This window comes from Flavobacterium sp., assembly GCF_044360715.1.
In the GTDB taxonomy this organism is placed as follows: domain Bacteria; phylum Bacteroidota; class Bacteroidia; order Flavobacteriales; family Flavobacteriaceae; genus Flavobacterium.
The window spans coordinates 57,672-115,342 of the sequence record NZ_JBIKJY010000003.1 but is presented as its reverse complement, the minus strand read 5'-3'; the positions used below and the strand labels follow the sequence as shown (position 1 = coordinate 115,342).

Annotated in this window: 55 protein-coding genes and 1 tRNA gene (2 of these 56 cut by a window edge); 31 read left to right on the top strand and 25 right to left on the bottom strand. The window is 31.2% G+C overall.

Annotated features, from left to right (window positions below; genetic code table 11):
- Positions 1–52, top strand: the 3' portion of a protein-coding gene (locus ACIQ16_RS01950) for a 2OG-Fe(II) oxygenase (protein ID WP_396148311.1). It extends 551 nt beyond the left edge of the window; the window shows 52 of its 603 coding nt (coding positions 552–603); its start codon lies beyond the left edge, outside the window; it ends in the stop codon at positions 50–52.
- Positions 53–250: 198 nt separating this feature from the next.
- On the opposite strand, the gene ACIQ16_RS01945 is transcribed toward ACIQ16_RS01950, so the two are convergent.
- The 3 genes from ACIQ16_RS01945 to ACIQ16_RS01935 all read right to left on the bottom strand — a co-directional run bounded on the left by ACIQ16_RS01945 (position 251) and on the right by ACIQ16_RS01935 (position 5,448).
- Entirely contained in the window at positions 251–997 is a 747-nt protein-coding gene (locus ACIQ16_RS01945) for an enoyl-CoA hydratase/isomerase family protein (protein ID WP_396148310.1), read from the bottom strand.
- 1 nt (position 998) lies between these two features.
- Complete coding sequence (locus ACIQ16_RS01940; RefSeq protein ID WP_396148309.1) at positions 999–4,517, bottom strand: T9SS type B sorting domain-containing protein; 3,519 nt, start codon at positions 4,515–4,517, stop codon at positions 999–1,001.
- Positions 4,518–4,623: 106 nt separating this feature from the next.
- On the bottom strand, positions 4,624–5,448 hold the full coding sequence (locus ACIQ16_RS01935) for an Omp28-related outer membrane protein (RefSeq protein WP_396148308.1): 825 nt from the start codon (positions 5,446–5,448) through the stop codon (positions 4,624–4,626).
- A gap of 110 nt (positions 5,449–5,558) precedes the next feature.
- Here ACIQ16_RS01935 and ACIQ16_RS01930 point away from each other — a divergent pair, with 110 nt between their 5' ends.
- A complete protein-coding gene (locus ACIQ16_RS01930) occupies positions 5,559–6,041 on the top strand; it encodes a TlpA family protein disulfide reductase (RefSeq protein ID WP_396148307.1) in 483 nt (160 codons plus the stop codon).
- Positions 6,041–7,783, top strand: coding sequence for a DUF6029 family protein (locus ACIQ16_RS01925; protein WP_396148306.1), 1,743 nt, complete (start codon positions 6,041–6,043; stop codon positions 7,781–7,783). Before ACIQ16_RS01930 ends, ACIQ16_RS01925 begins: the two co-directional genes overlap by 1 nt.
- Positions 7,784–7,920: 137 nt before the next feature.
- Here the strand turns inward: ACIQ16_RS01925 and ACIQ16_RS01920 are convergent, their stop codons facing one another.
- Complete coding sequence (locus ACIQ16_RS01920; RefSeq protein WP_396148305.1) at positions 7,921–11,328, bottom strand: hypothetical protein; 3,408 nt, start codon at positions 11,326–11,328, stop codon at positions 7,921–7,923.
- Positions 11,329–11,427: 99 nt separating this feature from the next.
- Between ACIQ16_RS01920 and ACIQ16_RS01915 the strand changes: the two genes are divergently transcribed.
- The 4 genes from ACIQ16_RS01915 to ACIQ16_RS01900 all read left to right on the top strand — a co-directional run bounded on the left by ACIQ16_RS01915 (position 11,428) and on the right by ACIQ16_RS01900 (position 16,685).
- Complete coding sequence (locus tag ACIQ16_RS01915; RefSeq protein ID WP_396148304.1) at positions 11,428–12,741, top strand: serine hydrolase domain-containing protein; 1,314 nt, start codon at positions 11,428–11,430, stop codon at positions 12,739–12,741.
- A 33-nt stretch (positions 12,742–12,774) separates the two neighbouring features.
- The gene (gene lpxB / locus ACIQ16_RS01910) at positions 12,775–13,890 is read left to right on the top strand and encodes a lipid-A-disaccharide synthase (protein ID WP_396148303.1); all 1,116 of its coding nucleotides are present in this window, start codon (positions 12,775–12,777) and stop codon (positions 13,888–13,890) included.
- Positions 13,891–13,924: 34 nt separating this feature from the next.
- Complete coding sequence (locus tag ACIQ16_RS01905) at positions 13,925–14,596, top strand: C40 family peptidase (protein WP_396148302.1); 672 nt, start codon at positions 13,925–13,927, stop codon at positions 14,594–14,596.
- 79 nt (positions 14,597–14,675) lie between these two features.
- Positions 14,676–16,685, top strand: coding sequence for a ComEC/Rec2 family competence protein (locus ACIQ16_RS01900; protein WP_396148301.1), 2,010 nt, complete (start codon positions 14,676–14,678; stop codon positions 16,683–16,685).
- Positions 16,686–16,689: 4 nt separating this feature from the next.
- Here the strand turns inward: ACIQ16_RS01900 and ACIQ16_RS01895 are convergent, their stop codons facing one another.
- The 5 genes from ACIQ16_RS01895 to ACIQ16_RS01875 all read right to left on the bottom strand — a co-directional run bounded on the left by ACIQ16_RS01895 (position 16,690) and on the right by ACIQ16_RS01875 (position 24,325).
- The gene (locus ACIQ16_RS01895; protein WP_396148300.1) at positions 16,690–17,151 is read right to left on the bottom strand and encodes a thioredoxin family protein; all 462 of its coding nucleotides are present in this window, start codon (positions 17,149–17,151) and stop codon (positions 16,690–16,692) included.
- Positions 17,152–17,210: 59 nt separating this feature from the next.
- On the bottom strand, positions 17,211–18,713 hold the full coding sequence (locus ACIQ16_RS01890) for a peptide MFS transporter (RefSeq protein WP_396148299.1): 1,503 nt from the start codon (positions 18,711–18,713) through the stop codon (positions 17,211–17,213).
- Positions 18,713–20,371, bottom strand: a complete 1,659-nt coding sequence (locus ACIQ16_RS01885) for a peptide MFS transporter (RefSeq protein ID WP_396148298.1) — start codon at positions 20,369–20,371, stop codon at positions 18,713–18,715. Before ACIQ16_RS01885 ends, ACIQ16_RS01890 begins: the two co-directional genes overlap by 1 nt.
- 79 nt (positions 20,372–20,450) lie before the next feature.
- A complete protein-coding gene (locus ACIQ16_RS01880; RefSeq protein WP_396148297.1) occupies positions 20,451–22,124 on the bottom strand; it encodes a peptide MFS transporter in 1,674 nt (557 codons plus the stop codon).
- Positions 22,125–22,153: 29 nt separating this feature from the next.
- Positions 22,154–24,325 (bottom strand): S9 family peptidase, encoded by a 2,172-nt coding sequence (locus ACIQ16_RS01875; RefSeq protein WP_396148296.1) that lies wholly within the window; start codon positions 24,323–24,325, stop codon positions 22,154–22,156.
- Between the two features lie 136 nt (positions 24,326–24,461).
- Between ACIQ16_RS01875 and ACIQ16_RS01870 the strand changes: the two genes are divergently transcribed.
- The 4 genes from ACIQ16_RS01870 (at position 24,462) to ACIQ16_RS01855 (ending at position 28,015) form a co-directional block, all read left to right on the top strand.
- On the top strand, positions 24,462–25,766 hold the full coding sequence (locus tag ACIQ16_RS01870; protein WP_396148295.1) for a hydroxymethylglutaryl-CoA reductase, degradative: 1,305 nt from the start codon (positions 24,462–24,464) through the stop codon (positions 25,764–25,766).
- A gap of 128 nt (positions 25,767–25,894) precedes the next feature.
- Entirely contained in the window at positions 25,895–26,311 is a 417-nt protein-coding gene (locus ACIQ16_RS01865; RefSeq protein ID WP_396148294.1) for a GxxExxY protein, read from the top strand.
- A gap of 128 nt (positions 26,312–26,439) precedes the next feature.
- The gene (locus ACIQ16_RS01860; RefSeq protein WP_396148314.1) at positions 26,440–27,366 is read left to right on the top strand and encodes a GYDIA family GHMP kinase; all 927 of its coding nucleotides are present in this window, start codon (positions 26,440–26,442) and stop codon (positions 27,364–27,366) included.
- A 73-nt stretch (positions 27,367–27,439) separates the two neighbouring features.
- Positions 27,440–28,015 carry a hypothetical protein gene (locus tag ACIQ16_RS01855; protein WP_396148293.1) on the top strand — a complete coding sequence of 192 codons (576 nt, stop codon included), beginning with the start codon at positions 27,440–27,442 and terminating at the stop codon, positions 28,013–28,015.
- Positions 28,016–28,020: 5 nt separating this feature from the next.
- On the opposite strand, the gene ACIQ16_RS01850 is transcribed toward ACIQ16_RS01855, so the two are convergent.
- Together ACIQ16_RS01850 and ACIQ16_RS01845 are read right to left on the bottom strand one after the other, a co-directional pair.
- Positions 28,021–28,839 carry an NAD(P)H-binding protein gene (locus tag ACIQ16_RS01850; protein WP_396148292.1) on the bottom strand — a complete coding sequence of 273 codons (819 nt, stop codon included), beginning with the start codon at positions 28,837–28,839 and terminating at the stop codon, positions 28,021–28,023.
- Position 28,840: 1 nt separating this feature from the next.
- Positions 28,841–29,185 carry a hypothetical protein gene (locus ACIQ16_RS01845; protein WP_396148291.1) on the bottom strand — a complete coding sequence of 115 codons (345 nt, stop codon included), beginning with the start codon at positions 29,183–29,185 and terminating at the stop codon, positions 28,841–28,843.
- A 230-nt stretch (positions 29,186–29,415) separates the two neighbouring features.
- Here ACIQ16_RS01845 and ACIQ16_RS01840 point away from each other — a divergent pair, with 230 nt between their 5' ends.
- The 3 genes from ACIQ16_RS01840 (at position 29,416) to ACIQ16_RS01830 (ending at position 30,675) form a co-directional block, all read left to right on the top strand.
- Entirely contained in the window at positions 29,416–29,736 is a 321-nt protein-coding gene (locus ACIQ16_RS01840) for a single-stranded DNA-binding protein (protein WP_396148290.1), read from the top strand.
- Positions 29,737–29,906: 170 nt separating this feature from the next.
- Positions 29,907–30,230, top strand: coding sequence for a single-stranded DNA-binding protein (locus ACIQ16_RS01835; protein WP_396148289.1), 324 nt, complete (start codon positions 29,907–29,909; stop codon positions 30,228–30,230).
- A gap of 7 nt (positions 30,231–30,237) precedes the next feature.
- On the top strand, positions 30,238–30,675 hold the full coding sequence (locus tag ACIQ16_RS01830; protein ID WP_396148288.1) for an HRDC domain-containing protein: 438 nt from the start codon (positions 30,238–30,240) through the stop codon (positions 30,673–30,675).
- A 38-nt stretch (positions 30,676–30,713) separates the two neighbouring features.
- Here the strand turns inward: ACIQ16_RS01830 and ACIQ16_RS01825 are convergent, their stop codons facing one another.
- From ACIQ16_RS01825 to ACIQ16_RS01810, 4 genes are all read right to left on the bottom strand, one after another.
- A complete protein-coding gene (locus tag ACIQ16_RS01825; protein WP_396148287.1) occupies positions 30,714–31,337 on the bottom strand; it encodes a CatA-like O-acetyltransferase in 624 nt (207 codons plus the stop codon).
- Positions 31,337–32,020, bottom strand: a complete 684-nt coding sequence (locus tag ACIQ16_RS01820) for an HAD family hydrolase (RefSeq protein ID WP_396148286.1) — start codon at positions 32,018–32,020, stop codon at positions 31,337–31,339. The genes ACIQ16_RS01825 and ACIQ16_RS01820 overlap by 1 nt, the downstream gene beginning before the upstream one ends.
- Before the next feature lies 1 nt (position 32,021).
- Positions 32,022–34,103, bottom strand: coding sequence for a methionine--tRNA ligase (metG, locus tag ACIQ16_RS01815; protein WP_396148285.1), 2,082 nt, complete (start codon positions 34,101–34,103; stop codon positions 32,022–32,024).
- Between the two features lie 111 nt (positions 34,104–34,214).
- Positions 34,215–34,592, bottom strand: a complete 378-nt coding sequence (locus ACIQ16_RS01810) for a GxxExxY protein (RefSeq protein WP_396148284.1) — start codon at positions 34,590–34,592, stop codon at positions 34,215–34,217.
- 195 nt (positions 34,593–34,787) lie between these two features.
- On the opposite strand from ACIQ16_RS01810, the gene ACIQ16_RS01805 reads away from it, so the two are divergent.
- The 3 genes from ACIQ16_RS01805 (at position 34,788) to ACIQ16_RS01795 (ending at position 36,848) form a co-directional block, all read left to right on the top strand.
- The gene (locus tag ACIQ16_RS01805; RefSeq protein WP_396148283.1) at positions 34,788–35,684 is read left to right on the top strand and encodes an LD-carboxypeptidase; all 897 of its coding nucleotides are present in this window, start codon (positions 34,788–34,790) and stop codon (positions 35,682–35,684) included.
- 80 nt (positions 35,685–35,764) lie between these two features.
- Complete coding sequence (locus ACIQ16_RS01800) at positions 35,765–36,130, top strand: YraN family protein (protein WP_396148282.1); 366 nt, start codon at positions 35,765–35,767, stop codon at positions 36,128–36,130.
- Positions 36,131–36,185: 55 nt separating this feature from the next.
- Positions 36,186–36,848: an aspartate kinase gene (locus tag ACIQ16_RS01795; protein WP_396148281.1), complete on the top strand. Its 663-nt coding sequence runs from the start codon at positions 36,186–36,188 to the stop codon at positions 36,846–36,848.
- Between the two features lie 19 nt (positions 36,849–36,867).
- On the opposite strand, the gene accC is transcribed toward ACIQ16_RS01795, so the two are convergent.
- From accC to pdxA, 6 genes are all read right to left on the bottom strand, one after another.
- Positions 36,868–38,220, bottom strand: a complete 1,353-nt coding sequence (gene accC / locus ACIQ16_RS01790; protein WP_396148280.1) for an acetyl-CoA carboxylase biotin carboxylase subunit — start codon at positions 38,218–38,220, stop codon at positions 36,868–36,870.
- A 100-nt stretch (positions 38,221–38,320) separates the two neighbouring features.
- On the bottom strand, positions 38,321–38,809 hold the full coding sequence (gene accB, locus ACIQ16_RS01785) for an acetyl-CoA carboxylase biotin carboxyl carrier protein (protein WP_353147516.1): 489 nt from the start codon (positions 38,807–38,809) through the stop codon (positions 38,321–38,323).
- 32 nt (positions 38,810–38,841) lie between these two features.
- Positions 38,842–39,831, bottom strand: coding sequence for a beta-ketoacyl-ACP synthase III (locus ACIQ16_RS01780; RefSeq protein ID WP_396148279.1), 990 nt, complete (start codon positions 39,829–39,831; stop codon positions 38,842–38,844).
- A gap of 241 nt (positions 39,832–40,072) precedes the next feature.
- Entirely contained in the window at positions 40,073–40,267 is a 195-nt protein-coding gene (gene rpmF, locus ACIQ16_RS01775; RefSeq protein WP_166075583.1) for a 50S ribosomal protein L32, read from the bottom strand.
- 6 nt (positions 40,268–40,273) lie between these two features.
- Positions 40,274–40,813: a YceD family protein gene (locus ACIQ16_RS01770; protein ID WP_396148278.1), complete on the bottom strand. Its 540-nt coding sequence runs from the start codon at positions 40,811–40,813 to the stop codon at positions 40,274–40,276.
- Between the two features lie 84 nt (positions 40,814–40,897).
- Positions 40,898–41,947 (bottom strand): 4-hydroxythreonine-4-phosphate dehydrogenase PdxA, encoded by a 1,050-nt coding sequence (pdxA, locus tag ACIQ16_RS01765; protein WP_396148277.1) that lies wholly within the window; start codon positions 41,945–41,947, stop codon positions 40,898–40,900.
- 46 nt (positions 41,948–41,993) lie between these two features.
- Between pdxA and ACIQ16_RS01760 the strand changes: the two genes are divergently transcribed.
- Positions 41,994–42,584 carry a riboflavin synthase gene (locus tag ACIQ16_RS01760; protein WP_396148276.1) on the top strand — a complete coding sequence of 197 codons (591 nt, stop codon included), beginning with the start codon at positions 41,994–41,996 and terminating at the stop codon, positions 42,582–42,584.
- Positions 42,585–42,802: 218 nt separating this feature from the next.
- On the opposite strand, the gene ACIQ16_RS01755 is transcribed toward ACIQ16_RS01760, so the two are convergent.
- The 3 genes from ACIQ16_RS01755 to mce all read right to left on the bottom strand — a co-directional run bounded on the left by ACIQ16_RS01755 (position 42,803) and on the right by mce (position 44,060).
- Positions 42,803–43,252 (bottom strand): hypothetical protein, encoded by a 450-nt coding sequence (locus tag ACIQ16_RS01755; protein WP_396148275.1) that lies wholly within the window; start codon positions 43,250–43,252, stop codon positions 42,803–42,805.
- Between the two features lie 238 nt (positions 43,253–43,490).
- Positions 43,491–43,564: transfer RNA gene (locus tag ACIQ16_RS01750), tRNA-Ile, on the bottom strand.
- A 94-nt stretch (positions 43,565–43,658) separates the two neighbouring features.
- Positions 43,659–44,060, bottom strand: coding sequence for a methylmalonyl-CoA epimerase (gene mce / locus ACIQ16_RS01745; RefSeq protein ID WP_396148274.1), 402 nt, complete (start codon positions 44,058–44,060; stop codon positions 43,659–43,661).
- 83 nt (positions 44,061–44,143) lie between these two features.
- Between mce and rbfA the strand changes: the two genes are divergently transcribed.
- Genes rbfA through ACIQ16_RS01730 form a run of 3 tightly spaced genes read left to right on the top strand, consistent with a single transcriptional unit; the run spans position 44,144 to position 46,252 of the window.
- Positions 44,144–44,536, top strand: a complete 393-nt coding sequence (gene rbfA / locus ACIQ16_RS01740) for a 30S ribosome-binding factor RbfA (RefSeq protein ID WP_291241634.1) — start codon at positions 44,144–44,146, stop codon at positions 44,534–44,536.
- 1 nt (position 44,537) lies between these two features.
- Entirely contained in the window at positions 44,538–45,737 is a 1,200-nt protein-coding gene (locus tag ACIQ16_RS01735) for an ABC transporter permease (RefSeq protein ID WP_396148273.1), read from the top strand.
- Positions 45,734–46,252, top strand: coding sequence for a nuclear transport factor 2 family protein (locus tag ACIQ16_RS01730; protein ID WP_353078639.1), 519 nt, complete (start codon positions 45,734–45,736; stop codon positions 46,250–46,252). Before ACIQ16_RS01735 ends, ACIQ16_RS01730 begins: the two co-directional genes overlap by 4 nt.
- 83 nt (positions 46,253–46,335) lie before the next feature.
- Here the strand turns inward: ACIQ16_RS01730 and ACIQ16_RS01725 are convergent, their stop codons facing one another.
- Positions 46,336–47,289, bottom strand: coding sequence for an NAD-dependent epimerase/dehydratase family protein (locus ACIQ16_RS01725; RefSeq protein ID WP_396148272.1), 954 nt, complete (start codon positions 47,287–47,289; stop codon positions 46,336–46,338).
- Positions 47,290–47,559: 270 nt separating this feature from the next.
- Between ACIQ16_RS01725 and ACIQ16_RS01720 the strand changes: the two genes are divergently transcribed.
- The 10 genes from ACIQ16_RS01720 to atpA form a co-directional block, all read left to right on the top strand.
- Positions 47,560–48,081: a hypothetical protein gene (locus ACIQ16_RS01720; RefSeq protein ID WP_396148271.1), complete on the top strand. Its 522-nt coding sequence runs from the start codon at positions 47,560–47,562 to the stop codon at positions 48,079–48,081.
- A 59-nt stretch (positions 48,082–48,140) separates the two neighbouring features.
- On the top strand, positions 48,141–51,494 hold the full coding sequence (mfd, locus tag ACIQ16_RS01715; protein ID WP_396148270.1) for a transcription-repair coupling factor: 3,354 nt from the start codon (positions 48,141–48,143) through the stop codon (positions 51,492–51,494).
- 101 nt (positions 51,495–51,595) lie between these two features.
- Positions 51,596–54,241: a tol-pal system YbgF family protein gene (locus tag ACIQ16_RS01710; protein ID WP_396148269.1), complete on the top strand. Its 2,646-nt coding sequence runs from the start codon at positions 51,596–51,598 to the stop codon at positions 54,239–54,241.
- 98 nt (positions 54,242–54,339) lie between these two features.
- On the top strand, positions 54,340–54,561 hold the full coding sequence (locus ACIQ16_RS01705; RefSeq protein ID WP_291242006.1) for an AtpZ/AtpI family protein: 222 nt from the start codon (positions 54,340–54,342) through the stop codon (positions 54,559–54,561).
- Positions 54,551–54,940: a hypothetical protein gene (locus ACIQ16_RS01700; protein WP_396148268.1), complete on the top strand. Its 390-nt coding sequence runs from the start codon at positions 54,551–54,553 to the stop codon at positions 54,938–54,940. The genes ACIQ16_RS01705 and ACIQ16_RS01700 overlap by 11 nt, the downstream gene beginning before the upstream one ends.
- A gap of 116 nt (positions 54,941–55,056) precedes the next feature.
- On the top strand, positions 55,057–56,226 hold the full coding sequence (gene atpB, locus ACIQ16_RS01695; RefSeq protein WP_396148267.1) for a F0F1 ATP synthase subunit A: 1,170 nt from the start codon (positions 55,057–55,059) through the stop codon (positions 56,224–56,226).
- A gap of 33 nt (positions 56,227–56,259) precedes the next feature.
- Complete coding sequence (atpE, locus tag ACIQ16_RS01690) at positions 56,260–56,457, top strand: ATP synthase F0 subunit C (protein WP_291242009.1); 198 nt, start codon at positions 56,260–56,262, stop codon at positions 56,455–56,457.
- Positions 56,458–56,533: 76 nt separating this feature from the next.
- Positions 56,534–57,034: a F0F1 ATP synthase subunit B gene (locus tag ACIQ16_RS01685; protein ID WP_396148266.1), complete on the top strand. Its 501-nt coding sequence runs from the start codon at positions 56,534–56,536 to the stop codon at positions 57,032–57,034.
- Positions 57,035–57,043: 9 nt separating this feature from the next.
- Positions 57,044–57,571 (top strand): ATP synthase F1 subunit delta, encoded by a 528-nt coding sequence (gene atpH, locus ACIQ16_RS01680; protein WP_396148265.1) that lies wholly within the window; start codon positions 57,044–57,046, stop codon positions 57,569–57,571.
- A gap of 25 nt (positions 57,572–57,596) precedes the next feature.
- Positions 57,597–57,671, top strand: partial view of a F0F1 ATP synthase subunit alpha gene (atpA, locus tag ACIQ16_RS01675; protein ID WP_353077923.1) — the start only. It continues 1,500 nt past the right edge of the window; 75 of the gene's 1,575 nt are visible here — the first part of the coding sequence; its start codon is at positions 57,597–57,599; its stop codon lies beyond the right edge, outside the window.

Below are 57,671 nucleotides of genomic sequence, written 5' to 3'. Positions count from 1 at the left end.
ACCCGTTCATAGAAAAAGATTTAGTATTACGGGTTGGTTGAAAACGAGTTAGGTTTTTATTGCTTTGTCATGCTGAACTTGTTTCAGCATCTTTTTTATTAGAAGCAGATATTTTGTTTTTCAGTTCACTTTTTGTCCCGCTATCCGCTATATCTTTTTAAAATTGTTACCTTCGAGAGCCTCAGGCAACAATTTTAAAAAGGATGCCGCTATTATCGGGGCTAAAACACAAAAATTAGTTTCTAAAAGACTATTTCTTAAACCCTTCCAAAGCCTTCTTCGTGAAAGCACTCAGTACCAATTTTCCAGAAATTTCGGCGCGTTCGTATAATAACGTGCTCCAATGTGATGTGTTTTGCCACAATACTTGTTTCATTTCAGCTAACGCTTCTGGGTTGTAGCTGGCTAATTGTGAAGCGAATTTTTCTAATTCTGAATCCAAATCTTCAGGTTGCACTAATTTGGCAAACAATCCTTTTTCAAAAGCCCAATTTGCGGATTTCCATTCGTTTCCGGCTAAAGTTAATTCGCTCATGGCGGTGTGTCCAATTTTTCGGCTCACGGCAGGTTCTATTACAAAAGGGCCAATTCCTATAGTTAATTCTGAAAGTTTGATATCGGCTTTTGTTGTGGCAATAGCATAATCGCAGGCAGCAATAATTCCTACGCCACCACCAACGGCTTTTCCTTGCACTTTTCCAACAATTAATTTCGAACAGTTTCGCATGGCGTTTATTACATTGGCAAAACCAGAGAAAAATTGCTTTCCGTCTGATAAATTGTCAATTTGCAATAATTCATCAAAAGAAGCGCCGGCACAAAAGGTAGTTCCTTCACTTTGTAAAACAATAATAGTAGCGTTTTCATTCGCATCCAAATCCTGAATAGTTTTCACTAATTCTTGTAATTGCGAACTTGGAAACGAATTTCCTGCCGGATGAAAAAAAGTGATGTATCCAACACTATTTTTTACTTCTTGTTTTACAAAAGCTATCATATTATCTTTTTAAACTAAAGTGTGATTTAAATTCTTTCTGAACGCCATCTTCTGTATATTCAATTTTAAACCAATAATCCGTTGAAGGCACTTCTTCGCTATTTATTTTTCCATCCCAACCACTTGCATACGGATTTATTTCTTTTATCAATTTTCCGTATCGGTCAAAAATATAAATTTTGGCTTTAAATTCAGGTGTTAAGCCAGATATATTCCAAGTATCGTTATACGTATCGCCATTTGGAGTAAAATAATTTGGATACGAAATGGTAGTTACTGTATTGGATTGTTTAATAGGTAAACACCCATTTACATCTTTAGCATAAACCGTATAAATACCATTTGGCAAGTTTGTAAAAACTGGGCTTGTTTGCCAATCTACTTGATTTAAACTAAATTCATACGAGCCAAATCCGCCAATTACTTCTGCCTGAATGGTGGCTAATCCGCTAGAGAAAATTTCTGAAACCAATTCTAATTTTACAGAATTGGGTGCAGAAGAAATAAACAATTCCGTTTGATCTTCTTTTGAACATTGTGTCGCTGTATTGGTAACAACTACTTTATAAATTCCTGATGTACCCGCATTAAAAATAGCATTTTCTTGTCCTCCCGTTGTGTTTGGATTAGTTGGTGTCCAAGTATAGGTATAATTGCCGGGTACGGTTGGTGTGGCATTAATAGCAAAACTTCCAGCTCCAGAACCTGGTTGTACGCATAAAATTTTATAATCGATAATATCAAAATTGGGTAACGGATTGACTTTTAAATCTAAATATTGACCCAAACCAACACAATCATTATTTGTATTGCTGTCAATTCTTACCCAAATATTTTGAAGGTTTGGAACTGTGTTTCTAAATCCATCTGGGTCAGTGGTATCTATTGGGCTTGCTTCTGCTAAAGCTTGTGCTTCGGAAGTATAATACGTTACCGTTAAGTTGGCACTATCTAAAAATGGATCTAAAATTGTAGTTGTAGCATATGCAAAACTATTTGTTGGACCTGTAAAATCGAAATAATCAATACCATCAGTATCAGTATCGTTTAAATCTATATAATCATCACATTCTTCCAAAATTATCTTTTGAAAAGTAGCTGGTATTTGTGTTGCAGAAACTTGTAAGTCAACTTGTGCTGTTCTAAAACAACCATCAGCATTTTCAATTCTTGCCCAAACCAATCCATTATTTGCAGAATTATAATTCGATGTATTTGTAAGTGGTGCGACGTCATTTTGAGCATCCAATTGCGAAGCATGATAAGTAAAAGTCAAATTATTTTGATTAGATAAAAGTACATTAGCTTCAGTTAAATTAAAATCTGTAATCAAATCTGTATCAGTATCACATTGTTTTAATGGTTCAATAACTGGCTTAAGAACAGGCAATGGCGCTACTACTAAATTAAAACTAGTGGTATTAAAACAATTTGTTAGCGTGTTGAATAGTCTAACATAAATGGTAGTATTTGGTCCAGTGTAGGATGTAATTGCGTTTGCACCAGAAACCGATTCATTTGGTAATAAGTGATACGTAACAGTAACGTTTGGTTGATTATTTAAGATTTCAGCCGTTTTTTGAGTTAAATTAAATGTAGTTTGACCGTTTGTGTCATTACCGTCTAATGCATCATCACAAAGTTTTAAATCGGTAATACTCACTAAAGTTGGCACATCATAATTAGTTACCACTATACTTGAAGATAATGCCGGACAAGCTCCGCTCGCAGGAATCGTATAAGTATACGTTCCGCTTAAATCATTATTTGGAGCTGGATTAAAAGTACTATTTGGCCTATTAACACCATTAAAAGACCAAGTTCCGCCAGTTGTCACTCCTGGACCTAATAAAGGGAATAAATCAAAAGGAGTTGCGCTTTTACAGGTATCTTTTGTATTATTTGTACCTGCGTTATTAGCTTGTTCTATGGTAACATTGACTTTTACACTAATAAAAGTTAGCGCTGTATTACAAGTCTTCGTGAATGAATAAATATATTCACCTGCTATATTCATAGTTGGATTGAAAATATTTCCAGTTAATGGCGCACCTCCAGTAGGAACTGTCCAAGTACCTCCAATTCCTGGATTACCATTAATTGCATCAAATAAATTAGTAGTAATGGACGAACAAACAGTAACTGGAGTATCTTGAGGTGCGCTACCAAAACCAGAATAGTAACCTGCATATCCTGCCGCTCCACTTGCACCAAATACACCTACTGCTAGGGGCCCTGTAGATACTACATTTACATCACCAGAATAACCAGAAATTCTATAAGTAACCCAATCAGCATTTCCAAGAACCGCTTGTGATTGTGACGTATTAATTGGATTTCCGTTTATTGTAATTGTGGCATTTGAATAGGTTAAAATCATTAAGTCTGCACTGTATGGAGAGGTTCCAACAAGGGGTCCAATTTCACTTATTGCAGGCAAATAAACCGATTCTTGAAAAAAGCAACTAAGTGGCGGTATAAAATTCAACCCAGAAGTAGGATACGAGTTATCTCCACCAATTAATTGATAGGCAAAAACCGGCTTTGATGATTTTACGTATATGTTTTTATTAGTACCACTTCCTTGATAATTAGAGTTAGGAACTAAATAATAATCGCCTGCATTTAAGGTTGTAGCTGCAACTGTATTTCCGTTAACGAAAATATCAGTATTATCAGCATCAGCAATAATTAAAGGTGATTCCATTAAAGGTAAGCCGTTACCTTCGATAAAAATATATTCTGTTCCAATTTGAGAAGAAGATACTATTTGATCTAAAGTAAAATCTGATCCGTTACCCGATACTCCACCAGTTGCGTTACCTGTGCTGACTGCTACAGGTTTTGTTGCAGTTAATGAAGCGCCTATAAAACCAGTCCAGTTAGCTGATACATTCGTATAACCTGAAAAAACGATTGATTCTCCTGCATTTAAAGTGAAAGTTTGAGTATCTGAAGTGATATTTCCGGCACCAGAAACAAAAACAACATTTGAATTATAATCGGATAAATTAATTACCGTATTGTTTTCTGTTGCCATAACGCTTGAAACAAAATTTCTGATTGTTACTTCTCCCCCTTGTGGAGTACTACCTAATCTAAAAGATGTTCCGATGCCTGGTCTACCTTTGGAAATTAATGTTTCTGCATGATTTGCTGCACGCATTCTGAAACTCACATAAAAGTCTTTAGTCCCTTGTAATATTAGTCCTTTGTCATTTTTAATAACATTAACATCACTAACATCTAAAAACATGTCAGTAGGTTGTCCAGACCCCACAGAAACCACTACTGGAGTTGTTTGTGAAATTGTAAATGGTGAACCAGCAATTGGCGTTCCATTTCCAGTTGTTACCGTTACTTGAAAAGGTACTGTTTCCGGAGTTGAAATATATAAATATTGATTTTCAATGTTATTAGCATCTCTTGAGTGCAATGGTGGTAACCAGTGCTTATTACTCAACTGAGCGTTACTAGTAAAAATTCCAACAACAGTTAGTAAAATATATAAATTTTTCATTTGTTAAAAGTATAGAAAAGCAAATTTATTCTATTTTTATTTAATTCTATTTACATTAAAAGAAAAAGGCACCTTTAGGTACCCTTTTTAACTTTTTAGTAAAAAATTATGGGTTAATTTGAAATGTCTGAGTAATGTTTGGTGCAGCTCCTCTTACATTAATGGCTTTTCCTGTTGCATCTAAAACGAATGCAACGAAATTCAAATTAGCAACATTAGCTATATTAGAAGGTATAGTAACAGTAAAGTTTTTAGTAACTGTTGCTCCAGTATTTGTTCCTGTTAATGCGTCGCCATTAACTAAATCAGTTAAACATGCTCTTAAAACATGATCGTGTTCAAAATTAACAATTGGATTTTGTCCATTAAAATATGATGTTGCATTTACTTGATTGTAAATTAAACCATCTTCTAGAACATAAACTACAAGTTTTAAATCAGAAAAATTCGAAACAAATTTAACATTTACACTTAAGTTTATAATTCCTCCAGAAATTGTTGAATTTAAGGCAATTCCTAAATCAGCATTTAGTTTAATTTGGTTTTTTACTTCTGTTGTAGAAATTTCATTATCCCACAGAACCTTCCTATTTAACATAGCAGTTGGATATCCTGTTACCCCAATTAATTGTTCTAATGGTGCCGCTGGAAAATTATAAGGATCCGGTGATGAGGCAACGCTTCGGTGAATGGATACAGGATAGGCGCGAAGTTGTTCCGACTCTACTTGTTTAATTCCATGTAAAACTCTCGGACAATATTGACACCAAGTTCCAGTATAGTCTTCAATTAGGACATTTTTTAAAAATTTTCCAGATATGGGCTGTTCAATAACTGCAGAATTAACTGAATTATCTTCCCAATCATTTGAGATGCAAGATATATTTATTAACCCTAAAAAAGTAATTGTAGCGAACAGTATTTTTCTCATATAATTTTTTGTTTTTCAGTAGTTTGGCTTCAAACTTCTTATGCAAATTTAAAAAAATTTTTTATAATGCTGGAAATATCTTTTATTTGCTAATAAATAACTTCAGAATAATGAAAAAACTAGTTTTAAATGTAATGCTATTTATTTGTGCATTAGGGTTTTCGCAAAATAAATTGCCAAGTATTTCACTTAAAAATTTAGAAGGAACAACTGTTTCTACTACACAAAATTTCATAGAAAAAGACAAAGTATATGTGTATTGTTTTTGGGCTACTTGGTGCGCGCCTTGTATTCAAGAATTAGATGCAATTAGTGAGGTATATGATGAATGGAAATCACAAGCCAATGTGGAAGTTATTGCCGTTTCAATTGATGATGCTAGAACCAATAAAAGAGTAAAACCTTTAGTTAACGGGAAAGGTTGGGAATACACGATATTATTGGATACCAATCAAGATTTTAAAAGAGCATTAGGCATTTCAAATCCTCCTTTTACAGCAGTAGTTAAAAATGGAGAAATAGTTTTTACTCAAAATGGTCATACACCAGGAAGTGAAAATCAGTTATTAGAACAAATTAAAGCGCTTAAATAATGAAGAAAATAATCAGCTTTACGTTTTTATTTTCAGCACTTTGTGCTTTTGCTCAGAATGCCGATTCTACCAAAACGAAATTAAAAGTCTATGGTAGTTTTGAAAGAAATGGTCAATGGTACACCAATGATAAAAACAGAGGAATCAATCACGACACTGTGCCATTACGCGCCAACAATTATTTCAATGTAAATTTCAATTACAAAAAATTTACTTTTGGAACGCAAGTGGAATCGTATATGAATGAGGCGTTATTAAATTTTAATCCAAAATACAAGGGTACAAATTTTGCTACGTATTACGCCAATTATAAATCAAAAAAATTAGATATAACTTTAGGTCATTATTACGTACAATTTGGAAGTGGATTGGCACTTAGAACCTGGGAAGACCGATCGTTAGGGATTAATAATGCGTTACGTGGTGCAAAAGTGGTGTACTCGCCAATTGATGAAATTTCTTTTACAGCTTTATACGGAAAGGCAAGAACTGGTTTTGATGTGGCAAATGGCGATGTTTTTGGATTTAATACGGATGTTAACGTTAGTCAACTTTTAAATATTGATGCGTTCGATTTTAAATATGGTTTTAGTGCTGTTAGTAGATACGAAAAATTACCAGTTTCTGTTCAAAATTTCAGTGCTTTTACTAATTTGTTTTCAAACCGATTTGAATTGGGATATAAAAATTATTATATAAATACGGAATATGTTTTTAAATCGCGAGACGCTATAATTAAACAAAATATTTTAGACACCAATTTTGCAAAAGAAGGAAGTGCATTGTTAGTGAATTTTGGATATTCTAAAAAAGGAATTGGTTTTGACGCCAATTTAAGACGTGTTGAAAATATGCAATTATTAGCACAAAGAAATTTAGATAATTATCCAACACTTTCAAGTACAAGTTTAAATTATAACGACAAAATATTGAACTTCGTTCCAAGTTTAACCAAACAACATCATTCTAATTTGGCAAATATTTATGTGTATCAAGCCCAATTTCAAGTAGTGATGGATGAATCAACACAGATAAACAAATTTGGAGAAATTGGAGGTCAATTTGATTTTTTCTACGACTTCAAAAAAGGTTCTGTTTTAGGAGGAAAATATGGAACAAAAATCAATTTAAATGTTTCTTCTTGGTATAATTTAAAAGCTAAATTCAGATATACGAATAATGCCGGAGAAAACATCCAAAATTATCAAGCTGAATTGTTTAATGCCAACGAAAAGTATTTTTCAGATTATAATATAGAAATCACGAAAAAGGTTTCCAAAAATTTTAAAACGGCTTTTACGTATATCAATCAGTATTACAACAACAAACAAATTCAAGGAATATTTAATAAATATATTATTAATTCTCACACTGTATTTTCAGAATCAACCTATCAATTATCTGAAACAAAATCGATTACTTTTGGTTTAGAACATATGTGGGCAGATAATGACAGAAAAAATTGGGCAGCAGGAACCATAGAGTACAATCATAATGAAAACTGGTCAATATTTGCTATGGATATGTATAATTATGGCTTTGATCATAAAACGCTTACCATTAGTGAAACAGATTTATTTGATATTCACTTCTATAATTTTGGAGCCGCTTATAAAAAAGGAAGCACGCGAGTTGCATTAAATTATGGCCGTCAACGTGGTGGTTTAGTTTGTGCAGGTGGCGTATGCCGATTTGTTCCACCAAGTACTGGTTTAGGGCTACAAATTACAACTTCATTTTAAAAAAATATTAAAGAATTTTAAAAAGTGGATGCAAAAGTATTGTCAAGCTGAACTTGTTTCGGTTTCCATAAATAATTATTTTAGATTCCGAAATAAATTCGGAATGACAAAATTCGGACTTTTCAAAACACCTATTTTTAGAAAAAAGCACGCAACTGAATGGTTCCAGTATGCACCGTTTTACTTGTTTCCGATTTACGACCGTTATAATTTACCGAAACATCTAAAAATTGCGTAATATTTTTCTGAAATAGAAGTTGCCAAGTAGTATTTTTTCCACTTTGTAACCCTTCTAACAACTGAAAGCCAACAGGAGAAGAAGCGCTTCCGGTAAAATTATTATTGATATAAGTAAATATTCCGTTTAATGAAAATCCTTTTTCTGTATTCCAATTAAATGACGTGCCTAATTGTTGTTGTTTTAAATGTTCTAAATTGCCAATCGTATTTTCTTTACTATTATTTTCATAAAAAACATCCCAACTTGCGTTTTTATTAAAAATATAGGACACTTTCGGAGCAATTTCTAAGCCAGTAATATTAAAATTTCTACTTGCATAATTATCAGAAATACTTTTTACATTTGAGGTGTTTGTTTGCAATTGAAACAACCAAAATTTTTGTACCAAATGGGCATATTGCAGTTGATGACTTTTTATATAATTTTCTTGACTTCCAAAATTTAAAACATTTTTTAACGCACTAGAATTGAAAGTATAGGTTACTGAATTTTTCTGTTTCCCTTTATTAAAAAACAAACTATTTCTAAAATTAGTATTCAAACCAATTAAATCTTTATCTGGAATTGAAAAAGGATTCCATTCAAAAGTATTTGAATTTCGAGTTATTTTTTTATCAATTATTAAAGAAGTTTGATTGTAAAATTTTGATAAGAATTTCTTAAATCCTGTTTCATTTTGCCAGACATTTCCATTAAAAGTAAGGGTTTGACTAAGCTTGTTTTGATAGGTTCTAATAAATATCTGATTGGGTAGAAAAATTTTTACATATTTTGCCAAATCAGAAAAGGTTGCAATTTCAAATTCTTGTAGTTCCTGAATGTTGTTATTGTTATAATCGTTCCACATATATAAACCTCGTCCGGCATCAACTTCTAAAAACGTAAATTCTTGTTGCGCAATACTTCCCGAATTATTTTCATAAAAAGTAGTAGTTTGAATCAGTTGATTAAAAAAGGAATCAGAATAGTTTACTCGCGAATTTATAGAAGGTTCTGTGGCGCGATTATCTGCAAATTTTAAGGTTCTATAATTGATGAATATGCCTAAGTTTCTTCTATCGTTTTTGATAATTTGCGATTTCAAATAAGTTGAAAAAGAGGAGTTAACACGTTGTAATAGATTATTTTTCACACTGTCATTTTGCCGAATTAAATACCCCATTTCAGCATATACTTTTGTTGAATCGCCACGACCAATAAAGTTTCCAAATTCTGAAAATCGTTGACTAAAATTACTTAGAATTTTGGTTTCATTCGCTATTTCTCTATTGTTTTCATATCTAAAATTAGCACCCACATAGTTTTTCTTAAAATGATATTTAGCAACATTTTGACTTCTTAAAAAATTAGATGTGCTTGAGTTATTTTTACTATCCATCAAACTAATTTGTGTTTGAAGTGCTAAATTTTTATTTTTTGTAAAGGATTGAAACGCGTGTTTATTTCCAGAAAAATTCGTAGAATATTCTAATTTTTCAAATTGGTATTTTCCAAATGTTTTCCATTTCATCGTATCTTTTTGAACCGAATTAAATTGTATTCCACCCACCAATAACAGCTGATTGCCTAATGGATTAGTAAGGTTCCAATCTCGATTAAACTCAATATTGTATAACCGCTCAATGGGTTTAAAATTCTCTTGAATGTAATTAATAGCGGCAAAAGATTGCACCTGAATTCCTTTGGAAAACAATTGCTGTTTCAGATTTAATTTTGTGGCAATTCCTTGGTTATTGGCATCATCTAAATTTGAAAATAAATTTTTGTCGTGGTTAGAAATTGCAATTTCGGTTTCAATTTCTGTTTTTTCTGTTGGTGAAAAAGAGCTGACAATGGTAGCAATTTGAATTTTTGTAGGTGCAATTAGCTTAACAATTGGTTCGTAACTTCCTTGTGGAACACCTGAAATCGGCGCTACATATTCGTAGATTTTTCCAATCGTATTGCTACTTGCCAAAATATAATTTCCTAAATTATTTCCTAAGAAAGTAAATTTTACTTGGTACAACGTTTGTGTAGGGTCTGTAGAAAATTCAAATATTTCAACGCTACCAAGTGTCAATTTTTTATAGAGTATCTTATTTTCCGAATAGGAATCTATGTAAGCAGAAGACGCATTCATTAAGTTTCCATCGTCTCCAGCAAGTTGTAATGTTTGAATTTGATTTTCGGATAAACTTTGTTGTAACGGTTGGTTTTTTACATCATTTTCATTATACACATAGGCGCCAATACTAAATTTATCACTTTCATGTTGAAAACCGCCGTAGCTTAAAAAACGGGTATAATTTCTATCCGAATATTGATATTCCATAACAATTCGCATTTCGGAAGTTATTGGAAAAGTGGCATTAAAAATAATTTCTCCTGCGTTATAATCTATTATATAATCTTTGTTTTCGCCTCGCTCTTTTAATATTCCGTTTACATAAACACGTTCTGAACCCGAAATAATTAACACATATAATTCGCCACTATTGCCTCGTAATTTGTAGGGACCCTGATTACCTTCTTGTCCTGTGAAATTACTTTTTGCATATTGTCCTCGAACTAATGAAGCAGCAATAAACAAATCGTTTTTTTTGGTATTTCCCCAATTAAAATGTGAGGAAAGACCTTGCACTTTTTTGTTAAAATTTAAAAAGCTGGTTTTTCTATTTTCTAAAAATAAATCACCTGCTCTTATGTTCCAGTTTTTAGATGATAGTTCAATAAATATTTGATCAAATTCGTCAATTTTTTGCGAATATCCGCCTTCTTGCAAGGGTATATTACTATCTTGAATAGATGCTTTTAATGTAATATCGTCAGATAATTTCCCGGAAATTTGTAAATCTAAATTGGAATTTAAAACCGTATTTTGATTGTTTCCCACTGTGAATCCTCGAGAAATACTTCCATTGGTTTTCAAGCCATTAAAAATTGGAATTTGTTTTTTTGTGTTTTCCGAGAACGTAAGTAATCGTCCGTTTTCATTTGGCACAATTTTTTTTTCGTCGTAAATAGTGTAGGTTTTCGTTAGAAAATTTGGCAATTGATAATATTGCACTCGTACTGAATCTTGAAATATTTTTTTGAAAATTAATTTTTTAGTTTGGTAATTGAATGAATAAAAAGAGGTGTCAATTTCTTGTTGATTTACATTGAAAATTTTAAATGAATTTGGATTTAATGCAGATGTATCAATAAGAATTTCTTTATTTGTATACGCAAATTTTTTACTTTTGAAAGCGTTGTTTTTCTCTTGACCAAAGCCAACAGAAACAAAACAAAACAATAAAAGGCAACTAATTTGTTTATACATACGGTAAAAGTACTGATATTTGTATAAACGAGAAAATTTCGATTTTTGTATACCATTCAATTTGCTTAATTTTGACAATAAATAACAACTTACATTACAATGAAAAAATCTCTTTCTATTTTATTTTTATTTCTTTCATTAAGCACATTTGCTCAAGAAATTCGTTTTGCAAGAATTGACAGTTTATTAAACTATTTATATGAAAACGATAAATTTATGGGTTCGCTTTGCATTCGTTTAGGCGATGAAGTAGTTTTTAAACATGCCTATGGGTTTTCTGAAGCAACTAAAGGAGTGCGTGCCAATGGTGCCACGAAATATAAAATTGGATCTATATCTAAAACGTTTACCGCTACAATGATAATGCAATTGGTGGAAGAAAAAAAGATTTTGTTATCAACTAAGTTGAATCGATTTTTTCCAAAAATTGACCAATCTGATAAGATTACCATTGAACATTTATTATATCAACGAACAGGTATAAAAGATTATGTAAATGCAGATAGTACATTAATAGATGTTTTAGAAAAACCAAATACTAAAGAATTGATTTTAAAGAAAATAGAAAATTATTCTTCTATTTTTGAAACTGATACCAAACACGAATACAGTAATTCTAATTACTTTATTTTAGGTTTAATTATCGAAAAAATCACTAAAAAATCATATACAGAAAATTTAAAAACCAGAATTTCAGATAAATTACAGTTAAAAAACACATATTACACAAACGAAAAAACAGACGTTTCAAAAAGAGAAAGTTTTTCTTACATGTTTAATGGTGACAATTGGGAACAAATTGAGGAATGGAATAACGACATTGCATTTTCTTCCGGTGGAATTATTTCTACACCAGAAGATTTAACAAAATTTATCTATAAACTTTTTAAAGGAAATTTAGTTTCTCCAGCTTCATTAGAATTAATGAAAACATTAAAAGATACTTACGGTATGGCTTTATATCGTTTTCCTTTTGGAGAAAGAAAATTTTACGGACATGGCGGTAAAATTGAAGGTTTTAAATCTACGATGGGTTATTATGAAAAAGATGATTTAACAATTTCTTTAATTGTAAACGGTGAAAATTACAGTCAAAACGACATTATGATAGGAATTTTAAGTATTTATTATAAATTACCTTATCCATTTCCGAATTTTAAAAAATTAGATGCAGACTTAATTCAAAAATATTCTGGAACCTTTGCTTCTAAAGAGATTCCATTAAAAATTAACGTTTTTGAAAAAGAAGGTAATTTATTAGCTCAAGCAACAGGACAACCGAGTTTTCCATTAACTTTTTCAAGAGATGATGTTTTTGTTTTTGCTCCAGCCGGAATTGAAATGGAATTTACTTCAAGTAAAAGTTTCATTTTAAAACAAGGTGGCCAAAAATTTAATTTTACTAAAGAATAGAAATATTTTATCTTAGCCAATTAATTGATCAAAATGAAATATTACATAATAGCTGGTGAAGCGTCAGGCGATTTACACGGTTCCAACTTAATGAAAGCCATTTTAGCAAAAGATCCAACTGCAGAAATACGTTTTTGGGGTGGCGATTTAATGCAAAATGTGGGCGGCACTTTAGTAAAACACTATCGCGAATTAGCATTTATGGGTTTTGCCGAAGTGATTATGAATTTGCGAACCATTTTAGGTAATATTTCTGTTTGTAAAAAAGATATTTTGCAGTTTCAGCCCGACACAATAATTTATATAGATTACCCAGGTTTTAATATGCGAATTGCGAAATGGGCTAAGAAATTAGGCATTCAAAATCAGTATTATATTTCTCCTCAAATATGGGCTTGGAAAGAAAATCGCATAAAAGACATCAAGCGTGATATCGATAAAATGTATGTGATTTTGCCTTTCGAAAAAGACTTTTACGAGAAAAAACATAATTTTCCAGTTGAATTTGTAGGCCATCCGTTAATTGATGCCATTTCCGATAGAAAGCAAACCAATTTTGAACAATTTACAAAAGAAAATAATTTAACAAATCAACCTATTATTGCTTTGTTACCAGGAAGTAGAAAACAAGAAATTGAAAAAATGCTTTCCATTATGCTTTCGATTGTAGCTAAATTCCCTGATTATCAATTTGTAATTGCTGGTGCACCAAGTCAAGAATATCAATTTTACAAAACATTTTTGACTACAGAAAATGTAAAATTTGTAAGTAATAAAACGTACGATTTATTAAGTGTTTCTCACGCTGCTTTAGTAACCTCGGGAACAGCCACTTTAGAAACAGCATTGTTTAAAGTGCCACAAATAGTGTGTTACAAAGCGAATAAAATTTCTTATGAAATTGCAAAACGCATTATTACATTAAAGTTTATTTCTTTAGTCAATTTAATTATGGACAAAGAAGTGGTGAAAGAATTAATTCAAAATGAGCTAAATACCACTAATTTAGAAATCGAATTGCACAAAATTTTATCTGGAAAATCCAGAGAAACCATTCAAAATGAATACGAAATTTTAGAACAAAAATTAGGAGGAAAAGGCGCAAGTGAAAAAACCGCGAATGGTATAATTTCTTCTATTAAAAATTAATTTGTAAATTTATACTTCATAAAATCCCAAAATAATGAAAAAATCAATTTATATTTTCCTACTTACTATTTTTTTGTATAGTTGTAAATCCTTGCAAAAGCCCACAATTGTTACTTCAAAACAAGTGGCTCAAAAAACAGGAAGTTATACATTTACTGAAAAAACAGGATTAGAAAAACCTGCAAAACCTACAAAAAAAGAGATAAAAGCTATTGAAAAAGCGAAACAAAAAGCTGTACAAGATAGTATAGAACAATCCAAAATAAAAGTAGTTGTGGAAGAAGAAACGCCACAAGATTTTACACCAACATTTGAGGTTTCAGATTATATAAAGCAACAAATTCTTAATGTTGCTGCAGAAAGTTTAGGCTCTCCATATAGAGGAGGAGGTTCGACTCCAGCCGGGTTTGATTGTTCGGGTTTTGTTACCTACACGCTTAACCAATTTGATATTGCATTGCCAAGAAATTCGGCAGAAATGGCTCAAATTGGAAAACGTATATTAAAAAAAGACGCTAAACCTGGCGATTTAATTTTTTTTAAAACCAATGGCAGCTACATTAGTCACGTTGGAATAGTAACAGAAAACTCTGACGGTATAATTAAATTCATTCATTCCTCAACAAGTAGTGGAGTAGTGTATTCTTCTACTTCAGAAAGCTATTATGCAAGAACTTTTGTTGGAGTAAATAGAATTTTGGAATAATTACAACAAACTATTTCTACATTTTTTACTGAAAAATAATCCCAAATTGTTTTTCTATAGTAAACAAACCTACTAACTAATGAAATTTATTAAATTCCCAATTGTCCCTATACTTGGTGGCTTTAGTATTGGAATTGTAATTCAATATTACTTTCAATTTGCCTTGCTTTCTATTTTATTAGGATTGACATTCAATACCTTTTGTTTTTTAGCGGTTTATTTTTATGTTATAAAAAAGAAATTAAACACCTTGTTTTTTGAAAGTGTAGTAGTGCTTTTGTGTTTAAATTTAGGCATTTTGTCTAATTATTTTAACACTCAAATAAATTATAAATCGCATTTTTCAAATTCAATTTTAGAAAGAAACCTTATACAAGGATTGGTGACCGAAAAGTTAAAATCAACAACGTATTATGATAAATTTATTTTAAAAGCTGAACACATTAACGGGCAAAATTGTATCGGTAAAATACTACTTTATGTGCCAAAAAAAGAGAAAATAGAAATAGAGGTTGGAAACAAAGTTAAGGCATTTGAAACGCCAAAATTACTTCAAAATGCATTAAATCCAAATCAATTTGATTATTCTAAATATTTAAATAATCAGAATGTTTTTAATGAAATTAAAATCAAAGAGACAAATACAATTAGTGTTTCAAAAGACACAAATTTTTATTATTATATTAATTTTATTAAGTCAAAATTATTAAAAAGTTATGATGTAAATAGCTTTAAAAAAGACAATTACAATCTATTAATGGCGTTGCTTTTTGGTGAAAAAACAGAGTTGTCCAAAGAAATTAGTACAAATTACACACAAGCAGGAATTATTCATATTTTAGCCATTTCAGGACTACATATTGCTTTAATTTACGGAATCTTACTTTGGCTTACTAAACCATTGCTTCGATTCAAAAAAGGAAAACTATACATCTTTCTTATTTCGTTATGTATCTTGTGGTTTTATGCTATTTTAGCTGGATTTTCTGCTTCAATTGTACGCGCAGCGGTTATGTTTTCAGTAGTAGCTTTCGCAAAAATTGTGAATCGACCAGCTAATATTTATAATTCTTTAGCTGTTTCTGCTTTGCTATTATTACTATACAATCCTAATTATCTTTTTGATGTTGGATTTCAATTGAGTTTTGCTGCTGTTTTAAGTATTGTTATTTTTCAGCCTTTAGTTAGAAAATATAGTTATTCTAAAAATTTAATTATTTTAAAAATTAAAGAATTACTGCTTATTTCGATAGTTGCTCAAATTGGTGTTTTACCCTTAATATTGTATTATTTCGGCCAATTTCCTTTATTGTTTTTATTGGCTAATTTAATTGCGATTCCGCTTTCAAGCCTTATTTTAATTTTAGGATTAGCATTGATTCCTTTCAATTTTTTGTTGCTGAAAGTAGCGGTTTATTTGAGTGTTTTAGTCAATTTTTTAATTGAATTAATGAATGCTTTTACAGCTTGGATCATAACATTCGATGTTTTTATTATCAAAAATATAGCTTTTCATGAAGTGTTAGTTTTGTTGTTATATTTAATTATTGCAACAGTTCTTTATTTCGTTTATTTTTCAAAAATTAAAAATTTAAAACCAATTTTATTTTCTATTTTGATTTTTCAGTTGTGCTATTTTTTTCTTAATTCTTCTGAAAAAAATAATAATGAATTTGGGGTTTTTAATAGTATGAAACACACGCTGTTTGTTGAAACTAAAAATAATGAATCTGTATTTTATACGGACGATTTAGCTAATTCTAAAGCTGCAATAGAAGCATATACAAGAGGAAAATTTGTTAAAAAGTATCGAATTGAACCTATTAAAAATGTATATAGTTTTAACAAAAAAATTCTTTGTATTGATAGTTTAGGTGTGTATACTACTAAACAAAAACCAGAAATTGTGGTACTAACACAATCGCCAAAAATTAATTTGAAACGATTAATTTCAACCATTAAACCAGAACAAATAATAGCTGATGGTTCTAATTATAAAAGTTACATAAAACTTTGGAAGGCCACTTGTGAGCAAGAAAAAATCCCTTTTCACGCCACAGCCGAAAAGGGATTTTATAGATTGAAATGAATTTTTACTTTTTGATAATTTTATTAGCGCCTTCAAGCCAAACTTGTGGGCCACCAGCAACATATCCTGTGCTTCCAAGTGCGTTTAAATTTACTTTTGCTTCTGCTGTTTTAGTAGCACTAACAAACCAAACCGTTGGATAGCCTCTAACTTGTAATTGCTGTTGTAATTGTGCATTTTGCATTTTTACCGCATCTGTTTGTTCATTTTTTCTTGGAAAATCTAATTCTACCAAAATTACATTATCAGTAGCCCATTTTACAAATTCTGGGGTTTTAAAAACTTCTTTTTGTAATCGAATACACCAACCACACCAATCTGAACCTGTAAAAAATAAAAACATTGGCTTGTTTTCTTTAATAGATAAATCGGTAGCAATAGATACATCTGTGTACCACTTTAATTCCTGACTTTGAGCAATAAATCCACTAATTAAAAAAGTGAATATTAAAATTATTTTTTTCATAATTACTATCTTATTAGTATTTTACAAATATATAAAAATTGTGGGCTATTAAAAGTATGTTACTTTACATCTTGCATTAATTTTTTTACAAATGGCGAAATTAAAATCAAAATCAATCCTGCAATTAACGCATAAATGGCAAGTTGATAATACCCGTCTGCATAGGTATTTAGTTTTTCTAAATTGGTAGCATTTTTTGAGGCTTTAGCAATATTAGCTCCTAAAATTCCTGCAAAATACTGTCCATAAGCACTCGCTAAAAACCACATTCCCATAATTACAGCCTGTGTTTTTTGTGGAGATAACTTGGTCATAGCACTCATACCGATAGGTGATAAACATAATTCACCAAAAGTAATTATAAACCATCCGAAGGTAAATAAGTCTAATGACGTTCTACCTGATGCATCTGCAAAAAACTTAGTATAGTAGAAAATCCAGAAACCACCAGCTAAAAACAAAAAAGCTAATCCAAATTTTATGATAGTATTAGGTTCTATTTTTCTTTTTGATAACCACAACCAAACTAATCCTACTAATGCAGCAAAAGCAATTACAAAGAAGGAATTTGCAGAATTATTCACCCCATTTGGACTTAATTCTACACCAGCTACAGTATTATTTAAATTGTTTGCAGCAAATAAACTTAAGGAGCCACCACTTTGTTCGAAAAAAGCCCAGAAGACAATTGAAAAAAGGATAAATACTAAAGCGGCAATTAATTTTTTATTTTCCACTAAAGAGAAATTTCTCATTTCGTACAGTAAATATAAAATAGAAATAGGTCCAATCGCATACATAAAATAATCCGTATAAACAGTATTGCCAACCATTATAATAACTATTGGAATTACTAAAATCGAACCTAAATAAGTTATGTTTTCCAATAATTTTTTTCTTGAAACCTCAAGATGCGCTAATGGTGAAAGTCCAATACTTGCTAAACTTTTTTGCGTTTTTGTGAAAGTCAATAAACTTATAATCATTACTAAAGCTGCAAAACCAAAACCTACATTCCATCTTAAATGCTCTGGAACAATCGATTGCCATAAGGAACCTTCAGCAACAGCTATACAAATGTAACCTCCAATTAATGCGCCTAAATTTACACCCATATAAAAAAAAGAAAATCCGGCATCACGTCTTGGATCGTTCTCTTTATATAATTGCCCAACCATTGATGAAATATTTGGTTTAAAGAATCCTGTACCTACAATTGTAAAACCAATTCCTGTAAAAAACAGACTTTTCGGATCAATAGCTAAAATAACACTTCCAATAATCATTAAAATTCCACCCCAGAAAAGTGATTTTCGTAAACCAAGAATTTTATCGGCAAATAAACCACCAATAAAAGTAAATGCATACACCCAAGCTTGAGTCGCTCCATATTGTAAATTGGCCACTTCTTCGTCCATAGACAAATGGTTAACCATAAATACGACCAGCATACCTCGCATTCCATAAAAACAGAAGCGTTCCCACATTTCTGAGAAAAACAAATACCACAGTTGTTTTGGATATTTGCCTTTAAAATTTTGTATTTCTTCTATAGTTTGCATTAGTTTATTCCTTTTTCTTTCATTACTGCATTTAATTGTTTCAATAAAACAAACATCAATAGAGTTGCAAACATTAATAGCCCAAAATTAATCCAAAAGAAATCTTGTTTGTTGTCATAGGTGTCCCAAAGACTGGCTAATACACCACTTAATTTATTTCCGATTGAAGTGGATAAAAACCAACCACCCATCATTAATGATGTTATATTTGTTGGACTCAGCTTAGATACAACCGATAATCCCATCGGACTTAGAAATAGTTCTCCAATTGTGATAATTCCGTAATTGGCCACAAGCCACCAAACACTAACTTTTTCAGAACCGTTTCCGCCCATATTAACTGCTGCAATCATTACTAAAACGGATAAAGCAGAAATTAATAATCCAAAAGCAATTTTTGTAGGTGTTGATGGTTCTTTTTTTCTACCACGTAAAAAGGTAAAGAATGCAACCACTAATGGTGTTAAAATAATGACCCAACCTGGATTGATAGACTGACTTAAATTAGTTGCCCAAATAGAAACTTTTGAACTTTCTTTAGGTAGTTTTTCTTTGGCTACATTTCTAAAGTATATTGGGTAATCTACTGTTTTTTGAACTTCGCCATTTAGTTTTTGAATACGAAAACTGGCATCATATAATTCTGTGGAATCTTTTTTATAGTCTATTTCTTTAGATAATTTAAGTGTGTTAAAAACAGATTTGGTCGTTCCTGTGATTTCTCTATCTGTATATCTATCTGCCCAAGTGGTAAGTGCCGAACCATTTAGTTTGAAAACCGCCCAAAATAAAATTACTACAGCAAATATGGTTAATAAAGCTCCAATTGGCCTTTTGTCTTCTGCTTTTGCTTTAAAATATAAACTTCCGTAAAAAAATATAACTGGAATACAAGCAAAAATAAAGGCATCGGTACTATCCGAACCAAAAATATATCCAGATGGATTAGCTTCAGAAGTCACACCTTTTAATAACCAACCAATTACTCCAAATACAGCAGATGGTAATAAAATAAATAAAACAATTTTATAAAATGGCATATCGCCTTCTTGCGTTCCTTTTTTATCTGTTTTGTTTCCGTAATGTTTTGTTCCTAATAAGAAAACAATGACACCAATAAACATTCCAACACCAGCTGCCATAAACGCATATTGCCAACCTAATAGAATTTGTAATGCAGCTCCAAAAAAGTTACAAATGAAAGCACCAACATTAATTCCCATATAGAAAATATTATACCCTTCATCTTTTTTGTCTTTGTACTGATCTTCAGAATAGAAATTACCTAAAAGTGTGGAAATATTTGGTTTAAAAAATCCATTTCCAATAATCACAAGTGTCATAGCAATATATAACATAGTAATGTTATGAATACCCATTAAAAGATAACCAATACCCATCATCAAACCTCCAATAACTATTGATTTTTTATATCCCCAATATCTATCAGCTACAAGCCCTCCAATAAAAGGAGTTAAAAAAACAAGTGCAATAAACGTTCCATATAAATCGGAGGCTTCTTTTTCAGTTAAGGCAAATCCTGCTTCTACATCTTTAAGATAAAGAGTAAAAATTCCAATCATTAAATAATAGCCAAAACGTTCCCACATTTCAGATAAGAATAAATAAGGCAATGCCTTTGGGTGTGATTTCCACATACTAATTTGTTTTAATAATTAAAAAAGCCTGCAACAATGTTACAGGCTTGAAAGATATAAAAAATATTTTATAAAATAATTAGTTAATACCGTGCATCATTTTTTTCAATCTTGGTGTTAATGCGAATAAGATTGCCGCTGCAATACCACATAATATTACGAACACCATAAAGAATTCAAACAAATTATGAATTTCAAAACCAGCAAAAACTGGATTAGTTGGGCTAATTTGATTTGTATCTAAAAGAGCTAACTGATCTTTAGTTGGCACTATTTTCTTATCTAAAACTGCTTGTAAATCTATACCTAATTCTTTTGCTTTGTTAAATTTGTCTCCAGTTGCAGGCATAATAGAACCTAATGTTCCTGCTAATGCATATCCTGCAGCGTTTGATAAGAAGAAAACTCCGTACAATAATGAAGAAAAACGTTTTGGAGATAATTTACCAACCAATGATAAACCAATTGGAGATAAACATAATTCTGCACACGTTTGTATTAAGTACAATAAGATTAACCATTTAATGGCTAATAAACCATTATTCCCTAAATCTTTTACGTTGTGAGCAATAATAAAATAGGAAACAGCAATTAAAAGCAAACCAATAGCTTGTTTAAAAGGAGAAATCGGTTCTCTGTTATTGGCTCTTAATTTATCCCATAACATACTGAAAGGTACAGCAAACATTACTACGAATAATCCATTGAAGATTTGTACCATTGATGGCGGCATATTCCAACCAAAGAAATTTCTATCTGTTTGATTATCTGCAATAAACGTTAATGAAGAACCTGCTTGTTCAAAGGCTGCCCAGAAAAAGATAACGAAAAAGGCAACAATGTAAATTACTAAAATTCTATCTCTTTCTATTTTAGTTAATGAGGTGTCTGAGATAATTAATCCAGCCAAAGACAATCCACTTGCATAAATTATTGCATAAATAATATTCTGCCCAAATGCATAATGAAATAAGAATCCTAATCCTACGAAAGCAACAACTGCTCCAATTAAAGCATTCTTTGAAAACACGGCTTTTTGAGATTCTCCATCTTCAAAATCTGAAGCATCATTTTTTGAAGGTAAACCACCAATTGGTCTGCCTTCAGGAGTAACTACGTATTTATTTTTTAAATAATAAAAAACCATAGTTCCTAAAACCATTGCTATAGCTGCTGCTAAGAATCCCCATTTGAAAGCATAAATATCTCTAATACCACCAGCATCTTTAACATCTCCAACAATTGGACAAATTAATTGACCTAAGAAAGCACCTAAGTTAATTCCCATATAAAAAATCGTAAATGCTGTGTCTAATTTGTTTTTTTCTTGTTTAGGATATAAACTTCCTACCATAGAAGAAATATTTGGTTTAAAGAAACCATTACCAAAAATGATAATTCCCAAAGCAACCCAAAGTAAAATTTTAGCTAATTCAATATTGGAAGTAAATACAGTTGCACTAATAAATAATAAAAATTGTCCAACAGCCATCATTAAACCTCCAAGCATAATGCAATTTCTGTTTCCTAAAAATCTATCTGCAACAAATCCACCTAACATAGGTGTTAAATAACATAAACCCAAAAATCCACCGTAAATTAAAGAGGCATCTGCTTCTTTCATTAATAATGAATTTACCATAAATAGGGTTAGGATGGCTCGCATTCCATAGAAATTGAATCGTTCCCACATTTCGGTTCCAAATAATACCCAAAGCCCCTTTGGATGTCCTTGTTTAACTGTTTCGCTCATAATTAATTTATTTAGTAATATTGGTTAGTTTATAGTTTTTCTAAAATAAAGTTGGTCATTTTGGTGTACAATTGCAAACGGGTTTTTCCACCATAAATCCCGTGATTTTTATCTGGGTAAATCGCCCAGTCAAATTGTTTGTTGGCTTGTACTAAAGCTTCTACCATTTTCATGGTATTTTGAACATGCACATTGTCATCAGCCGTACCATGAATTAATAAAAAGTTTCCTTTCAATTTATTTACATGTGAAATAGGCGAATTGTTATCATAACCACTTGCGTTTTCTTGTGGCGTCTGCATGTATCTTTCGGTATAAATGCTGTCGTAATATCTCCAAGACGTTACGGGAGCAACGGCAATAGCAGATTTGAAAACATCTGCGCCTTGAAAAATACAATTGGCCGCCATAAAACCACCATAAGACCATCCAAAAATGCCAATTCTAGATTTGTCAACAAAAGTGTATTTCCCAAAAACTTTAGCCGCATCAATTTGGTCTTCTACTTCGTATTTTCCTAATTCTTTTTGCGTACATTTTTTAAATTCTGCCCCTTTAAAACCAGTTCCTCTTCCGTCAACACAAGCTACAATATAGCCTTTTTGAGCCAACATCATAAACCAATAATCGTCTGTTCCGTTCCAAGCATTGTCTACCTGTTGCGAACCTGGTCCCGAATATTGAAACATAAAAACAGGATATTTTTTATTCGGATCAAAATCTTTTGGTTTAATCATCCAAGTGTTTAAAACATGTCCTTTTTCTGTAGTGATGGTTGAAAATTCTTTCGGTGATACGTTGTATTTTGCTAATTTTTCTTCAACCGCTTCATTCGATTGGATTTTCTTAATCTCTTGAGAAGTTTTAGAATCGTTTAAAGAATAATAAGGCGCTGCTGTAGCACTTGAATAGGTATTGATAAAATATTGAAAATTTGGACTAAAAGTAGCGCTATTTGTTCCTGTTTTTAATGACAGTCTTTTTTTAGCTTTTCCGTCAATTGAAATGGAGTACACATCTCTATTTATTGAACCGTTTTCTACAGATTGATAATAAATTGTTTTGTTTTTCTCATCAAATCCATAATAAGCGGTTACATCCCAATTCCCTTTTGTAACCTGGTTTTTCAACTTTCCAGTTTTGTCATAATAATAAATATGATTGAAATCGTCTTTCTCTGAAGTCCAAATAAAACTATTGTCTTTTAAAAAGGTTAAATTATCCGTAACATCGACGTAAGCTTTATCTTTTTCGTTTAAAATTACTTTTTTAGTTCCCGAATTTCCATCAACAAATATAACATCTAAATTGTCTTGGTGGCGATTGATTACTTGCGCACTTAAAACATTTGAATCGTTTGTCCATTTTAATCTTGCTATATAAAAATCGGAATAAGTACTTAAATCAATTTTTTGCGTTTTTGCAGAAGCTACATCATAAATATGTAACGAAACGTCTGCATTTTTTTCTCCTGCTTTTGGGTATTTAAAAACAGCTTGTGTTGGATACAAACCTTGATTGTACATATCCATTGAGAATTCTGGAACGTTTGTTTCGTCAAATCGAATAAAAGCTATTTTTGTTCCGTTAGCATTCCAATCGAAAGCACGAACAAAAGCAAATTCTTCTTCGTAAACCCAATCAGTAATTCCGTTAATGATGCTGTTTTTCTTACCATCGGTTGTAACTTGAGTTTCTTTATTTAAAAGTAAATCAAAAACATACAAGTTGTTTTCAAAAGCATAAGCAACTTTAGTTCCATCGGATGAAAAAGTTGGCTCTTGAATGGCTTTATCGGTAAATTTTGATAATTTTTTAGAAACAATATCGTATACAAAATAATTTGCAGTAAATGAACGTCTAAATATCGATTCGGTATTTGTTGCAATTAATATCTTTTTCTCAGCCTGATCAAATGTGTAACTATCAATTGAAGTTAATGCTGGAAAATCTTTGGTGTCAATAATGGTTGCAACTTTATTTAAAGTCGCATAATCAAACAAATCAATTTGCATAGTTTTAGAATTTCTATCGAAATTTAGTACCGTATATTGATTGGTGTTTTTCATGGCATTCAATTCGTCCATGCCTTTAGTTCTAAATGCACCGCCCCAAATTTCTTCTAAAGTTAATTTTTGCTGAGCAACAACTGATACTGAAGTGGTTAGTAATATGATTACTAAGTGTATAAAATTTCTCATATTTTGTGATTGTAAAAAACGTCCAATTTTAGTGAAAATTTACGACATATTCATAATAAATATTGAATTTTTTACTTTCTAAGTTTTATTTTTTTAAAAATTACTTTTATTATCTTTGTCAATCAATCCGAAATTAATGGCACTAAATACTACAAGTTTTTCAAAACTAACAAAAGAAGAAAAAATAAATTGGATCGCCGAAAAGCATTTTTCCAATCCAAAAGAAGCAATTGCCGTATTACAAAGCTATCAAAATTCTGATGCGTCAATTCAAAAACTACACGACGAATTTATTGAAAACACTTTAACAAATTTTTATTTGCCGTTAGGTGTCGCACCAAATTTTACAATTAATGGTAAAAACTATACCATCCCTATGGCTATTGAAGAGAGCTCTGTTGTGGCAGCCGCAAGTAAAGCTGCGAAATTTTGGGGAGCACGAGGAGGATTTAAAACGACTATTTTAGGCACTGAAAAAATTGGTCAAGTTCATTTTATGTATGAAGGTGATAAACAAAAACTTATTGAATATTTCAATTTTGTAAAGCCTTTTTTACTTTCTGAATCGGAAGGAATTACCAAAAATATGCAAAAGCGTGGCGGCGGAATTTCAGATATTCAGCTAATAGATAAAACGGCAGCATTAAACAATTATTACCAATTGCACACTACTTTTCAGACTAAGGATAGTATGGGAGCGAATTTTATCAATTCTTGTTTAGAACAATTTGCAAAAACATTTAAAAACAAATCAGTAGAATTTGGTATTCATTCCATTCAAATTGTAATGAGTATTTTGAGTAATTTTGTACCAAATTGTGTAGTTCGTGCCGAAGTTTCTTGTGCTATTTCGGAACTTAATGAAGATGCCAACATCACGTCAAGTGAATTTGCAGAAAAGTTTCTAACTGCTGTAAAAATCGCTGAAGTGGAACCATACAGAGCCGTAACGCACAACAAAGGCATTATGAACGGAATTGATGCGGTAGTGTTGGCTACAGGTAACGATTTTCGTGCTGTAGAAGCGGGTATACATGCATTTGCAAGTAAAAATGGAAGCTACACGAGCTTGTCTCACGCTAAAATAGAAAACGGAATATTTACGTTTTGGTTGGAAGTACCTTTAGCATTAGGAACTGTTGGCGGTTTAACTAATTTACATCCATTAGTCAAATTTTCTTTAGAAATGTTAGGAAATCCCTCTGCAACGGAATTAATGGAGATTGTAGCTGTTGCTGGATTGGCTCAAAATTTTGCAGCTTTACGTTCGTTAACCACTTCTGGGATTCAACAAGGGCACATGAAAATGCATTTGAATAATATTTTAAATCAACACCAAGCTACAAAAGAAGAAAAACTATTAGTTTTAGCACATTTTGAAAACCAAACGGTTGCACATAATTTAGTGGTGGATTTTTTGGAAACGTTGAGAAAAAAATAAACATATAAGTCATATAAGAGTTTAAATACATTATAATTTAAAGTGTAAATTAAAGTTCATATAAGTATTTCGTTTAACGAAATTTATTAAACATAATAATACAAGCCATAAATTTAATAATACAAGCCATGAAAAAAGTATCAAAAAAAGAACTAAAAAATTTAGTTTATCAAGTTAATGGTGCTGCCATTGAAGTTCATAAATCATTAGGTCCAGGATTGTTAGAATCCGTTTATCATCAATGTTTATTAAAAGAATTTGAATTAAGAAACATTAAATATATTTCTGAAAATCCAGTTCCAATTGTATATAAAGGTCATTTTTTAGAAACAAAATTGAGATGCGATTTTTTAATTGAGGATGTTTTAGTTGTAGAACTAAAGTCGGTTTCAGAAGTTAATTCCATATTTGAAGCACAAATATTGACTTATATGAATTTATTAAAAGTTCCAATTGGTTTATTAATAAATTTTAATGTGAATAATATTTTTTATGATGGTCAGCAAACTTTTGTAAATGAAATTTATAGATTATTACCAGAATAGATTTTAATTTTAAAATATAAGTCATATAAGTTTAAAATTTAAATAATAAAATCACTTAAATTTACGAAGTAAAAACTTAAACCTACTTTATAATGTTTTGATAAACAGAAAAAGCTTATATGACTTATATGGTTAACAAAAACACATTCTACTCTAACGGGAAACTCCTAATTACTGGAGAATATTTGGTCTTAAATGGTGCCAAAGCTTTAGCCTTGCCAACGAAATTTGGTCAGTATTTACGCGTTTCTTCGTGTGTAGAAAAAAAAATATTTTGGACCAGTTTGGATGCTGACAAAAGCGTTTGGTTTGAAACTGAATTCACTTTCGATGAGATTCGTACGGCTAAAAATTTTCAAGAAGAACATCTCATAAAACATATTTTAGTTGAAATTTTACATCAAGCCCATCTTCAAAATCCAAATTTTTTAACGTCGGAAACGGGATATATTATTGAAACAGAAGTCACATTTCCAAGAAATTGGGGCTTAGGAACATCTTCTACTTTAATAAATAATATTGCACAATGGTTACAAATTGATGCGTTTGAATTATTAAGGAAAAGTTTTGGTGGTAGCGGTTATGATATAGCTTGCGCCAGTAATAATTTTCCAATTACGTATCAATTAGATGAAAACGAAAAACCCATTGTTGAGGTTGTTGATTTTTATCCTAAATATAAGGAAAACATTTATTTTGTATATTTAAATAAAAAACAAAACAGCCGTCACGCGATTCAAAATTATATGAATAAGCAACAGTTTTTAACCAAAAAAACAGCAACTATTTCTGAGATTACGAATAGAATGCTGCTTTCGCCAAATTTAGAAACGACCAAAGATTTATTAGTGCATCACGAAATTATATTAAGCGATATTTTAGAATTAGAAACCGTAAAAGAACGTTTGTTTTCTGATTTTAATGGAACTATTAAAAGTTTAGGCGCTTGGGGAGGCGACTTCGTTATGGTACTCTCAAAAGAAAACCCAACGCATTATTTTCAATCTAAAGGGTACGAAACTATTTTAACATATGATGAAATGATTTTAGTTTAATTTATTTAATAAAAAATCATTATTTTTACATAAGTAATTCATTAATAAGCATATATATAAAAAAAATAATTTTATGAAAAAGTTACTTTTTATTTTATTTATTTTCGTTTCATTATTTTCATCTTGTTCAGAAGAAAACGCACCTACTGAGGAAACTCAAAATGAACCTAACAAAGTTTTACTGCTTAAAGTAGATTATTTAACAAATACGTTTCAGGGCGGGAAAGAAACTACGTATGCCGAAAATTCAAATTCATTTACTATTTCACATCAATCTGTTCCAGCTGCTGACTTTGGAAATATTAAGTTGAAATATGATGAAATTAATCAAATTCTTTTTGATGGAAATATTGTTTGGATGGGTTTAGGACAAATTAATTATCCACAAAATATGCTTGCGGCCAATCAATTTCAAATAGTCCTAACAGATGATATTATTTTTCCTACTACAAGCTTCAATCATATTTTACCACAACCAAATTTAGGAAATAACTACAATCAGGTTTGGATGGCTGTGCAAAACTTAGTAAAAGTTAGACAGTATTTAATTTCAAATCCAACTGGAGTAGTACATTTATATCTTTATACACCAAGTGTTGGATTCGGAAATCCTGCAGATTGGAAATGGATTATTTTAATGAAAAATTAGTTTGATTATAAGTCTAATTTTATAAATCTATAACCTAAAATTGTTTCTAATTTTTCACTTGAAACAATTTTTCCAACATTTGTTTCATTTTTTGTGAATATTGGAGCAGTCAAATGGAACTGTTTAGCTTTTTTGCTATAATAGTTTTTCCTTGTCGGATGATTGGGTGCTACCGCATTGAAAGTTTCATTCCAAAAGTTTTGTTTCAGTATTTCGCTAATAATCTCAATACAATCTGCTTGATGAATTAAGTTTATCGGAGCTTCCGGATTAGCAACATTGGTTTTTCCAGTTAACATTTTTACAATGTTTCTGTCTTCTCCAATTAAACCACCAAAACGAATTATTGTGGTTTGAAAATTAGAATTATTTCGTAACAAATTTTCAACTTCCACCAATTGTTTTCCGCTTTCTGTATCTGGGTGCAAAACACTTTCTTCTGTAACGGTTGAAATAGTAGCAGTATCAGCATATACGGATGTAGAACTAATAAAAATCACTTTTTCAATAGTAGAATTCTCCATAAATGGAAGTAAGGTTTTTATTTTATTTACAAACGTTTTTTCAGAAGTAGCTTCTGTAATTTTTCTTAGCCCTGGCGGAATATCAATAATTAAAATGTCAGAATTGTACAAAAAATCAGAAATAGATTCGCTAATTTTATGTTCAGTAAGTTCCAATAAATAGGGTACTATTTTATTTGATTTCAAAACAGCTAATTTATTTTCAGTAGTGGTAGAGCCTTTTACTTCAAAACCAATTTCAATTAATTTTTTAGCTAAAGGGAAACCTAACCAGCCGCAACCTAATATAGATACTTTCATTTTATTTTTTTACTAATACATAACTTTCATTTTCCACCGCCAAATAACCTTGGTCGTACACAAAATAATAAACATTCCCAGTTTTTGTGGTATATATAGAGGTTATTAATTCAAAATCAAAACCTTTACTAATTAATTTATTTTTTGTGGTTTTGGTTTTTTCTTCGGGGTTTAATTCGGTTAAAATTCGATAATTTTTGCGCAATTTGTTGTTTATATTTCGCATCAAATTGGTTTGATCTTTATTCATTTTATTGTTGTAGGCGTTTCTGCAACCATCGCTGCAAAACTTTTTATCTTCTCTTCCTACAATTTTATCTTGACATTCTAAACACGTTTTATTCATAACATTTTTATTTGAGGTCCAATAAAAGTAGTAAAAAAATAGAAATATTGAATGCTTTTAGATTTTTTATTTTCCATTTACAAACGACAACAAACAATTACAATCGATTTTAAATGAATAACAACCGAATAAACTTTTTTTCTTGCACATCTTTGCACTGTCGAAATGAAACAACGAGTTCAGTCGATACACAAATTTTAATTAATATAAACATTTAAATTTTACACGCCATGAAAAACAGAGTACAATTAATCGGACATGTAGGTCAAGAACCAGAAATCAAAAACTTAGAATCTGGAAAAGTAGCCAATTTTACCATCGCTACGAATGAAAATTACACCAACGCTAAAGGTGAAAAAGTAGAACAAACCGAGTGGCACAGAATTTCTGCTTGGGGAAAAACAGCAGAAATTGTGGAAAAATTAATCGCAAAAGGAGCTCACGTGGCTTTGGAAGGTAAATTAACACATAGAAGCTACGACGACAAAGAAGGAAACAAACGTTTTATCACGGAAGTGATTGCGAACGAATTGGTATTATTAAGCAAATAAAAATCACATTACAACGCTAAGATTTTTTAAATTATTTAAATTTATTAAATCTGCGTTTCAAAAAATTAAATAACAAAAAAATAAATTTTACACGCCATAAAACAAGCGTTTTTCCTAAGCTAAAACTTAACGAAACGCGAAATAAATAAACAATTAAACATATAAGCCTTATGAAAAATTCAGTACAATTAATCGGAAATGTGGGTCAAGAACCAGAAATCAAAAACCTTGAAGGAGGAAGAAAATTAGCAAACATAAATATCGCCACGAACGAAGTATATTATCGAGAAAATGGCGATAAAGTAGAACAAACCCAATGGCACCGTGTAACGGCTTGGGGAAAAACGGCAGAAATTATTGAAAAATATGTAACCAAAGGAAAAGAAATTGCCATTGAAGGCAAACTAGCTCACAGAAGTTACGACGACAAAGACGGAAACAAACGCTACATCACAGAAGTAATTGCAAATGAAATTTTGTTAATCGGTAAATAAGTTTGTTATGCAAGTTAGTGTATTTTCTATCCGAATAGATCCTGCATTTTTAGAGCAAGATCAACAAACATTAAATACTTTTTTACAAACAGTAATATTTAAAAAATCCAGCACCCAATTTTTGGAAAGCGAGCCGGCGCATTGGTCTGTTATTGTTCATTATGAAACTGAGCAACAGGAGAAACCTATACGATTAGAACGAAAGTCGTACGAAGATTTACTTCCGAAGGACAAACAAGTTTACGGGTACTTAAATCAATGGAGAACTGAAAAATCAGAAAAACTAAATCAGAAGAAATTTATGATTTGTCATAATTCTGAATTAATTGATTTAGCTTTATATAAGCCGAGTAATTTAGACGAATTACAACAGATTAAAGGTTTTGGAAAACAAAAAGCAGACAAATTTGGCGAAGATATTTTAGCGATTTTGAATGCCGTTTAAATTTTGAAGGATAAGAAGAGTACTTATTGGTGCTCTTCTTATTCATTCATTAAACGTTCAAATTCTTCAAAAAACAAACCTAAATGATATCCGTCTATTAATCCGTGATGCACATAAACGGCCATTGGAATTTTTTTCACCCCGTTTTCATCTGTCATTTTTCCAAATGAAAATTTCGGACAACTATCAGGCATTGAAAAACTTCTAGAATGAGAAATTGAAGTAAAATTTACCCAAGGTAAAGCCGAAAAATGAATAATATTTTCATTATATTCTTTAGTAAAAAGTCCGGTTGTGTTTTGGACTCTAATTGCTTCGTTAGTATAGTTTTTGATAAAAATAGCAAGGTTTTCATCGTATTCTATTTCTGAAAAACCAAACGTTTTATCATCACGTAAAATAGTAGCAGACGCGTTAATTTTATCAAAAATATACACATTTTCATTTTCTATTCGAAACCTAAAATTTTCAATTTTATTTACGGCAACTATGGTTTTGTGTAAATAATATACAAAAAAACTTACGCCTAAATCTTTAGCTTTATGATAGGCATTTGTGCAATCAAATTGAATAGTAGTCCCAAAAAAAGGTTCTTCAAATTTGCTAAAAAATTCAAAGTGCTCTTTTCGGTTCCAAGTTGTGATGTCAATCTTTTGCTTCATTACACTAAGGTTAAAATATCTATTATTTGGGTAACCGATTTAAAGTTGTTATGCTGAATTTCAAAATCAATTTTTTCGTATTCCCAAGTCGTATGATACGGAATATGAATAGCTTGTCCGCCAATATTTAACACAGGTAAAACATCTGATTTCAAGGAATTCCCAATCATTAAAAAATCTTCTACTTGGCAATCTAAACGGGCTAACATTTTTTCGTAATCCAACTCGGTTTTGTCGCTCATCACTTCAATATGATGAAAATAAGCACCAATTCCCGAATCGTGTAGTTTTCTATGTTGGTCTTTTAAATCGCCTTTTGTGGCAACGACCAATTTATATTTTCCTTGCAATTGTTCTAAAACTTCGGTGATGTTTGGTAATAGTTCTACTGGTTTTTGCAATAAATCTTTTCCAATAGCTAAAATTTGCTCAATACCTTTACCCGAAATTTGATGATTAGTTAATTCCAAAGCGGTTTCAATCATAGATAACGTAAACGCTTTGATACCAAAACCATACAACGGCAAATTGTTGACTTGATGATTCAAAATTAATCCTAAAATTTCTTGATGTGAAGCATAATCTTGAAACAATACACAAAAACGTTCTTGTGCCTCATCGAAATAAGGTTCATTGTGCCAAAGGGTGTCGTCTGCATCAAATGCGATTATTTTTGGATTCATACTAAGAAATCATAGCACCATTAATCACGCCTTCTGAACTAGTGCTGAGAGAAGTCGAAGTATCTGGATTTACGAAAACCAATTTGCCTTCCGCAGTATTGGTTAATAATAACATACCTTCGCTTTCTACGCCTCGTAATGCTCTTGGGGCTAAGTTGACTAAAACCGTTACACGTTTTCCAATGACTTCTTCTGGCGTAAAATGCTCTGCAATTCCAGAAACGATGGTTCTTACATCAATTCCGGTATCTACTTTTAAAACTAACAATTTGTTAGCTTTTGGCATTTTTTCTGCTTCGATAATGGTTCCAATTCGTAAATCTACTTTGGCAAAATCTTCAAATGTGATGATTTCTTTTTGCGGTTCTGCTTTTGCGTTTTCCACTTGATTGGCGGTTTTAGTTGCTTCTAATTTATCTAATTGTTTTTGAATTTCGGCATCTTCTATTTGAGCAAACAAAATTTCAGCTTGACCAATTTGATGTCCAGGTTTTGTCAAATTCCAATTTTCAAATTCCAAATTCCAATTATTGACTTTAATATCTAATATCTTGCACAATTTAGCAGAAGTAAACGGTAAAAATGGTTCTGAAAGTATGGCTAAAGCTGACGCAATTTGCAACGCTACATACATTTGAGTTTGTACTCTTGCCGGATTTTCTTTCACCATTTTCCAAGGTTCTTCGTCGGCTAAATATTTGTTTCCTAAACGGGCAACGTTCATTAATTCGCCTAATGCTTCTCTGAAACGGTAACGTTCAATCGAACTTGAAATTACGGCTGGATACGCTTTTAACTCTGCTAAAGTTTGTTTGTCAACTTCAGAAAATTCATTTGGCGTTGGAACAATTCCGTCGTAATACTTATTAGTCAACACCACAACACGATTGATGAAATTACCAAAAATCGCAGCTAATTCATTATTATTTCTGGCTTGAAAATCTTTCCAAGTGAAATCGTTGTCTTTTGTTTCTGGAGCATTAGCAGTCAAAGCATAACGCAACGAATCTTGTTTATCTGGGAAATCTTGTAAATATTCGTGTAACCAAACTGCCCAGTTTTTAGAAGTCGATAATTTATTTCCTTCTAAATTCAAAAATTCATTTGCAGGAACATTATCAGGTAAAATATAACTTCCTTCCGCTTTTAACATCGCTGGGAAAATGATACAATGGAATACAATATTGTCTTTCCCAATGAAATGAACCAATTTTGTATCGGCATCTTTCCAATAGGGTTCCCAGTCTTTTCCTTCACGAGCCGCCCATTCTTTGGTTGCGGAAATGTAACCAATAGGCGCATCAAACCAAACGTATAATTTTTTTCCTTCGGCTCCTGGAACAGGCACATCAATTCCCCAATCTAAATCACGGGTAACGGCTCTTGGTTCTAAACCACCATCAACCCACGATTTTACTTGTCCGTAAACATTGGGTTTCCAGTCGTTTTTATGACCTTCTAAAATCCATTCTCTTAAGAACGATTCGTAACGATTTAAAGGTAAAAACCAGTGTTTTGTCGATTTTAAAATCGGCGTTTCACCTGTAATAGTCGATTTCGGATTGATTAAATCGGTTGCATTTAAAGTCGAACCACATTTTTCACATTGGTCGCCATACGCTTCTGGGTTGTCGCACTTTGGACAAGTTCCAGTAACGAAACGGTCTGCTAAGAATTGGTCTGCTTTTGCGTCGTATAATTGTTCGGTAGTTTCTTCGATGAAATCGCCGTTATCGTATAATTTTTTAAAAAATTCCGAAGCTGTTTTATGATGTATTTCTGAAGATGTTCTCGAATAATTATCAAAAGCAATTCCAAAATCTAAAAAAGATTGACGAATAATTCCGTCATATTTATCAATTACTTCCTGTGGCGTGATGCCTTCTTTCTTAGCTTTCATTGAAATTGCTACACCGTGCTCGTCGCTTCCGCAAATGAAAGCCACGTCTTTTCCTTGTAATCGTAAATATCTTGAATATATATCAGAAGGCACATAAACTCCTGCTAAATGCCCAATATGAATGGGTCCATTGGTGTAAGGAAGTGCTGCTGTAATGGTATATCTTTTCGGATTTTCTAACATAATTTTTTGTTTTAACGCAAAGGTGCAAAGTTTTTCGCAAAGCTTCACAAAGTAATTTTGAGTTTTTCGCTAAAGCGATTTCAAATTTTTAAAGTACAAATGTCGTGAAAATTATAATTTATTCACAACTCGTCTAATACCTTCTTTCAAAAGAACGGAATTAAAGTTTAAAAGTAAGCCTAATTTAAAGTTGCCAAGCCTTAAATAAGTTAAAGTTTGGGCAAAATGAAGTTCGGAAAGCATTTCAACACTTTTTAACTCTATAACTAGTTTATCTTCGACTAATAAATCAATTCGATAGCCACTCTCAAGTTTAACTTCTTCGAAAATCAATGGAATTGATTTTTCTTTCTCAACTTTTAAACCCGCTTGTTTGAGTTTGTAGTACAAGCATTCTTTATATACATTTTCAAGTAAACCTGGACCTAATGCATTATGAACTTCTATTGCGATTCCGATAACTTTATTTGATATTTCATTTTCTGTCATTTTTCTTTTTTCCTTTGCGAAAAACTTCTAAACTTTGCGTTATATTTGAAATAACTAAAACGCTAATTTTAAGATTGCTAAGTTTATTTATGAAGTTAATATGTTTATAAATTAATACAAAAATAATTCATTTGATAGGAATAGACGAATTTTTCTGTTCAAATTCCTTATTTTTGAATTCTTATTTATATTTCTATGATTATACCACAATTTTTAAAGGCAGCAGATACTGTCGCTATTGTTTGTACAGCAAGAAAATTTTTTCCTGAAGATGCCAAACCAGCTATTGATTTGTTAGAATCTTGGGGATTAAAAGTGAAATTAGGAAACACAATTGGTTTAAATAATTGCCAATTAGGAGGAACAGATACCGAACGTGCAGCAGATTTTCAAGCACAATTAGATGATGAAAACGTAAAAGCCATTTGGTGCGCTCGAGGTGGATATGGTACGGTTAGAATTATAGATGCGTTAGATTTTACCAAATTTAAGAAACATCCTAAATGGATTATGGGGTTTTCAGATGTAACGGTTTTGCATAGTCAATTGAATATAGAACGTGTGGCAACCTTGCATTCTATAATGCCGTTTACTGTTCCTACAGCACCAGAAGTAGTTAAAGAAACCTTACGAAAAGCACTTTTTGGAGAAACTATTTCGTATTCAATTCCTTCGAAAAGTTATGATGTAAAAGGAACTGCTTCGGGCGAATTGGTTGGCGGAAATATTTCTATTTTGTACAGTTTATTAGGTTCAAAATCAGCAATTGATACAAAAGATAAAATTCTTTTTATTGAAGATTTGGACGAATATTTATATCACATTGATCGAATGATGTACAATTTAAAACGTAATGGTTATTTCGAAAATGTAAAAGGAATTATAGTAGGAAGTATGACGGATATGCACGATAATGAAATTCCGTTTGGGCAAAATGAAGTACAAATTATTACAGAAATTGCTAAAGAAAATCGTATTCCAATAGCATTTCAATTTCCAGCCGGACATCAATCGGATAATCGTACATTAATTCTTGGTCAACAAGTAGCATTTGAAGTAAATGAAAAAGAAATCAAATTAAAATTTGATTAAATAACAATATAAATAAATCCCAAATTCCAATCTTGAAACTTACTTTTGGAATTTGGAATTTTATTTTTGGGATTTTAACTATGGCAGAACACAACGAATTAGGAAAGCTTGGTGAAGAGCTGGCTGTAGATTTTTTAGTAAAAAACGGCTATGATATCTTAGAAACCAATTGGGTATTTCAAAAAGCAGAAGTTGATATTATCGCACAGAAAGGTGATATATTGGCTGTAATTGAAGTTAAAACACGCTCTTCATTAGATTATGGTTTACCGCAAGATTTTGTAAAGCCCAAAAAAATTCAACTTTTAGTAAAAGCCATAAATGAATACGTGATTGCCAATGATTTAGACGTTGAAGTTCGTTTTGATATTATCGCTATTCACGCAACTGGTACATCATTTGACATAGAACATTTAGAGGCGGCTTTCTTTTATTTCAACAATTAGTTATAATAATAAAATTTGGATTTATATATTTGTATGTAAATAAACCCCAAATTTTATGAAAACAGTAGCCTCAGTTGTTGAAAAACACCTAAAAACCAAGCCCTTTTTATTGAGTTCTTTATCTGAAGGAATTATCAATTTAACCTCTTTAGCCCGAATTATTATGCCTGAAATTGAATTGTATTTAGGTAAAGATATTAAGCAGGGCGCTGTAGTAATGGCGTTAAAAAGAATTTCCGAAGAACTTGATTTTAAAATTAATCACAAAGTATCTAGAGTATTACAAAATATTGGAGAAATTACAGTTCGTTCTTCTCTAACAGATTATACCTATGAAATTTCTGATACTTTATTAGAAAATCAAACCAAGTTAATGTTTGAGATAAAAACGAATAAAAATTTATTCTACACTTCATCTCGTGGTGTCAATGAAACAAATATTGTGGTAAGCTCAGAAATTAATGATGTGGTAGAATCTTGTTTAAAATCTGAAAAATTAATAAGTAAAAACGAAAATTTATCTTCTATAACGGTAAAATTACCTCATGAAAACGTATCTGTTCCTGGTGTATATTATTATATATTTCAATCGTTAGCTTGGGAAGGTATTGTTATTGATGAAGTAATTTCTACTTCTAATGAATTTACCATCGTAGTTAACGAAAACCAAATTGATTTGGCGTTTAGCGTAATAAAGGATTTAAAAAAAATAGGCTAGTCATTGACTAGCCTATTTTTTATTCTTCTTTTTTAGCATCCATTACCCAAGTATCCATAAAGGCCGTGGTGTAATTTCCTGCCACATAATCTGGATGATCCATTAATTGTCTGTGGAACGGGATTGTGGTTTTTATACCTTCAATATGAAATTCGTCTAATGCACGTTTCATTTTGTTAATAGCTTCTTGTCTGGTTTGAGCTGTTGTAATTAACTTTGCAATCATCGAGTCGTAATTTGGTGGAATCGTATAACCAGCATAAACATGCGTGTCTAAACGAACTCCGTGTCCGCCTGGCGAATGTAATACCGTAATTTTTCCCGGTGAAGGGCGGAAGTCGTTATACGGATCTTCTGCGTTAATTCTACATTCAATTGCATGTAATTGTGGAAAATAGTTTTTACCAGAAATTGGAATTCCAGCAGCTACCATAATTTGTTCTCTAATTAAATCATAATCTACTACTTGTTCTGTAATTGGGTGTTCTACTTGAATACGTGTATTCATTTCCATAAAGTAGAAGTTTCTATGCTTGTCCACTAAAAACTCTACTGTTCCAGCACCTTCGTATTTTATATATTCTGCTGCTTTTACTGCTGCAGTACCCATAGCTTCACGTAATTCATCTGTCATAAATGGAGAAGGAGTTTCTTCCGTTAATTTTTGATGACGACGTTGAACAGAACAATCTCTTTCAGATAAGTGACATGCTTTACCATAAGCATCACCCACAACCTGAATTTCAATATGTCTTGGTTCTTCAATTAATTTTTCTAGATACATGCCGTCATTTCCAAAAGCTGCGGCAGATTCTTGTCTTGCACCTTCCCAAGCTTTTAATAAATCTTCTTGTTTCCATACAGCACGCATACCTTTTCCACCACCACCAGCTGTTGCTTTTAGCATGACTGGGTAGCCAAATTCAGCTGCTAATTTCTCAGCTTGTTCGTAAGATTCTAAGATACCTACTGAACCAGGTACACAAGGCACACCAGCTTCAATCATAGTTGATTTAGCTGAAGCTTTATCGCCCATTCTGTCAATCATTTCAGGTGAAGCACCAATAAATTTAATATTGTGTTCTTGGCAAATTTTCGAAAATTTTGCATTTTCAGAAAGGAAACCATAACCCGGATGAATGGCATCAGCATTTGTAATTTCAGCTGCAGCGATAATATTAGACATTTTCAAGTAAGATAAATTACTTGGCGGTGGTCCTATACAAACGGCTTCGTCAGCAAATTTAACATGTAAACTTTCGGCGTCAGCGGTAGAATAAACAGCAACTGTTTTAATTCCCATTTCTCTACAAGTACGAATAACGCGTAGAGCAATTTCACCTCTATTGGCAATTAATATTTTTTTAAACATATTTTTGTTTTAAAAATTCAATAAACAAATTCCAAATTCCAAAACCTAAAAATAAACTTTTTTTGGAATTTGGAATTTAAAATATTGGAATTTAAAATAATTATGATGGATCAACTAAAAATAAAGGTTGGTCAAATTCAACTGGTGAAGAATCATCAACTAATACTTTTACAATTTTACCTGAAATTTCAGATTCAATTTCGTTGAATAATTTCATGGCTTCAACTACACATACTACATCACCTTTGCTAATAGTACTTCCTACTTCAACAAACATTGGTTTGTCTGGAGCTGGTTTTCTGTACAATGTACCAATCATTGGTGATTTAATTGTAATGTATTTAGAATTATCTTCTACAGCAGTCTCAACAGGTGCCGCAGCAGCAGGAGCGATTGCAGCAGGAGCTACAGGAGCCGCTTGCTGAATTGCTTGTTGCATAGGTGCTTGTTGCACATAAGTAATATCTTGAGAATTTCCTTCTAAAGTAGTTCTAATAGTAATTTTTACATCGCCCGTTTCTAATTTTACTTCTGCTACTCCAGAATTAGATACAAATTTGATTAGGTTTTGAATTTCTTTTAAATCCATAATTAAGTTGTTTTAGTTATAGTTTGTTTTTATTAATATGCCCATTTTAAATAGATAGATCCCCAAGTGAATCCACCTCCAAATGCTGCAAAAATTAAATTATCTCCTTTTTTAAATTTATCTTCAAAATCTGCTAAAAGCAAAGGCAATGTGGCAGAAGTAGTATTTCCGTATCGATGAATATTGACTAGCACTTTAGATTCATCCACATTCATTCTGCTTGCAGTGGCGTCAATAATTCTTTTATTTGCTTGATGTGCAATTAACCAATTCACATCATCGTGCGATAAGTTATTGCGTTCCATAATTTTTTCACTTACATCAGCCATTCCTGAAACAGCGTGTTTGAATACGGTTTTTCCATCTTGAAATACAAAATGTTGTTTGTTTTTAATGGTTTCTTCAGATGGAGGCAAAATAGAACCTCCGGCTTCAATTTTTAAAAACTCTCTTCCAATTCCGTCCGATTTTAAAATTTCGTCTTGTACCCCTAATCCTTCATAATTAGGTTCAAACAAGGCAGCACCGGCGCCATCACCAAAAATGATGCAAGTAGCACGGTCAGTATAATCAATTATAGACGACATTTTATCGGCACCAATAAGTAATACTTTTTTATATTTTCCAGATTGAATGTAAGCAGAAGCGGTTGACATACCAAAAAGAAAACTTGAACAAGCGGCTTGCAAGTCGTAAGCAAAAGCATTTGTGGCACCGATTTGCGAGGCTACATATACTCCAGTTGCTGCTACAGGCATATCTGGCGTGGTAGTTGCCATAATTACCAAGTCAATTTCTTTTGGGTCTAATTTTGCTTTTTCTAAGAGGTTTTGAGCAGCTTTAATAGCAAGGTAAGAGGTTCCTTCGCCATCTAATTTTAAAAGCCTTCTCTCTTTTATTCCGGTTCTGGATGTAATCCATTCATCATTGGTATCAACCAAAGTTTCTAGAACCTGATTTGATAATACATATTCTGGTACATACGAGCCAATTGCAGTAATTGCGGCAGTAATTTTATTCATATGTTTTTAATGTTATTTTTTTTGGTAACATATGTGTCGCTATTTCTTTGTGATTTTCTTTCGAAGCACACAGTGTTTATGGCGATTTCATAAATAAATAATTTTCTTTGCAACTTTATGTGCGTAAAGAGGCGAAAATTACGAATTATTTCGGAATTTTCTAAAAATACAATTAGATAATTTTCATTAAAATAAAAAAAACCCTCACGCAAGTGAGAGTTTCTCAATAATTTTAATGGAATTATAACATTGCTTCAGTCTTGTCAATAACAACTTGACCTCTATAATACATTTTACCTTCATGCCAGTATGCTCTGTGGTATAAGTGAGCTTCACCGGTTACTACGCAAGTTGCAATTTGTTGTGCAGATGCTTTGTAGTGTGTTCTTCTTTTGTCTCTTCTAGTCGATGACTGTCTACGTTTAGGATGTGCCATTTTATTCTATTTTTTATCCGTTAATAGTTTTTTTAAACCTTCCCATCTTGGGTCTATTTCTTTAATCTCTTGTGCTTTTGTTTCTTTTGGAGAAAATTTTTCTAAATTTTGTAATGCTTCTGATTGTAAAGTTCCATCTTTTATTCCGGTGTGTATTCTTTTGGATGGAACCGATAAAACCATCATTTCATAACAATATTGTGCTACGTTTACTTGAAATTCATCATGAGGCAAAATGATAAATTCATCATTGTCATCATTAAATTCTTCGCCAAATCTAACTATGAGTTTCATTTTTCCTTTAATAGGTAAATCAAAATCTTCGTTTGTTAAATCGCAAGGAACATTTATAATTCCTTTGTGCGAAAAATTGAGTTCAAGCATGTTGCTTTTTTTCTCTAATACTACATTCATTTTGATGTTAGAATCGTTAAATTCATCATAGCCAAAATGAGTAAAGAACGTATTGTTTACTTGAAATTCAAACTGGTGTTTACCCAGTTTTAATCCTGAAAATGGGATTAAAAATTCTTTTAATATATCCATAACATCAGTTTTTCCCTTTTTATAAGGGTGTGCAAAGATACAAAAATATTGGAATTACAATAATTTTCTTTGCTTTTTTTTAAATTAAACTTTACTTGTTCCTTTTTTCAAAGGGTTGTTGGTTAATTCGACATATTCCATTCTATTTTTATAGATGTCTATAGCGCTGTAAACGGCTTCTCTAAAAGAACTTTCGTTGGCTATATTTTTTCCTGCAATATCAAAACCTGTTCCATGATCTGGCGAAGTTCTTACTTTATTTAAACCTGCTGTAAAATTTACACCTTCACCAAATGACAGGGTTTTAAAAGGAATTAATCCTTGGTCGTGATACATCGCAACTACCGCATCGTAATTTTTATATTGGTTGGAACCAAAAAAACTATCTGCTGAAAACGGACCAAAAACTTGTATGCCACTTTTAAAAATTTTCTCTAAACTTGGTTTCACAATTTCATCATCTTCTTTGCCAATTACACCATTATCGCCGCTATGAGGATTTAGTCCTAACACCGCAATTTTTGGTTTGTTTATTTTGAAATCGGCAATTAAACTATGATTAATAGTGTTGATTTTTTTCTCAATTAATGTAGTATTTATATGTTTTGATAATTCTGCAATGGGAATATGGTCGGTAATTAATCCTACTTTTATGTCTTCATGAACCATAAACATTAGGGCTTCCCCTTCAAGTTGTTCGTTTAAATAATCAGTATGGCCGGCAAATTTATAATCTTCCGCTTGAATGTTGTATTTATTTATTGGCGCTGTCACTAAAACATCAATTTGGTTGTTTTTTAAAGCCGTTGTAGCTGCTTGAAACGATTTTATGGCGTATTTACCAATTTCTTCATCCAATTTGCCGTTTTCTAAATTAACACCTTCGCGCCAAACATTTAGTACATTAATTTTACCCAAAACAATCTGATCCAGTTTATCAATTCCTTGTATGAATGCAGTTAAATTATAGTTTCTTTTTAAAAAAGAAACAATTTTAGCATTGGCAAAAATCACTGGCGTGCAGATGTCTAACATTCGGGTATCTTCAAATGTTTTTAATATTACTTCTGGTCCAATGCCGTTCATGTCTCCAATAGAAACACCAACAATTATATTTTCCGAATGTTTTACCATTTTTATTTCTTAATTTTGATGCAAATTTATAAAAATAAACCGTCATATGTTTACAGGAATCATAGAATCTATCGGAATAATTTCAGATATTAAAAAAGATCAGGGAAATGTACACTTAACAATTCAAACAAATATTACGAATGAATTAAAAATTGACCAAAGTGTGGCACATAATGGTGTTTGTTTAACCGTTGTAGAAATTTTTGACAACAAACACGTAGTTACAGCTATTCAAGAAACAATTAATAAAACCACTTTAGGTTTGTGGAAAATTGGCGACAAAGTAAATATTGAAAGAGCCATGAAATTAGGCGACAGATTGGACGGACATATCGTACAAGGCCATGTAGACCAAACCGCAGTTTGTTCAACTATTCAAGAAAAAAGTGGTAGTTGGGAATTTACTTTTGAATACGACACGGCTTTAAATAATATTACTATCGAAAAAGGTTCAATAACAGTCAATGGAACCAGTTTAACAGTTGTAAATTCAGCTAAAAACAGTTTTAGCGTGGCCATTATTCCATATACCTACGAACATACTATTTTTCATACTTTTGAAATTGGCACAAAAGTAAATTTAGAATTTGATGTAGTGGGAAAATATATTGCTAGAATGTATGAATTAAGAGGGTAGCTTTTTTTCGAAAACAAGAAACCCTTGTAAATACTGATACTTACAAGGGTTTTGTTGTGGTCCCACCTGGTATTATTTTCGTTAAATTAATAAAATTTAGTATTAATAATCAAATAGTTACAGATAAAAAAAGGGTGTTTGTAAAGTTGAACAAGTGGTTTTGCTTAACCATTTGCTCAACTTTTTATTTAATATTTTTTCTGGTGAAGGATAAATAATTAAATTGATTTTCTAACTCTAAAACTACCTGAACCAGCCATTGTTTGGGAGTATAAATTAAAATCAGTTATATTTATATTGCCACTAAATGTTCCGACGTAAAAATCTCCAACTTCTGTTAAGATTACTTTTGTATTATTACATGTAATATAATAATTTCCTGAAATTAAACCAAAGATACAATTATTAGTAGTTCCTACACTATTGTTTATGCCAAGCAAACTAACGCCGCAAGTAGTTGTATTATTAGCCGGGTTATTATGGTTCATTAATAAATTAACTTCAGAACCGCTTTGATTTGGTTGAGCAATCATGCAAAGGAGGCCACCATCTAAATTGCTACTATAATTTTTGCCGTCAAATGTGAAATTAAAATAAACATTGTTATCTGTGTTAGTATCTGTATTATTATCTTCAGATGAACTACAAGAAATGAGTAACAAACCCATAGTAAATATTAATAGTATTTTTTTCATAATGTATTAAATTTAATAAAATCTCAAAATTACAATTTTACAAAGCTAATTATAAATTCTTCAATAACCAATTTTCAATAACCAATTTGACAATAAATTATTCTTTAAAACCCCTAACAAAAAAAGTTGAGCATAAGGTTTTGCTCAACTTTTTGCTCAACTTTTTAATAAGAAACCCTTGTAAATACGGATACTTACAAGGGTTTTGTTGTGGTCCCACCTGGGCTCGAACCAGGGACCACCTGATTATGAGTCAGGTGCTCTAACCAACTGAGCTATAGGACCTCTATTGGAGGTGCAATATTACTACTATTTTTATTTGCAAGCAAATCTTTTTTTAATCGATTTAAAAAATAGGTCTAACGTTCTTTAAATCAATCTATTTTATTTCTTGACAAAGTTCAATTAACACACCGTTTGTGGTTTTCGGATGCAAAAAAGCCACTAATTTATTGTCGGCTCCTTTTTTTGGTGTTTCATTTAAAACAGTAAAACCTTCCAGCTTTAGTCGTTCTATTTCTGCATAAATATCTTCCACATCAAAAGCGATATGATGAATGCCTTCGCCTTTTTTCTCTAAAAATTTTGCAATCGGGCTGTCTTCATTTGTGGCTTCTAACAATTCAATTTTATTTGGACCGCACATAAAAAAAGATGTTTTTACACCTTCACTAACCACTTCTTCTGTCTTGTAAGCGGCTTGTCCGAAAAGTTTTGAAAACAATTCATTTGAATTTTCTAAATTATGAACGGCTATGCCAATATGTTCTATTTTTCTCATTTTTACACGAATTAATATGCAAAAATAAACATTCATAAATGTATTTCTGCTTATTTTGTGAGTAAAAATTGTATTTTTGCCCAATGGAAACAAATAGACAAAAAAAAATTGGCGCATTATTGCAAACTGACTTAGTAGATATTTTACAAGGAGAGATTAGAAAAAATTCAATTTCTAATTTAATAATTTCTGTTTCTAAAGTAAATGTAACTTCAGATTTATCTATCGCAAAGGTGTATTTAAGTGTTTTTCCTTCCGAAAAAGGACCAGAATTGTTAGCTGCTATAAAAAGTAACGCACCTTTAATTAAACACGATTTATCGCAACGTGTAAAATTGCAATTAAGACGTGTGCCGAATTTAATTTTCTTCATTGATGATAGTTTGGACTATATTGAAAAAATTGACAATGCACTTTCAAGAAAAGAAAACCCAATTGAAAATCCAGATTTATTAGAAAAACGAAAAAAATCATAATTTGAATTTTCCGTTCTACATAGCCAAAAGATACGCGTTTAGTTTATCTAAAACTACCGCCATAAATGTGATTACGTTTATTGCTTCTTTTGGAATTATTGTTGGTGCAATGGCGCTATTTGTAGTACTTTCTGTTTTTAGTGGTTTGCGAGATTTTAGTTTAAGCTTTACCAATGCAACCGATCCCGATTTACGAATTGAAACCCTTGCAGGAAAATCTTTCTTCATTTCTGAAAAACAAGAAGCTCAGTTACAGTCTTCAAAAGAATTTACTAAATACACAAAAATTGTAGAAGAACGCGCCTTGTTTTATTATAAAAATAAAGAGCAAGTGGCCTATTTAAAAGGTGTTGATGCCAATTTTTGTAAGGTCAATGCATTTGATACCTTATTATATGCTGGCGATTGGCTGGAACCAAATACCAATCAAGTAGTGGTAGGATCTAGTATTTCCAGAAAATTAACTTTAGGGCTTTTTGATTTTAACAACATTTTAGAAGTCTATATTCCTAAACCAGGTTCTGGATTGATAGAAAATCCAGAGGACGCCTTTAATAAATCGCCTTTACTAACATCAGGAATTTTTCAGATTAACGAAGAGATTGATGAAAAATACATTTTTTGCTCTATTCCATTGGCACAAGGTTTATTAAATTATAAACACAATCAGTTAACTAACATCGATTTTAAACTCGCACCAAATGTATCGGAAACAGATGCAATAGAAACCATTAATAAAATATTTCCAAATCAAGTAAGAGTAAAAAACAGAGCGCAATTAAATGACGCTTTGTATAAAATGTTAAATACCGAAAACATTGTGGTGTATCTTATTTTTACATTGGTAATTATTATTGCGTTATTCAATTTAATTGGTGCGATTATTATGATGATTATTGAAAAGAAAAACAATTTAAAAACCTTATACAATTTAGGTACAGAAATTAAATACTTAAAAAACATTTTCTTGTTTCAAGGAAATATCATTTCTATTTTCGGAGGAATTATTGGGTTAATTTTAGGGATAATTGTCATCTTAATTCAGCAACAATTTGAATTAATAATGATAAATTCAACGTTAGCCTATCCTGTTCTTTTCGAAGCTAAAAATGTTATACTTGTATTTTTCACCATTGTAATTTTAGGATTTATAGCTTCTAAAATTGCTAGTAGTACCGTAACCAAAAAATTATTAGAATGAGAAAAATTGTAATCGTATTAATAGGATTAGTTTTATTCGGATGTAAATCGAAACAAATAACAAATCAAAAGAATCAAGAATCTGAAATTAATTTAATTTTAAATAATTGGCATAAAGCTGCTGCTGAAGCAAATTTTAATTCGTATTTTGATGCGATGGCGGATGATGCTATTTTTATAGGGACTGACGCTACAGAAAACTGGAATAAACCAGCATTTATACAATTTTCAAAACCCTATTTTGATAAAGGCAAAGCGTGGAATTTTACTACTTTAGAACGAAATATTTACTTTTCTTCGGATAAAAAAACAGCTTGGTTTGATGAATTGCTAAACACGCAAATGAAAATTTGTCGTGGTAGCGGCGTTTTGGTAGTTGACAAAAATGGAAATTGGAAAATCAAACAGTACGTGTTATCAATGACCATTCCAAATGATCATACAGATGAAGTTGTGAAAATAAAATCGTTAATTGAAGACAAGGAAATAGAGAAACTAAAAAACAAAACTAAATAATGATTTGTCAATCTGAACTTGTTTCAGATTCTACTTAATTTTTTTAGAATCTGAAACGAGTTCAGATTGACAAAAAAAGTGGTTTATTTATAAATCGTTGCTTTCAAATTCTTAAACATATCAACGGTCATATTTTCTATGTTAAAATCGTTTTTCCAACCCCAATCTTTTCTTGCTGCACTATCGTCAATACTCGCTGGCCAACTATCCGCAATTTTCTGACGGAAATCGGGCTCGTAAGTAATTGTAAAATCTGGATAATGTTTCGTGATTTCTGCTGCCAATTCTTTCGGAGTAAAGCTCATTCCAGATAAATTGTACGAAGAACGAATTTTAATTTCTTCTGCATCAGCTTGCATAATACTAATTGTAGCTTTTATCGCATCGTCCATATACATCATAGGTAAAGCAGAATTTTCAGATAAAAAACTCGTAAATTTCCCATCAGTAATTGCTTTGTGATAAATATCCACAGCATAATCAGTTGTTCCTCCACCGGCTTCCGTACTCCAACTAATTAGTCCAGGATAACGAATGCTTCGAATATCCACACCATATTGTTTATGATAATATTCTGCCCAGCGTTCGCCTGTTTGTTTTGAAATCCCGTATACGGTACTTGGCTCCATAATGGTATATTGTGGTGTGTTTTCTCTTGGAGTTGTAGGTCCGAAAACAGCAATACTTGACGGCCAAAATATTTTTTTTATTTTTCCTGCTTTGGCTAAATTTAAAACGTGAAATAACGAATTCATATTCAAATCCCAAGCAAAAGCGGGGTTTTTTTCGGCAGTTGCAGATAATAAGGCAGCCATTAAATACACATCAGTAATGTGATATTTTTCAATTAATTGCTCTATCTGATTGTAATCTAACGCATTTACTACTTCAAAAATGCCGTTATTTACTACGTCATTTTCTAATTTTCTAATATCGGAAGCAATTACATTTTCCACACCATATGTGGCACGTAATTTAGAAGTAAGTTCGGTACCTATTTGACCACAAGCGCCAATAATTAGTATTTTAGTTTGCATAGTTAGTAGTTTTGTCTTACAAATATAAAATATTGACAATAATAACCCATTATTTTGTTCTTTTTTTTCGAATTTCGTAAAAACCACCTATTCAGATTATTAATTATTTATTTCACGTAATTTTAAAAAAAATCGTATAAACATTTGTAAATTTGCCACTCTTAATTGTAAAAAATGAATTTTTTTAAACTTCTTATAGTATCCGTTTTCAGCAGTCTTTTGTTTTTTTCTTGTAAACAAAATGACGAGCAAGTACTACTTGTCGAAAAAATGGAGAAAAAAAATCGAGAATCTTTTGAACAAATTAATAAAGCTTGGCAGTTGAATATTCCTATAACCAGTACAGAAGTACGAGACGTTTTAAATCAATGGCAAGATTGGAAAAATTTTGAAGAAGAACTTCAACAAAAACCAAAATCATCTATTAGCGCATTTAAACACAAAGTTTTAAATTTAGTTGCAAAATCTTCTGCTTTACATACAAATGTACCTGCAAATTTTAATATCCCTCAAGTACGAAGCAGAATTGTGGCGTTACAAACTAAAATTTTAGCATTAGACACCTATTTTTCTTTAGATGTTGTGCCGCACGAAAAAGTGCAAAATTTAATTGCAGCCATTAATAAAGAATTGAATGCTTTTTATATGCAATGCGAAGAAATTGTGATTAAAAATAGAATTCCAACTGAAATTGGTGAGCCAAAAATCATAAGTATTAGTGATACCACAAGAAATGCTAAAGTTGTTAATTTTGACGAATTAGAACAAAAAGAAATTTCAAAAAAGAAGTAATTTTGGCAAAAGGCAAAGGGCAAAAGGAGTACTATTATTTATAAAATACATACTATAAATTGAGCAAATCAGAAATCATTCAAAAATATCAGCAACATCCAAAAATCGGACAAATTGCTGAATTTTTTGCGTCCAGAAAAAAAATAAATGCTACTGGTTTGGTAGGTTCTTCACTTTCATTTGTGATTGATGCTTTATTTAAAAAATCGGAACTTCCTTTTTTATTATTGTTTAATGATAAGGAAGAAGCAGCCTATTATTTGAATGATTTAGAAGCGTTAATTAACAACCAAGACGTGTTATTTTATCCTGGTTCTTATCGTCGTCCCTACCAAATTGAGGAAACAGATAACGCCAACGTTTTATTACGCGCTGAGGTTTTAAACAGAATTAATTCTCGAAAAAAACCAGCCATTATTGTTTCGTATACAGATGCTATTTTTGAAAAAGTAGTTACGCGAAAAGAATTAGATAAAAACACCTTAAAGGTTAGTGTTAACGATAAATTATCTATCGATTTTATTAATGAAACGCTTTTTGAATATCATTTTAAACGTGTCGATTTTGTGTCTGAACCTGGTGAATTTTCTGTTCGAGGTGGAATTATAGATGTATTTTCATTTTCAAATGATGTGCCATATCGAATAGAGTTTTTTGGTGACGAAATTGACAGCATTCGAACATTTGATATTGAAACGCAATTGTCTAAAGAAAAAGTTACAAAAATTTCCATTATACCTAATGTTGAAAATAAAATATTACAAGAAAAACGAGAAAATTTCTTAGATTATATTTCTGAAAAAACCGTTATTGTGCTTCAAAATACCGATTTGTTAGGTGGAAAATTAGACCGATTATTCGAAAAAGCAAAAGAAGCTTATTCGAAACTAACACTAACGATTCATCACGCCAAACCGGAAGAATTATTCGTAAATCAGGAAACATTTTTAAAACGCGCCTTAGATTTTTCGATAATCGAATTAGATAAAAATCCAGTTTTCAAATCCGAAAAAATCTTCGAATTTTATACGCAGCCACAGCCTTCATTCAACAAACAATTCGATTTGTTGATGAATAATTTAAACGATAATTTCCATAACGGAATTAAAAATTATTTATTTTCATCGAATGAAAATCAAGCCAAAAGATTCAAAGAAATTTTTAAAGATATAGATGAAGATGCGGCCATTGATGTAAAAGATAAATATGAAAACATTGTTTTTCCGTTATTTTCTGGCTTTATCGATTCGGAGTTGCAAATTGCCTGTTACACAGACCATCAAATTTTCGAAAGATATCATAAATTCTCCATCAAAAACAATGCATCTAAAAAACAAACGGTAACTCTAAAAGAGCTAACTGCTTTATCTATTGGTGATTATGTTACCCATATCGATCACGGAATTGGAAAATTTGGAGGCTTACAAAAAATTCAAGTAGAAGGTAAAACCCAAGAAGCTATTAAATTGGTGTATGCCGATAACGATATTGTGTATGTGAGTATTCATTCATTACATAAAATTTCAAAATACACGGGAAAAGAAGGTACTGCACCAAAAATTTATAAATTAGGAAGTGGTGTTTGGAAAGCATTAAAACAAAAAACAAAAGCACGTGTAAAGCACATTGCTTTCAATCTAATTCAGTTGTACGCAAAACGTCGTTTGGATAAAGGATATGCTTTCGGACCCGACTCATATATGCAAAAAGAATTAGAAAGTTCTTTTATTTACGAAGATACGCCCGACCAAATTACAGCCACACACGACGTAAAAATGGATATGGAAAACGATCGTCCAATGGATAGATTGGTTTGTGGCGATGTGGGTTTCGGAAAAACAGAAGTCGCTATTCGTGCCGCGTTTAAAGCGGTTGATAATGGAAAACAAGTCGCCATTTTAGTGCCAACAACAATTTTGGCGTATCAACATTACCGAACTTTTGTAGATAGATTAAAAGATATGCCTGTATCCGTTAGCTATTTGAACCGATTTAGAACTGCCAAACAAAAAGCGGAAACGTTAAAAGGTTTGGAAGAAGGAAAAATAGATATCGTAATTGGAACACATCAATTGGTGAATAAAAATGTAAAATTCCGCGATTTAGGCTTACTTATTGTCGATGAAGAACAAAAATTCGGAGTCAATGTAAAGGATAAATTAAAAACCATTGCCGCAAATATTGACACGCTTACTTTAACCGCCACACCCATCCCAAGAACCTTACAGTTTTCATTAATGGCAGCTCGCGATTTATCAGTAATTACTACACCGCCGCCAAATAGATATCCGATTGAAACCAACGTTATTCGCTTTAGCGAAGAAACCATTCGTGATGCTATTTCTTATGAAATTGAACGTGGCGGACAAGTATTTTTCATCAATAATCGTATCGAAAACATTAAGGAAGTTGCCGGGATGATTCAGCGATTGGTTCCTAATGCAAAAGTAGGAATTGGTCACGGACAAATGGATGGCAAAAAACTGGAAGAATTAATGCTTGCCTTTATCGAAGGCGAATTTGATGTTTTGGTGGCCACAACTATTATCGAAAGTGGCTTAGACGTACCCAATGCAAACACGATTTTTATTAATAATGCCAATAATTTTGGACTTTCAGATTTGCATCAAATGCGAGGCAGAGTAGGGCGCAGCAATAAAAAAGCATTTTGTTATTTTATTACACCACCCGAATCTGTTATGACGGATGATGCCAGAAAACGAATCAATGCCTTAGTACAGTTTTCAGAATTAGGTAGCGGGTTTAATATTGCGATGAAAGATTTAGAAATTCGTGGTGCAGGTGATTTGTTAGGTGGCGAACAAAGCGGTTTTATTAATGAAATTGGTTTTGATACGTATCAAAAAATTATGAACGAAGCCATTGACGAATTAAAAGAAAATGAATTTGCCAATTTGTACGAAGAAGAAAACGATATTGAAACCAAAGAATTTGTAAAAGAATTTCAAATTGATACCGATTTTGAATTGCTGTTTCCAGACGAATACATCAATAATATTTCGGAGCGATTGAGTTTGTATAATGAATTAGGTTCTGTGAAAAATATTGCAGAATTAGAATCTTACGAAAAACGTTTAATTGACCGATTTGGTGCTTTACCCAAAGAAGCGATTTCTCTATTAAATAGTGTTCGAATCAAATGGAAAGCCAAACAAATTGGATTAGAACGCTTAATTTTGAAACAAAATAAAATGGTTGGGTATTTTATTGGCGACCAACAATCTAATTTTTACCAAAGTAATCGTTTTATGAATGTAATGAAATTTGCACAACAAAACGGAAATTTATGTAAAGTAAAAGAAAAAGAAACCAAAAACGGATTACGACTTTTAATCACTTTTGAAAACGTAAAAAGCATTCACAAAGCTTTAGAATTAATAGAAATGATATAATCTTAAAAAAGTAATGTTCATTTTTCAAAAAAAAAACTTATTTTTACACGTTTGCATACTAAATAACCAAAATTAAAGTTATTTATAAAAATCACAATACATTGAAAAAGATACAACTAAAATATGTGTTCACTTTTGGTATACTTGCCTTAATTTTGGCTTGTTCTACCAAAAAAGACAACTATATAAACAGAAAATGGCATTCAACAAATACAAAATATAATGTATTATATAATGGAAATTTAGCGTTAGAAAAAGGAATTACAGATGTAAAAGCGACCTATTCCGATGACTTTTGGAATGTACTTCCTTTGGAAAGAATGCAAATAACCCCTGCAGAACAAAAAGAAGGCGCAGCAACCAAAAACGCAAATTTTGAACGTGCCGAAACAAAGGCTACAAAAGCCATTCAAATCCATTCGATGAATATTGGTGGGTATGAAAAAAACAATCAAATTGACGAATCGTATTTGATGTTAGGAAAATCCAGGTATTACGAAAACCGCTATTTACCTGCTATGGAAGCATTTAATTATATTTTATATAAGTATCCAACAAGTAATAACGTGTATCAAGCACAAGTGTGGCGCGAAAAAGTAAATCTAAAGTTAGAAAACGAACAATTAGCCATAAAAAACTTAAATAGAACACTAAAAGGACAAAAAGTTACAGGTCAGGATTTGGCAGATATTCATTCGGTTTTAGCGCAAGCGTATATTAAAAAAAATGTCTTAGATAGTGCATTAGCATCGGTAAAAATATCTAAAAAAGAAACAAAACTAAAGGAAGAAAAAGCGCGTTATACTTTTATTTTAGGTCAATTATACGAAAAATTAAATTATTCAGATAGTGCATTTGTTGCCTATCAGGAAGTAATTGATATGAAACGTAAATCGCCACGAAGCTATACTATCTATTCGCATTTAAAACAAGCGAATCAGTTTGATTTTGCAAAAGGCGACACGGTAGCGTTTCATAAGAATCTTGACAAATTATTGGAAAACATTGAAAACAAAAGTTTTAGAGATGTTATTCACCATCAAAGAGCGGTTTTTTATGATAAAAAAGGGAAAGACAAATTAGCCATTTTAAACTATAATAAATCTATAAAAAATAGTGTATCGGATAAATATTTAGCTTCTTTAAATTATAGAAATATTTCTGAGATATATTATAGAAATCGAAATTTCCATTTCGTAAAAAAATATTTAGATTCTACTTTGGTGCAGTTACCAGAAAAACATATCGAAGTGAAACCTACCAAAAAAAGGTTAGAAATTATTGCAGATGTTGTAAAATACCAAGATATTATTAGCTATTCGGATAGTATTATTAGTGTTTCAAAAATGTCTGCTTCTGAAAAGGTAAAATTTTATCAAAATTACATTTTAAAGTTAAAAATATCAGATTCTATTGCGGCTAAAAAAGCAGCAGATAATTTAGCTTTATCCAAACAAAATCAAAAAGCAGATATGTTTTCTGGAGACAATTTTAGTGATAACCTAAACCCAAAAGATAAAAATTCAGCCGGCGGAATTTCGATGGCTAAAAATCCCGTTTTAGAACAATCTTTAACAAAACAACCTGTAAGTTCATCGGGTATGCAAAGCAATTTTTATTTTTACAATGCCGTAACGGTTGCGCAAGGTAAAATTAATTTCAAGAAAAAATGGGGCGATATTAAATATGGCGACAATTGGAAAACGATAGCCGTAACAAATCAAAACCAAAAGGAAAACGCTTCTGAAGAGGAAACAGAAGAAGAAACAGCTGATAAATCAGATGAAGAAGGTGCTGAACCAAAATATAAAACCTCTTTTTATATTGATCAACTTCCAAAAGATGCAAAATCTCTTGAAAATTTAAATATTGAAGCAAATTACGCACGTTTTCAATTGGGTTCTATTTTTAAAGAAAAACTTAAAGAAAATAAATTAGCCATAACTTCTTTTGAAGATATTTTAGTAAATACACCAGAAAATAAATTGATTTTACCAACCTATTATAATTTATACCAATTATATAGTGCTGAAAAAAATGAAAAAGCACTCGTTTTCAAACAAAAAATCGTTTCAGAATATCCAGAAAGCCGATATGCTTCAGCTTTTAATAACACTACAATAAATGCCGACATTACAGCGGATTCCGAATTTAATATGTTGTATACGAAAGTAGAAAAAGGATTGTTCAGAGAAGCAAATTTAGAAATAGATGCATTGCTAAAAAAATACGACGGTGATGAATTAAATGCTAAATTCGATGTTTTGAAAGCAAAAATTACGGCAAGATTATTTGGACTTTCAGCATATAAAGAGGCATTACAAAAAATTGTAAAAAACTATCCAAAAGCCGCTGAAACGAAAAAGATAGAGTCAATTTTAAATTCAGATATTCCGGCTCTTGAATCATTAAAGTTTGGAGAAAAACCGAAAACATACAATTTGGTTTTTATCACCAATTATCCAAACGAAGTTTCGCATAAAAATTTAATTGAAAAGCTAAATAAATATGCCAAAGAATCTGGTGATAGCAAAGTTAAACTGTCAAATGACATTTATAATGTAGATAAAAATATGATAGTTTTACACGGAATAATTAATAAAACAACTGCAGAATCCGTGGCTAATTATCTAAAAGAGCATAAGGATTTCAAACTAAAAGATTCGCCAATTATTATCTCGAATGAAGATTATAAAGTAGTTCAGGTAAGAAAAAATATTGAAGAATATTTAGCTAAAATTAAATAAGTAGAAAAAATTAAATTACAATTTATTAGCAAAAACATATCGAATTTAGAGCAACCACCATTTTTAGAAATAGGGTTTCTACTGACCTAACATAAGTAATGCAAAACAACAAAAACAAACCTTTAAATAAATGGATTCAACTCATAAGTATTCCCGCACAAATGGGAATGGTTATTTTTTTGTTTGCTTATTTAGGTCAATATTTAGATGAAAAATACCAATCAGAAAATTATGTAAAGATTTTTACAGTTGTAGGTGTTTTTTTAGCGATGTACAATGTAATTCGTCAAGTCAACCAACTCAACAATAATGAAAAATAACATCTTGTTTTTTAAACAAATTTTCTTTTTTACACTTTCGTTATTTGCCATCAATCGTTTGGTTTTTTTGTTGCCTGCATTAAAACAAGCTCAAGAAAAATTTCATTTTCCAATAGCTTTTTTGTTTTTATTATTTTTTGTGCTTTCAAGCCTAATTTTATTTATTGTTAAAAAGGTTTCAGAAAAAAGTTTTGACAACACGGGAATGGTTTTTATGATAGCAACTTTCATAAAAACTGGAATAGTTTATTTCATCATCAAACCAATTTTAAATTTACCAAATCATCAAATTGAAAAAACAAATTGCTTAATTGTTTTTATGTGTTTTTTAGCAATTGAAACGATTATAACAATAGGTATTTTGAATAAAAAACAATAAACCAACTTAATTTTGAATAATTTGGTAAAAAAAGTAATTTTCTAGTATTGTAATTTAAAGAAAAAATATACCTTTGCAAAAATTTTAAGGACAATATTTTTTAGAATATATATTTTATGTTGATTTCAAGAAAAACAATTCAATTATTTATAGCCACAATTTTTGCGGTTTTGCCAGTAGTTACTTTTGCTAATGCAGATACAAGTCATATTGCAAAACCAGCTCATTCTGAAGTTGTAAATCATAAAAACACCGCAACGAAAGAAGTTGTTTCTGAAGAAACAAAAGCACAAGAAGAAAGAGCCGAATTCATTCAACATCACTTATTAGATTCTCACGATTTTCATTTATTTTCTTACGGAAAAGAAACGGGTCACGAAACACACATTGGTTTTTCTTTACCAGTAATTTTATGGGAAGACGGATTGCATTTCTTTATGTCGTCTGAATTTCACCACGGTGAAGCAGTTGCTAAATCAAACGGAAAATATTTCAAAATAAATCATCACGATGGGATGGTGTACAATACAGATGAAAATGGAACTTTCAATGTAGACGAAAAACACCATACTACAAATACAAAGCCTATCGATTTTTCTATAACCAAAAGCATTGTAATGATTTTAATCGTTGCTTTATTAATGTTTATGATATTTAGAAATTTAGGTAAATCATACAGTAAAAATGGTGGTATTGCTACTGGAGTCGGAAGATTTTTCGAGCCGTTAGTACTTTACATCAGAGATGAAATCGCAATTCCTAATATTGGAGAGAAACATTACAAAAAATATATGAGTCATTTATTGACTGTTTTCTTCTTTATATGGTTTTTAAATATGTTTGGTTTAACGCCACTTGGAGTTAACGTAACAGGAAATATTGCAATTACCGCTTCATTAGCAATTATAACTTATTTAATTACAACGTTTACTGCTAATGGAAATTATTGGGGTCACATTTTCTGGATGCCAGGTGTACCAGTTCCAATGAAAATTATTTTAGCGCCAATTGAATTTTTAGGAACTATCATCAAACCATTTTCATTAATGATTCGTTTATATGCGAATATGTTAGCTGGTCACGTGGTTTTAATGAGTATCATTGCGTTAATGTATACGTTTAGTAGTCCAATCGGAAGTCCGCTATCATTCGTGTTGGCTTTCGTATTATCAATATTAGAAATTTTAGTAGCTTTATTACAAGCTTATATTTTTACGATGTTAACGGCTTTATATTTTGGAGCTGCTAAAGAAGAACATCACCATGATGAGGAAGCTCATCATTAATAAATTGAATGTTTAATTAAATATATATACATTATGGAAGGAACTCTTAACCTTGTAGGAGCTGGATTAATCGTTATCGGTGCTGGTTTAGGTATTGGTAGAATTGGTGGATCAGCAATGGATGCTATTGCTCGTCAACCAGAAGCATCTGGAAAAATTCAAACAGCTATGCTTATTGCAGCAGCGTTAATTGAAGGAATTGGTTTTGCAGCGTTATTCGCAGTAAAATAATTAAAACAAACAATTGTTGTAACGGTTGGTTGCAACAATTGTTTACATTGAAAATCAAAATTAAACACTATATATAATGGAAGAATTATTAGGTCAATTTTCATTAGGTTTATTTATCTTGCAAACGGTTTTATTCTTAGGGTTAATCCTTTTACTTAAAAAGTTTGCTTGGAAACCTATCTTAGATGCAGTAAACGAACGCGAAGAAGGTATTAAAGAAGCTATTCTTTCGGCTGAAAATGCAAAAAAAGAAATGATGGCTTTAAAATCGGATAACCAAAAATTATTAGATGAAGCTCGTGCTGAAAGAGATACAATGATTAAAGAAGCGACTGCTATCAAAGAAAAAATGATTGCTGATGCTAAATCTGAAGCGCAAACTCAAGGTGCGAAGATGATTGAACAAGCGAAAGCTACAATCGAAAGCGAAAAAAATAATGCAGTTGCTGAAATTAAAAATCAAGTATCTTCATTGTCTTTAGAAATCGCTGAAAAATTATTAAAAGAAGAATTATCTAACAAAGACTCTCAAACAAAATTAGTTGAGAAAATGTTAGCTGATGTTAAATTAAACTAATCTAAAGTTATGTCAAGAGCTGCGATTAGATACGCAAAAGCAATTATAGATATCGCTACAGAAAGCAATAACGCTTTAGCTGTAAATAACGATATGAAAACTATTGGTGCTGCAATTAAAGAAAATAATGAGTTACACGATTTTTTATCAAATCCTATTGTAAATGGAACGATAAAAATGAATGCATTAACTGAAATATTTCCATCTTTACAAGCAGAAACTAAAGGTTTGTTTCAATTGTTATTAGCAAATAAAAGATTTGAAATTTTGTCTGCAATTACTTTTCAATTCAATACATTATTTGATATTGCAAGCGGTATTGAGCAAGCAGTTGTTACTACAGCTGTTCCGTTAACTGCCGAATTAGAAGTACAAGTAACAAATAAGTTGAAAGAATTTTCTTCAAACACGATTTCTATTACAAACGTAGTAGATCCTTCAATAATTGGAGGTTTTGTTTTAAGAATTGGCGACAAACAATATAATGCATCTGTTGCAAACAAATTACAACAGTTAAAAAGAGAATTTACATATTAAATAAATACCATTAAATATATATAAAATGGCAGAAATTAAACCAGCTGAAATTTCAGCAATATTAAAGAAACAATTATCAGATTTTCAATCTGGCGCTACG

What these genes read in the sequence shown, in the direction of transcription:
- ACIQ16_RS01945 (WP_396148310.1), bottom strand. Translation starts at nt 997, where the DNA reads ATGATAGCTTTTGTAAAACAAGAAGTAAAAAATAGTGTTGGATACATC.
- ACIQ16_RS01940 (WP_396148309.1), bottom strand. Translation starts at nt 4,517, where the DNA reads ATGAAAAATTTATATATTTTACTAACTGTTGTTGGAATTTTTACTAGT.
- ACIQ16_RS01935 (WP_396148308.1), bottom strand. Translation starts at nt 5,448, where the DNA reads ATGAGAAAAATACTGTTCGCTACAATTACTTTTTTAGGGTTAATAAAT.
- ACIQ16_RS01930 (WP_396148307.1), top strand. Translation starts at nt 5,559, where the DNA reads ATGAAAAAACTAGTTTTAAATGTAATGCTATTTATTTGTGCATTAGGG.
- ACIQ16_RS01925 (WP_396148306.1), top strand. Translation starts at nt 6,041, where the DNA reads ATGAAGAAAATAATCAGCTTTACGTTTTTATTTTCAGCACTTTGTGCT.
- ACIQ16_RS01920 (WP_396148305.1), bottom strand. Translation starts at nt 11,328, where the DNA reads ATGTATAAACAAATTAGTTGCCTTTTATTGTTTTGTTTTGTTTCTGTT.
- ACIQ16_RS01915 (WP_396148304.1), top strand. Translation starts at nt 11,428, where the DNA reads ATGAAAAAATCTCTTTCTATTTTATTTTTATTTCTTTCATTAAGCACA.
- lpxB (WP_396148303.1), top strand. Translation starts at nt 12,775, where the DNA reads ATGAAATATTACATAATAGCTGGTGAAGCGTCAGGCGATTTACACGGT.
- ACIQ16_RS01905 (WP_396148302.1), top strand. Translation starts at nt 13,925, where the DNA reads ATGAAAAAATCAATTTATATTTTCCTACTTACTATTTTTTTGTATAGT.
- ACIQ16_RS01900 (WP_396148301.1), top strand. Translation starts at nt 14,676, where the DNA reads ATGAAATTTATTAAATTCCCAATTGTCCCTATACTTGGTGGCTTTAGT.
- ACIQ16_RS01895 (WP_396148300.1), bottom strand. Translation starts at nt 17,151, where the DNA reads ATGAAAAAAATAATTTTAATATTCACTTTTTTAATTAGTGGATTTATT.
- ACIQ16_RS01890 (WP_396148299.1), bottom strand. Translation starts at nt 18,713, where the DNA reads ATGCAAACTATAGAAGAAATACAAAATTTTAAAGGCAAATATCCAAAA.
- ACIQ16_RS01885 (WP_396148298.1), bottom strand. Translation starts at nt 20,371, where the DNA reads ATGTGGAAATCACACCCAAAGGCATTGCCTTATTTATTCTTATCTGAA.
- ACIQ16_RS01880 (WP_396148297.1), bottom strand. Translation starts at nt 22,124, where the DNA reads ATGAGCGAAACAGTTAAACAAGGACATCCAAAGGGGCTTTGGGTATTA.
- ACIQ16_RS01875 (WP_396148296.1), bottom strand. Translation starts at nt 24,325, where the DNA reads ATGAGAAATTTTATACACTTAGTAATCATATTACTAACCACTTCAGTA.
- ACIQ16_RS01870 (WP_396148295.1), top strand. Translation starts at nt 24,462, where the DNA reads ATGGCACTAAATACTACAAGTTTTTCAAAACTAACAAAAGAAGAAAAA.
- ACIQ16_RS01865 (WP_396148294.1), top strand. Translation starts at nt 25,895, where the DNA reads ATGAAAAAAGTATCAAAAAAAGAACTAAAAAATTTAGTTTATCAAGTT.
- ACIQ16_RS01860 (WP_396148314.1), top strand. Translation starts at nt 26,440, where the DNA reads ATGGTTAACAAAAACACATTCTACTCTAACGGGAAACTCCTAATTACT.
- ACIQ16_RS01855 (WP_396148293.1), top strand. Translation starts at nt 27,440, where the DNA reads ATGAAAAAGTTACTTTTTATTTTATTTATTTTCGTTTCATTATTTTCA.
- ACIQ16_RS01850 (WP_396148292.1), bottom strand. Translation starts at nt 28,839, where the DNA reads ATGAAAGTATCTATATTAGGTTGCGGCTGGTTAGGTTTCCCTTTAGCT.
- ACIQ16_RS01845 (WP_396148291.1), bottom strand. Translation starts at nt 29,185, where the DNA reads ATGAATAAAACGTGTTTAGAATGTCAAGATAAAATTGTAGGAAGAGAA.
- ACIQ16_RS01840 (WP_396148290.1), top strand. Translation starts at nt 29,416, where the DNA reads ATGAAAAACAGAGTACAATTAATCGGACATGTAGGTCAAGAACCAGAA.
- ACIQ16_RS01835 (WP_396148289.1), top strand. Translation starts at nt 29,907, where the DNA reads ATGAAAAATTCAGTACAATTAATCGGAAATGTGGGTCAAGAACCAGAA.
- ACIQ16_RS01830 (WP_396148288.1), top strand. Translation starts at nt 30,238, where the DNA reads ATGCAAGTTAGTGTATTTTCTATCCGAATAGATCCTGCATTTTTAGAG.
- ACIQ16_RS01825 (WP_396148287.1), bottom strand. Translation starts at nt 31,337, where the DNA reads ATGAAGCAAAAGATTGACATCACAACTTGGAACCGAAAAGAGCACTTT.
- ACIQ16_RS01820 (WP_396148286.1), bottom strand. Translation starts at nt 32,020, where the DNA reads ATGAATCCAAAAATAATCGCATTTGATGCAGACGACACCCTTTGGCAC.
- metG (WP_396148285.1), bottom strand. Translation starts at nt 34,103, where the DNA reads ATGTTAGAAAATCCGAAAAGATATACCATTACAGCAGCACTTCCTTAC.
- ACIQ16_RS01810 (WP_396148284.1), bottom strand. Translation starts at nt 34,592, where the DNA reads ATGACAGAAAATGAAATATCAAATAAAGTTATCGGAATCGCAATAGAA.
- ACIQ16_RS01805 (WP_396148283.1), top strand. Translation starts at nt 34,788, where the DNA reads ATGATTATACCACAATTTTTAAAGGCAGCAGATACTGTCGCTATTGTT.
- ACIQ16_RS01800 (WP_396148282.1), top strand. Translation starts at nt 35,765, where the DNA reads ATGGCAGAACACAACGAATTAGGAAAGCTTGGTGAAGAGCTGGCTGTA.
- ACIQ16_RS01795 (WP_396148281.1), top strand. Translation starts at nt 36,186, where the DNA reads ATGAAAACAGTAGCCTCAGTTGTTGAAAAACACCTAAAAACCAAGCCC.
- accC (WP_396148280.1), bottom strand. Translation starts at nt 38,220, where the DNA reads ATGTTTAAAAAAATATTAATTGCCAATAGAGGTGAAATTGCTCTACGC.
- accB (WP_353147516.1), bottom strand. Translation starts at nt 38,809, where the DNA reads ATGGATTTAAAAGAAATTCAAAACCTAATCAAATTTGTATCTAATTCT.
- ACIQ16_RS01780 (WP_396148279.1), bottom strand. Translation starts at nt 39,831, where the DNA reads ATGAATAAAATTACTGCCGCAATTACTGCAATTGGCTCGTATGTACCA.
- rpmF (WP_166075583.1), bottom strand. Translation starts at nt 40,267, where the DNA reads ATGGCACATCCTAAACGTAGACAGTCATCGACTAGAAGAGACAAAAGA.
- ACIQ16_RS01770 (WP_396148278.1), bottom strand. Translation starts at nt 40,813, where the DNA reads ATGGATATATTAAAAGAATTTTTAATCCCATTTTCAGGATTAAAACTG.
- pdxA (WP_396148277.1), bottom strand. Translation starts at nt 41,947, where the DNA reads ATGGTAAAACATTCGGAAAATATAATTGTTGGTGTTTCTATTGGAGAC.
- ACIQ16_RS01760 (WP_396148276.1), top strand. Translation starts at nt 41,994, where the DNA reads ATGTTTACAGGAATCATAGAATCTATCGGAATAATTTCAGATATTAAA.
- ACIQ16_RS01755 (WP_396148275.1), bottom strand. Translation starts at nt 43,252, where the DNA reads ATGGGTTTGTTACTCATTTCTTGTAGTTCATCTGAAGATAATAATACA.
- mce (WP_396148274.1), bottom strand. Translation starts at nt 44,060, where the DNA reads ATGAGAAAAATAGAACATATTGGCATAGCCGTTCATAATTTAGAAAAT.
- rbfA (WP_291241634.1), top strand. Translation starts at nt 44,144, where the DNA reads ATGGAAACAAATAGACAAAAAAAAATTGGCGCATTATTGCAAACTGAC.
- ACIQ16_RS01730 (WP_353078639.1), top strand. Translation starts at nt 45,734, where the DNA reads ATGAGAAAAATTGTAATCGTATTAATAGGATTAGTTTTATTCGGATGT.
- ACIQ16_RS01725 (WP_396148272.1), bottom strand. Translation starts at nt 47,289, where the DNA reads ATGCAAACTAAAATACTAATTATTGGCGCTTGTGGTCAAATAGGTACC.
- ACIQ16_RS01720 (WP_396148271.1), top strand. Translation starts at nt 47,560, where the DNA reads ATGGAGAAAAAAAATCGAGAATCTTTTGAACAAATTAATAAAGCTTGG.
- ACIQ16_RS01705 (WP_291242006.1), top strand. Translation starts at nt 54,340, where the DNA reads ATGCAAAACAACAAAAACAAACCTTTAAATAAATGGATTCAACTCATA.
- ACIQ16_RS01700 (WP_396148268.1), top strand. Translation starts at nt 54,551, where the DNA reads ATGAAAAATAACATCTTGTTTTTTAAACAAATTTTCTTTTTTACACTT.
- atpB (WP_396148267.1), top strand. Translation starts at nt 55,057, where the DNA reads ATGTTGATTTCAAGAAAAACAATTCAATTATTTATAGCCACAATTTTT.
- atpE (WP_291242009.1), top strand. Translation starts at nt 56,260, where the DNA reads ATGGAAGGAACTCTTAACCTTGTAGGAGCTGGATTAATCGTTATCGGT.
- ACIQ16_RS01685 (WP_396148266.1), top strand. Translation starts at nt 56,534, where the DNA reads ATGGAAGAATTATTAGGTCAATTTTCATTAGGTTTATTTATCTTGCAA.
- atpH (WP_396148265.1), top strand. Translation starts at nt 57,044, where the DNA reads ATGTCAAGAGCTGCGATTAGATACGCAAAAGCAATTATAGATATCGCT.